The organism is Metabacillus mesotrionivorans, assembly GCF_052171315.1.
GTDB lineage: Bacteria > Bacillota > Bacilli > Bacillales > Bacillaceae > Bacillus_P.
Genome location: NZ_JBQMFF010000002.1, coordinates 229,516 through 287,186 on the forward strand (window position 1 = coordinate 229,516; position 57,671 = coordinate 287,186).

Consider the following 57,671-nt stretch of genomic DNA (forward strand, 5'->3'; position numbering starts at 1 on the left):
TTCTCGCCTAATGCTTCAAAGCGAGGATCCTTGGGAATGACTGCTGACTTTGCGCCGTAGTCATTTATCACATGCTGCACTTTTTCAAAAAGACCTTCTTTGTCTGTTTCAATATACTGCGTATGAATAAGCAGACATTGTTTTTTCAGAACGCCGGCAAGCTCTTTTTGGGAGGTGTTTCTATATACATCCCATTGAGGATTCGTCTGCCAGTCCGGTTTGGCAACTCCGGACGATCTTCTGCTCCTGCCTAGCTTTGCTGCAACATTTTCAAGAAAAGAGTCCCGGTTTCTAATGGTCCCTGCTTTCATCCCGTTTTCCCTCCCTCTTTTTCATCCAGTCTCTGAATCTTTCTTTGCTTGGTGCCGGGAAATCTCTCACATCCGTCCACGGCTTGATTGGACCCGGGCCTTTTTTGACCATGCCTGAGCTCGTAAATGGAGACATAACAGCGGAGGCTGATTTCGTCCCCGCGCTGTAGATGCCCGGAGAGCTTGCGGCAAGCTGATAGCCTTTCATCGCAAGCTTTTCGCCAAAGGCTGATCTGCCTTCTTCTTCTACCATTTTTCTTCTATGTTTGATTAAAAGCTCATGAAGCGGTATTTTCACAGGACAGGCATCCGTGCAGGCTGCACAAAGCGAGGAAGCATAAGGAAGCTCCTTAAAGTCCTCATATCCCCCGAGCAGCGGCGACAGAACAGCTCCAATCGGGCCTGCATAAATCGATCCATAGGAATGCCCTCCGATATGGCGATAAACTGGGCAGACATTGACACATGCCGCGCATCTTATGCAGTGAAGCGCACTTTGAAACTCGGTGCCGAGAATACCAGATCTCCCGTTGTCGACAATCACCAGGTGAAACTCCTCAGGTCCGTCTGCATCACCGTCATCTCTTGGCCCTGTCAAATTCGTTATATAGCTTGTCAGTTTTTGACCGACCGCACTGCGGCAAAGGAGACTCACAAGCACATCCAGCTCCTCAAAAGTCGGGACAATGCGCTCCATTCCCATGACTGTAATCTGCGTTTTCGGCAGTGCCGTGACAAGGCCTGCATTTCCTTCGTTCGTGACAAGACAGATCGAGCCTGATTCCGCCACGGCGAAGTTGCATCCTGTAATTCCAAGATCTGCGCTCAGGAAATCCTTCCGCAGCTGTTCTCTTGCAAACAGGGCAAGCTCTTCAGGCAGCTCAGTTTTGTCGTACCCCCGTTTTTCTTTAAACGTGTCACGGATTTGCTCCTTGTTTTTGTGCAGGGCAGGCACAACAATATGTGAAGGCGGATCATGATCATCGAGCTGGAGGATGTATTCTCCGAGGTCGGTTTCAATCACTTCGCACCCTGCTTTTTCAAGCGCTTCATTCAGATGGATTTCCTCTGTCACCATCGATTTTGATTTCACGATCTTTTTTGCCTTTTTTTCACGTGCTATTTTAGTGATATATTCGTTTGCTTCTTCTTTCGTAGAAGCAAAAAATACGTGTCCGCCCCTTATTGATACATTCTCGCTCAATTGCTCTAAATAATAGTCAAGGTTTTGAAGCGTGTGCGTGCGGATCTCTTCCCCAAGTTTTCGCCATTCTTCCCAGTTGCCGAGCTCTTCTGTTGCCTGCAGTCTTCGCCCCTGCATCCTCTCCTGGGCAGAAGCGACTGCTTTTCTCATAAACGGATTGCTGACTCCGCTTTCAACCCGGTTGAAAAAGGAGTCATTGCCTATTTTCATCGGCATCTCACTTCACCCCGCTGTTCAGCACTTCGGCTATGTGCATAACTTTAATTGGAATGCCTTTCCGGTTGATTCTTCCGCCGATGTTCATCAGACATCCGCAATCGGCTCCAATCAGAACATCAGCGCCGGTTTCCTGAATATGAGTGACTTTCTCATCCACCATCTGTTCTGAAATCGGAACCATTTTCACAGAAAATGTGCCTCCGAATCCGCAGCAGTCCTGACTGTTTGGAAGAGGCGTCACTTCAAGGCCGTCTACATGCTGCAGCAGCTTGTCCGGTGCGTCTATCACGCCAAGCAGGCGGGTCATGTGGCAGGATTTGTGATACGTCGCATTTGCAGGGAAACTAGCATTTACATCTTCTATTTTCAAAACCTCTACTAAAAACTGAGTCAGTTCATAGGATTTCTTTGATAATTGGCGGGCACGGTCTCTCCATAGAGGATCCTCCTTAAAAAGCTCCTCATACTCATGCAGCATGGCCACACATGAGCCTGATGGACCGACAACATAATCAGATTCTTTAAATACCGAGATTATATGCTTGGCGACTTCCCGTGTTTCTTTATGATAGCCGCTGTTATAAGCAGGCTGTCCGCAGCACGTTTGTGCAGCCGGAAAATCAACTTCGCACCCTTGCTTTTCAAGAAGTTCGACCGTGTTTTTTCCTACATTTGAAAAAAAGACATCTGCAAGGCACGTGATAAACAATGATACTTTCACTGGTTCCCCACCTCTTTTGCAAGAATTTTCTTACTTTTAGTATACATGATCGTCGAGGGCTTAACGAAGGAAAAGCGAAAGCTGCCTGATTATACGGCAGCTTTCTGATTGTTTATAATTTCATCGTTTTGCTGTCTGATAGCTCCGCAGCGCGCTTTTGCCCTGTTGCCACGATGTAAATCGCTGCCATCGCAATGGCGACGGCCACATAGGACCCTAAATTAAAGATGCCTTTTTGCGAATACCAGACGATTGAATACCCAACCGCCCCTGATAAAAGCGCGTAATACGTAAACGGGAAGATTGTTTTTCTGATGACAAGACCTTCTTTTCCAAACAAGCCGACGACGGCAGATGCTGCTACAACGTTATGTACGCAGATCATGTTTCCAGCTGCTCCTCCGACTGCCTGAAGCGCCACGATCCAAGTAGGATCCACGCCGATTTTCGAACCTACATCATATTGGAAAAGACTGAACATCATGTTGCTGACTGTGTTGCTTCCCGCGATGAACGCCCCGATTCCTCCGATAAAAGTAGCAAAGAACGGCCAGAATTCCCCTGCAATGGCAGCTGCCCCATTTGCAAGTTCAATCGGCATTTTATCAAATCCTGCAGCCCCGCCGCCTGAATTGATAAATACCTGCACCATCGGCACAGTGAATATAAGCGCAGTAGATGCGGCGAGAGTCGTTTTGGCTGATTGTGACCACGCGTTTTTGTATGCGCTTCCATTCATGCCGTGCAAAAAGTACGTGATGAGAGATACAAGGATAAAGATTGTGCCCGGAAGATAAAGCGGCTGAAAGCTCGCGCTGACTTCAGAGCCGAACATGTTGGGAAACGAAACGACCCATGACTGCAGCCACCCCATGACAGGGAGCGTTTTTAATCTTGAGATGACCAGAAAAAGACCTACTAGAACATATGGAGCCCAGGCCATCATCATGCTCATGCTTCCGCTTTTGTGTGAAATATCCTTGATCTCAAGTGATCCGCTCCACTCAGGATCCCACTTTGATTTCGCCTCAAAATCCCATGCTTCTTCTTTTGGAGGCATGAGAAACCCTTTTTTCGCTGCAAAGACCACGATGGCAAGACCAGTCAGACCTCCGATCATGGAAGGAAACTCAGGACCGAGAGTATTGGCGGTAATGACATATGGAATCGTCATGGCAAACGCAGAGAAAAGGGCAAATTTCCAGACCTTTAACCCTTCCGCAAATGATTTGTTCTTTCCAAAATATCTTGTCATAAGTGCAACGACAAACAGCGGAATCAGCGTACCTGCTATCATGTGAAGAATGGCAACCTGACCTCCAATCGCGGTAACAAGAGCGAGAAAGTCTCCTGTTATGGATGTGTCTGCTGAAAGCCCTGTTTGTACACCTACAAGCATTGGCGTGCCGACTGCACCGAATGAAACCGGTGTACTTTGGATCACCATTCCGGCAATAACCGCTGCCATTGCAGGAAAACCGAGGCCGACCATAAGCGGCACTGCAACTGCTGCAGGCGTGCCGAATCCGGATGCTCCCTCGATAAACGATCCAAACAGCCATGCTATGATGATCACCTGGATCCGTCTGTCAGTCGAAATATCTGTGAACCCCTGCCGAATCGTTTTTATTCCGCCGCTTTCCTGAAGTGTGTTTAAAAGCAGAATGGCACCGAAAATGATGTAAAGAAGTGTCCCTGCTACAACCAGTCCATTGACAGATGCCGCTGCAACTGTTGCACCGGGAACCTTCCATACGAACAATGCAAGTGCAATTGCGGTTATGTACGAAATTGGCATCGCTTTGCTGGCCGGCCATCTTAATCCTACAAGAAAAATTCCTACTACTAAAATCGGCAAAAGTGATAAAAGTCCCAACATACCGGTGCTCACTGACATTCCCCCTTTTTTGTTTCGTATTGCGCAACACAATTTCACTCCGTTTGCGAGGAAGCAACATGTTATATAACAATAATTAAAATTGTTGTATAACACACGTCGCCTCACATCTATTATACAAACTGGACGCTTAATTACAATAATATTTAGAAAATTAACATAACTATTTTCGGGCAAAAAAAGGGCCCGTTTTCGCTATAGTAAAAAAACGGGCAATCACATGCTTACTTCTCAAAACCCAATCTGGCAGAAATCAGTTTTCCTGTCTCAATTATTCTTGGCTCAAGCCCTTTCAGCCTGTCCTGAGACATTCTTATCGTTGGTCCGGAAATGCTGAAAGCAGCGATGACCTGACCTGAATGGTCAAAAATAGGAGCTGCAATACAGGTAATGCCGGATTCATTTTCTTCCAAATCAAGAGCGATTCCTTTTTTCTTCACTCTGGAAAGCTCCTGAAGAAAATCATCCCTGTTAATGATTGTATTCGGCGTATGAACAGGCAGGCCTTTCCGGTCAAGGATATCCTGGATCGTTTCTGCAGGAAGATGGGCAAGAATGGCTTTTCCGACAGACGTGCAGTGCATAGGTGCACGCTTGCCGACCTTAGAGTGCATTCTCAGCGTTTCACTGCCGTCAAGCTTTTCAATATAGACCACTTCACCCTGATCATATACGACAAGGTGGATCACCTCGTTTGTTTCCTGCTCGAGCTTCATGAGGTGAGTTTTCGCTTCTGCTCTTAAATCAATGGAATCAAGCAGCTTTGTGCTGATTTCAAGAAATTTATAGCCAAGCCTGTACTTGCCGGTCTCCTCGTTCTGTTCGGCATATCCGTATTGCACTAAGGTCGCAAGAATCCGGTAGACAGAGCTCTTGTTAATATCCATCTGCCCGGCGATTTCCGTTACGCCAAGACCGCTTTTTTTCATGCTGATAAGCGCAATAACGTCCAGTGCCCTGCCGACTGACTTCACCATGTTTTCCCTTTCCATACTGTTCACCCCGGATGCTTGTTTTCGTTGCGATGACAGGAAATTTTAGCTTTTTACACTCTCGCGGGCTTCAGAGAATGAATTTCTCAGTGTGCCGATACCCTCTATGCTGCACTCAATGACGGATCCCGCTTTTACAAATTCTGCCCCAACCGGACTGCCGGTTAAAATCACATCCCCCTCATTAAGCGTCATAACATTTGAGAGGTACGAAATCATTTTTCTGATGGGAATGATCATTAAATCCAGCGGGCTGTCCTGCTTCAATTCCCCGTTCAATCTGGCTTGTACATTTATTGCAAACGGATCCAGCTCCGTTTCAATGACAGGGCCAAGAGGTGTAAAAGTATCAAACGATTTCCCAATCGTCCAGTGTCCGTCACCGTGAAAAAAAGCAGGCGCTGTCACATCATTACCGACTGTATAGCCGAAAACATAGTCGAATACCTCATCTTCTGACAGGTTCTTTGCTTCTTTTCCAATAACAACGGCAAGTTCAGATTCAAACTTTACTTCCTCCGCACCGGCCGGAATCACAATTTTTTCATCAGGACCGATGACAGATGAAACCGGCTTGAAAAAGAAAACGGGGATGTCAGGAAGGACTTCAGGCAAATCCTGCTTACCCGCGACAAAGTTTGCACCGATGCCGATGATTTGATTTGGCCGAAGCGGTGCAAGCAGCTGTACTTCTGATACATTCAAAACACGCCCAGTATACTCCCAGTCTGAAAATATGTTCCCGCTTATTTCTTTTATCTCTGAATCAAGCAAAACTCCTTGGCAAACAGCAGAATCAGCCGTATAACGAACAAATTTCATGGTGATGCTCCTTTCTGTGAGAGAAGCGGGGCAAATACTGCCCCGCTTCAATGATTAGTTTTTAACAGCAAATTTCTCTTTTGCCTCGAGGCGGCGGCGGTGAAGAATCGGTTCTGTATAGCCGTTCGGCTGGTCATATCCTTCAAACACCAGGTCACAAGCGGCCTGGAAGGCAACAGAGTTCCGGTAATCTGGAGCCATCGGCATATAAAGCGGATCGCCTGCGTTTTGTTTGTCAACGACTTTTGCCATGCGTTCAAGCGTTTCCTGCACCTGCTCTTTTGAGCAAATTCCGTGGTGCAGCCAGTTGGCAAGATGCTGGCTTGAAATCCGCAATGTTGCCCGGTCTTCCATTAATCCAACATTGTAGTAATCAGGCACTTTTGAACATCCCACTCCCTGCTCTACCCAGCGCACAACATAGCCCAGGATTCCCTGTGCATTATTGTCGAGCTCCTGCTGGATCTGCTCTTTGCTCCAATCAGCCTGTTCTGCAACAGGAACTCTCAGAATATCATCACGCAGATCCTTTGCTTCTGCCTTCAGCTGATTTTGCACGTCGGTTACATTTACCTGATGGTAATGAAGGGCGTGCAGAGTGGCGGCAGTCGGTGAAGGAACCCATGCTGTATTCGCTCCTGCTTTCAAATGCCCGATTTTCTGGTCCAGCATATCTTTCATCAAATCAGGCATTGCCCACATGCCTTTCCCGATTTGTGCCCTGCCCTGAAAACCGCTCTCAAGGCCTGTGAAGACATTCGACTTTTCATAGCCGGTCAGCCAGACGGAAGACTTCATTTCGTTTTTAGGAATCATCGGGCCAGCTTCCATTGATGTATGAATCTCGTCGCCGGTACGGTCAAGGAATCCAGTATTAATAAAGGCAATCCGGTCTTTCACCTCGCGGATGGCAGCTTTAAGGTTAAGCGAGGTGCGTCTTTCTTCGTCCATTACGCCGATTTTAAGCGTATGGCGCTCCAGTCCAAGAAGATCTTCCGTACGGTTAAACAGCTCGTTTGCGAACGCCGCTTCTTTTGACCCGTGCATTTTCGGCTTTACGATATAAACAGACCCTTTTGAGGAGTTTTGGTAGGTTCCGGTTCCTAAAAGCGAATGCTTTGCAAGCAGACCCGTCATCACGCAGTCAAGAATGCCTTCCTGAATTTCATTCCCTCTTCCGTCAAAGATTGCATTATTCGTCATGAGGTGTCCGACGTTTCGGACAAACATGAGTGATCTCCCGGGCAAAGTGAATTCTTCCCCGCTTGCGGATGAATACGTGCGGTCAGGATTCAGGGTGCGCGTCATCGTTTTGCTGCCCTTTTTAAAGCTGGCAGAAAGATTGCCGGTCATCAGTCCGTGCCAGTTGCGGTAAACAAGGACTTTGTCTTCTGCGTCAACTGCCGTAACGGAATCCTCGCAGTCCATAATCGTTGTGAGAGCAGCCTCAAGAAGAATGTCCTTCACGCCGGCCATATCCGTTTTACCGATAGAATGGCTTCTGTCAATCTGGATTTCAAAATGAAGACCGTTATTTTTTAAGAGAACAGCAGACGGTGAGACGGCATCCCCCTGGTAGCCTGCAAGTTTTTCAGAATCAGCAAGCGATGTTTTTGATCCATCGCTTAATGTGACGAGCAGTTTGCCGTCTGAGATGGCATATTCCGCTGCGTCTTTATGGGAGCCTTCTGCAAGAGGAACAGTTTCATCAAGAAAATTCCGGCCGAACGCAATTACTTTTTCGCCGCGTACGGGATTATAGGTTCCTTCTTTATGTGCGCCTCCTTCTTCACTGATGGCATCTGTTCCATAAAGAGCATCATACAGGCTTCCCCAGCGGGCATTGGCTGCATTAATGGCATACCTTGCGTTATTCACAGGAACGACCAGCTGCGGCCCGGCCTGTGAAGCAATTTCATCATCTACATTTTCAGTAGCAATCTTAAAATCAGGTGCTTCAGGTTCCAGATAGCCGATCTCATGCAAAAACGCTTTATATGTCTCAAAGTCCGCTTCTTTGCCGTTCTCTCTGTGCCAGGCATTGATTTTGTGCTGAATCTCATCACGGACGTTAAGAAGCTCGCGGTTTTTCGGAGTCAGCTCATCGATGATCTCTTCAAAGCCTTTCCAAAACGCCTCTTCTTCCACTCCTGTCTGAGGAAGTGCTTCTTTTTGAATGAATTCATACAGCACCTCAGCGACTTTTAAATTCCCCTTTTGAACGTACCCTTCCATGATTTCTCCTCCTTTGATATCCGGTTCATTGTTTCGTATTGCGCAACGATGTTTTCTATTATGCTAAAAAAAGCATAGCATGACAGGGACAGCGCTTTCAATAGAAGTTAGAACATTCTGTTAAATAATCATTTGCCGTTCTATTAAACTCCTGCTGTTTTCATTTCTTTCATCTCTTTTTTCACTTCAGCACACCTTCCCGGGCTCGGAAAAAGCTTTCCTGCATTTAACAGATTCTCAGGATTAAAGACGGACCTGATGTCTGTCTGGGCAGAAATTTCTTCATCTGTAAAAACAAATCTCATTTCCTCCCGCTTTTCAATGCCGACGCCATGCTCTCCGGTGATGGTCCCCCCTGCATCTGCACAAACCTGAAGACAGGCGCTGCCGGCTTCAAGTGCAAGCTCTGTCTGCCCCGGAATTCTTGAATCAAACAAAACGAGCGGATGAAGGTTTCCGTCACCGGCATGAAAGATGTTGGCGATCCGCAGGCCGGATTCCAGGCTAATTTCATTAATCTTTTCAAGAACTTCAGGTAATTTGCTTCTCGGGATAACGCCATCTTGAACAAGATAATCCGGTGAGATCGCCCCCATTGCCCCAAATCCTGTCTTCCGGTTTGCCCACCAGCGTGCGCGCTCGGCTTCGCTCTGTGCGGCCTTCACCTCACGAACGTTCCATTTTGAGCAAACGGCGAGTATCTGGGCAATCTGATCTTCAATCCCGGCTGAAATTCCGTCTACTTCTATTAAAAGGACTGTTTCAATATCTTTCGGGTGGCCGACTGGAAACGCAGCCGCCTCTACCCCTTCGATTGCTGTTTTGTCCATCATTTCAAGCGCTGCCGGCACGATGCCTGCGGAAATGATGTCTGAAACGGCAGCGCTGCCGTCTTCCACCCGGTCGAAATAGGCAAGAACCGTTTGTTTGGCTTCTGGATTTTTCAGGATTCGTACAGTTATTTTTGTCACAATTCCAAGCGTTCCTTCTGAGCCTGTCAGCAAACCAAGCAGGTCATAGCCAGGCGTATCCGGTATCCCGCTGCTCCCAATCTCCGTAATGTCACCGTTCGGAAGGACCACTTGGAGGCCGAGGATGTGATTCGTTGTTACCCCGTACTTCAGACAGTGGGCACCTCCGGCATTTTCCGCTACATTGCCGCCTATTGTGCAGCAATACTGGCTGGACGGGTCCGGAGCATAATAGTAGCCCCTATCTGCAATTGAGTTTGTCAGTTTGAGATTTACAAAGCCCGGTTCAACGACTGCTCTTCTGTTTTCAAGATCAACGCTGATCAGCTTTTTCATTTTCACAAGGCTGATAATCACTTCTCCGTTAATCGGGATGGCGCCTCCGCTGAGACCCGTGCCCGCGCCTCTTGCTAAAAACGGAAGCTTGTTCATGGAGCAGTATTTGACAACAGCCGCAACTTCCTCCGTATTTTTTGGGAAGACAACCGCTTTCGGCAAATGCTTATGAATTGTAAACCCGTCGCAGTCATAGGCGATCAAATCTTCCTTCTGATAAAGAATATTGCCGGGGCCTCCGACAATAGCAGCAAGGCTGACAATGTGTTTGTCCTTTGTCCGGATTTTTTTGGCGGCCATTGCTTACTCCCCCTCAAGTTTTTCTTTTTGATACGCCCAGTCAAGAAGCTGCACGGTGTGTACGACCTTTTGGCTTCTTCCGTATTTCTGAACGCCCATTGCCATTTGCAGCATGCAGCCCGGGTTGCCCATGGAGATCATTTCAACATCTTCAGGTACATTCTCCATCTTGCTCTCAAGGACCGCACCTGCCATTTCAGGGTTTGTAATATTGTAGATTCCGGCACTTCCGCAGCATCTGTCGGCATTCGGCATGTGCACCATCTCTACTCCAGGGATGTTTAAAAGCAAGTCTCGCGGCTCTTCTCGCACCCCTTGCCCGTGTGCCAGGTGGCATGCATCGTGATACGTAATTCTCGTGTTCAATTCTGCTTTCGGCTTTTCATATCCCGAATCATGCAAGTATTTAGAAACATCCACAACTTTCTCTGCAAAAGCTTCTGCTTTTTCATGCCATTCTGTGTCTACTTCCCTGAAAAGCTCGCCGTATTCCTTCAGCATACATCCGCAGCCTGCGGCATTCACGACAACAGTGTCGGCATCTTTAAACGCTTCAATGTTCTGTTTGGCAAGCTTTCTGCCCGTGTCCCTGTCGCCCGCATGCACATGAAGAGCTCCGCAGCACGTTTGCTTCTGAGGAATCGATACATTGTTTCCGTTTCGGGTTAAAACATTGACCGTTGATTGATTGATGTCCCCAAACATCACGTCCATGACACAGCCTGTCAGAAAAGCGACATCAGCTTTTGGGGTTCCTTCAGCTTGTACAACCGGCTGCTTTTTATATTTCGACCGTACCGGCTGTTTGATCTCGGGCATGATGGCTTCCATTTCGGCAAGATGTTTTGGCATGACGTTCAGCATGCCTGTCTTGCGTACCGCTTTCTGCAAGCCGCTTTTCTGGTAAAACTTCAGAAGGCTGCCGACAGCATGAAGCCTGTTTTGGTGAGGGAACAGGCCTTTCAGAAAGAAATGGCTTACAGCTCCTTTCGCACCTGTAAGCGGCATTGCCTGGCGAATCTGCCCTCTTGCTTCTTCAATGAGACCTCCGACATCCACGTCAGCAGGACAGGCAGTCGTGCATGCCCGGCAGTCAAGACACGCAAATACCGGATCCATAAACTGTTCATTGACTTCAAGCTTGCCGTCTGCCACTGATTTTATAAGATGCACCCTGCCCCGCGGCGAATGCTGTTCCTGGCCGGTAATTTCATAAGTAGGACACGATTCAAGACACATTCCGCAGTGCACGCAGTCTGCCCATTTGCTCTCATCCGGATGATCTTTCCAAAGATAGTTGCTGAGACTGGCATCTGCACATGAAGGAACGCCCTGCTTCAGATCGCTTTCTCTTATACTCACGTCAGATTCCTCCCAAATAGCGTTTATCATTTAAAACTGAATGAGGATCAACCGCTTTTTTAATGCCTTCAATGAGGAAAAAATAATCCGGTTTTTCGCCCCATACCTCTGTTTTGTGTCGCATGGCATAAGGCAAATGGGTAACGATGGCGTAGCCGCCGAGATCCTTTGCTAAAGCTCTGACCGCTTCAATCATGGTAAGCACATCCTGGCTGCTGCCTCGCAAATGAACTTTCGACAATCCGTGACCTAAGCCTCCGTGGACTTCAGGTGAAGTGCCTGCTGATTTCGCCACCATCTCCATAAGTTTAAATACATCCAGGTTTTTTAGCCCGACCTTAAGTGATGCCTCTGTAACTGAACCTGGCTTGCGCGTATAAGCATTTGGAGCAGCTGTGTAAAAGCGTTCCCAAAATTTCACTGTCTCACCTTCAGGTAAAATGGCCATCTGCACATGTTCTGGAACCAATTTTTTCAGAACTTCTTCCTGATAGCGGACAGAAGGCTCGAAATCTTCAAAGCTCACAGCCAGTGTATTCACTTTCTGTCCAGTTAAGCGTTTGGATAAAGCGGGATTTAATAGTTCCAGTGCAACAGGTTCAAGCGCTGAATCGAGCAGCTGAACGGAAAACGTTCTCATCGCTTCCTGCATTTCTTCAGGATAGGAAAGCAGCACAAGGCATTGACAGGCAGGGAGCGGCCTTAGTTTTAATGTAACTTCTGATAGAACGCCCAACGTCCCCATTGATCCGACGAACAGCTTGTTCATATCGTAGCCTGCCACGTTTTTTACGACCCTGCCTCCGGAGCGTATGACTTTCCCGTCTGGATAAACGATGCGCAGCCCGATGACCGAATCACGTGCCGATCCGTATCCAAGCCTTTTGGGACCGCTCTCATTTGCGGCGACAATTCCGCCGATTGTTGCATATTCCGGCCAGGATGGATCAAGTGACACCATCTGCCCGAATTGTGCCAGAAAGCTTTGCAGTTCTTTAAACGGCGTACCCGCTCTAACTGTCACGGTCATATCTCCAGGTGTATGTTCTGTTATCCCTTTGTAATTGGACAAAGAGAGCAATATGTCTGCCGAATCTGATAATCCGCCAAACCCCCTCTTCGTTCCGCCGCCGATAATGGAGATCTTTTTTCCATGGTCACTTGCGTAACGGACGACTTCTGAAATTTCTTCCTCTGTGGTCGGAAAAACGGTGATGTCGCCGTTATTTCCAAGCAAGTGGTTCCATTCTGTTTTATGAAGCACTTTTTCATCTGGCAAGATCGCCGTTAAGTCTGCCGGCATGAACCTTCCTCCTTCAATAAATAAGTCATTGCAGCAAACAGGAATGGAATCAGGTTATTCTGCTGTCAGTCTATGAGGATTGGTTCTGGTGCAGACTCTTATGAAGGATGGATTCTACGAATGTTAAATGTTCCAGCATGCAGGCTTTTGCCTGACTGGAATGTCCTGAAGAAATGCTCTCGAAGATTTGCTCGTGGTGTTCGGAAATCGTTTTGACGGTTTCCGGGATGTTTTGTATAAACCGGTGAAAGTCAATCATTGAGTGTTTAATCGTTTCTGAAATGAAGGTAACAAACTGCATCAGAAGCGGATTGCCCGTCGCTTTTGCAATCGCCGAATGAAAACGGTAATCATCTTCCCATGGTGAATCTCCGGGTGAATCCAATATATGCTTCATCTCAGCAAGATCACGATCGCTCCTGCTGCCTGCAGCCATTTCAGCCATTCCTGTCTCCACGATTTTTCGTACTTGAAAAAGCTCAGTCACCTTTTTCGGGTCAGAAAAGTAGAGGTTCTGATTAAAGATCCTGGAAGAGTCAAAAGGGGTTACATAGGTGCCTTCCCCCTGCTTCACGGTAACTAAACCCTTACCTTTTAAAATAGTTATCGCATCACGGACTGCAGAGCGTCCGACCCCGAACTGATCGCAGAGCTCTCTCACAGAAGGAAGTTTCTCGCCGGGAGAAATCGACCCTGAAGCAATCAAGTGTTCCAGCTGCTCGCTCACCGTTTCAGAAACCTTCTTTGTGACAATTTTTTCAATTTGCACGTTTCGCCCCTCCTTCCTTTTCGGATATCACATATCTGACAAGTTATAACTCTATTAAAACACTCAATTCGACAGACTTCAATTATTTTTTGAATTTACTGAAAAAACAGCCCTAAGGCTGTTTTTAGAAATCTTGAAGAACGATTTTTCCAATTGTATTTCCGGATTCAATCTTTTCATGGGCTTTTTTCAGGTTATCGGCATTAATAGGGCTTAATGTTTCGTTCACTGTTGTTTTTAATGCCCCATCTTCAATCAGTTTGCTGATTCTGTTCAAGAGGACCTGCTGCTGATCCATATCTTCTGTTTCAAACATCGCTCTAGTGAACATAAACTCCCATACAAATGCAGCACTCTTGTTTTTAAGAAGATTCAAGTCAAGAGGCTCTTTATTCTCCACAATTGAGCAGACCGTTCCCTGGGGCTTGATGATTTCACTCATCCCTTCCCAGTGCTGGTCTGTGTTGTTCAGGCAGAAAATATAGTCAGGGTCAGCGAGGCTGAGATCCTCAATCTGTTTTTTCATCGGGTGATGATGGTTAATCACAGCATCTGCTCCATGTTCCTTTACCCATTTTACCGTTTCTTCGCGTGATGCGGTTGCAATGACATGAAGCCCTGCCCATTTTGCCAGCTGAACAGCTATTGAGCCGACACCGCCCGCCCCGCCAATAATCAGCACGGATTTCTGCTGATTTCTGCTGCGGTCATCGGGATCAATGCCCATTCTGTCAAAAAGACCTTCATAGGCTGTAATCGCAGTTAAAGGAAGAGCTGCCGCTTCCGGAAACGAGAGATTAGCGGGCTTTCTACCAGTTATCCGTTCATCAACCAGCTGAAATTCACTGTAAGAACCCTGTCTTGTAATACTGCCCGCATAATACACTTCATCTCCGGGTTTAAAATCCGTGCACTCTGGACCGCATTCGACGACGATTCCGCTCGCATCCCACCCAAGAATTTTAGGCGTTTCTTCTGTTTGATCCTTTGGCGCACGGACCTTCGTATCAACCGGGTTAATAGAAATGGCTTTAACCTCCACAAGCAAATCTCTGCCCTGCGGCTTTGGTTTTTCCATTTCCAGATCAATCAGGCTCTCCTCATGTTCAATCGGCAAATACTTGTACAGACCTACTGCTTTCATTTTGTTCACTCCTTCGCATCATTTATGATTAAGTATGCTTGCCCCGAAAAAAATTATCAAATGATAAGGTTTGTGATGGATTGTGTGATAAGTACTGGTATGTTCGGTGTGATGCTGTTTGAATAGCGCCAACAAGTAAAGAGAATTTGATTTTGGTGTTTTAGACTGCGGGATAAGTGCTATCAAGATCAAAGATTTCAGTTTTGGTGGTTCTAAACTGTTGGATAAGTGCCACCAAGAACACAGATTTCAGTTTTGATGGTTCCTTTCTGCTGCATAAGTGCCATCAAGAACGCAAATCTCTTTTTTAATGGTTCCTTTCTGCTGGATAAGTGCCATCAAGAACGCAAATTTCACTTTTGATGGTTCCTTTCTGCTGGATAAGTGCTATCAAGATCAAAGATTTCAGTATTGATGCTTCTAAACTGTTGGATAAGTACCACCAAGAACTCAGATTCCAGTTTTGATGGTTCCTTTCTGTTGGATAAGTGCCACCAAGAACGCGGATTTCACTTTTGGTAGTTCCTTTTTGCTGGATAAGTACCACCAAGAACTCAGATTCTAGTTTTAATGGTTCCTTTCCGCTGGATAAGTGCCACCAAGAACTCAGATTCCAGTTTTAATGGTTCTAAGCTGACAGAAGAGTGCCATCAAGAATAGACTTCCCACATTTAATGGACCTAAACCGCCTATTGCCACCATCAAGAACACATCAAAAAACACCCCTCCACATCGTGAGGGGTGCACCTAATTACGCAAACACAGGAACATTAATCTCCACTTCACGCCCCTGTTCAGAGGAGCGCAGAATGCCATCGATGATTGCCTGGTTAATCAAAATTTCCTCTGCAGGGATCGGGGCAGGACGCTGCTCAATGATTGCTGCTACGAAGTCTCTTACTTTTTCATGGAAAATATCAATCTTGTGGTCAATTACCGGGATTGTCGTCTCAGCATGCTGACCGGCTATATCATGGAACATGGAAATGCTCCCTATGCCGCCGTCCCACACACCGCTCCACGGTCCCGTTCCTGCAGGTGTAAGTTTGAGTCCCGCATCTTTGCCGAGAAACAGCGTCGGGCCGAGTGAATCCATATGCATCGCCCAGGAAATTTTAAAGTTCAGCACTTTTCCGCCTTCAAGTCTGACCATCGCCACACCAAAATCTTCTACTTCAAATCGATCTGCTTCATGATGATAGAGTGGATTTGTTCCGAAATGATTGGATGTGTAGGCTGAAACGGTCAGCGGCTTAGGATAATTCAGTGCATGCAAGGCAAGGTCGAGTGAATAGCAGCCAATATCAGCCATGGCTCCTGCACCGGCAAGATCTTTATTTATAAAAGTTCCGCCAGGCATGCCTCTTCTTCTTCCGCCGCCAGTCTGTATGTAGTACACATCCCCGAGCTGGCCGGATTGAATGATTTCTTTGATGTTTTTCATATTCGGATCATAGCGCGGCTGAAATCCAACCGACAGCATTTTCCCCGTACGGCGTGCTGTTTCAACCATGTCAATCGATTGCTGGAGAGTGACTGCGAGCGGTTTTTCAACTAAAACATGTTTGCCGGCGAGCAGCGAATCAATGCTTGTTCGGTGATGTGTGACGTTTGGTGTACAGACACTTACACCATCAAGATCAAGCTCCAGAAGATCCAGGTGATTGTCAAACGCTTGAGCACCTTCAATTCCAAGCATCTGAATAAATTCCTGCGCTTTTCCAGGAACAACATCAGCCACTGCTGCAATGGTTACATCTTTCATTTGCTGATAGGCTTTTGCATGAAGGACGGCAATTCCGCCGCTTCCGATAATTCCAATTTTAATGGTTGACATTAGCGATTCCCTCCGTTTTCTCTTTCTGAAAAGTTGTTTTTAAATAGTCTTTAGCTTTTTTGATTCCCTCTTGCTCTTTAGCAAGCGACCCCCAGTAGTTGTGATCTTCAAGCTCTATGCTGACAGGTCCCGCGTATCCAAGCTGTTCAAGTTTTGCAGCTGTTTTTTTCCAGTCAACTTCACCTTCGCCCGGAATTGTGTATCTCCACGGCCCTTCTGAAAAATCATACTTAGCGCCAAAAACGGAAGGCAAGTGTCCGGCATCATACTGTTCCTGCTGGAGAAGCAATGTATCTTTCCCATGGCAATACAGCACCTTCGAGCCGAACTCTTCCAGGAACTTCAGCGGATCAATTCCGAGCCTGACCAAATGGGACGGGTCATAATTGATTCCAAAATGGTTTGAAGAGACTTCTTTCAACATATACCTGAGAACTTCAGGAGTAGCGCCCAGTGTCGGGAAAAGCGGTGCAGGACCCGGCCATCCTTCAAGCGCGATGTATAAATCGTTTTTCTCTGCGTGCTTTACCACTTCAGGAAACGTCTGTTTCCAAATCTCAAGCGAGCGGCTGACAGGCTGAAGACTGTTTTCAGGGACGAGACACATAAAAATCACTTTTCCGCCTAATGAAGAGATTTCCTGAAATTGATTTTTTAGGGCTAAAACAGCCTGAGCGCGTTTTTCTTCATTTTCGCTGAGCAAGGCTGTACCCCCTACTGCTCCTCTTCCATCAATGGAGCCCGCTTCAAGACCATAATCGGCCAGAATGGTTTGAACATCTTGATCTAAATAAGGAAGATCAAGAACGCCGATCCCGTTTTCTTTTGCCCATTTCGCTGTGTACTCAAGTCCTTCTGATGTGAAATGCGGAGGAATTCTCATGCCGATTTTATTCTTCATCATACTTCACCATTCCTTTCTATTTGTAAATGTGTTTTATCCTTTAATGCCGCTGAAGGTGATTCCTTTAATAAACGTTTTTTGAAGGAAGAAAAACAGCAGGATAATCGGCAGCGTCATTAATGTCGACACAGCCATCATTAAACCCCACTCTGTTCCCCGCTGGCTTTGGAATTGCTGCAGACCAAGCGACAGGGTATAAGAAGCTTCATCTGTCAAATACAGGAGCGGACCGAGAAAATCTGTCCAGCTGCCCATGAACTGAAACAATCCGACTGCGAGAACCGCTGGTTTTGCAAGCGGCAGCATAATCTGCCAGTAGATTCTGAACTCGCCTGCTCCGTCAATTCTTGCTGCGTCCATAAGCGTATCAGGAAGTCCGAGAAAGAACTGCCTGAGGAGGAATATGTAAAAAGGTACCCCGAAAAAGACCGGAACAATTAAAGGCAGCGGACTTCCCACCCACCCCAGCTTTTCAAATAAGATAAACAAAGGGATCATAGTCACCTGACCTGGAATCATCATCACCGCAATCGTGATAATAAAAAGCGCATTGCTGCCTTTAAACTTAAGCTTTGCAAATCCATACGCAACAAGCGGACACGTAATCACAGCTCCAATCGTGCTGAACACTGTGATGACAACCGTATTTTTCAAATAAGTAAAAAACGGAATATAATCAATTGCATCCCCATAGTTGCTCCATTTAAGCGGCGATGGCAGCCATTCAGGAGGGAACGTGAAAATCTGCGTCTGATCTTTGAGAGAGGTCGACAGCATCCAGATAAACGGCACAAGGAAAAAGACAGACATGATAATCAGCACGGTATGCGCAAAAATGCTTTTTGACGTTTTTTTCTTCATTTCATTCCCTCCTTATTTGCCCTGATAGTGAACCCAGCGTTTTGAGGTAGAAAAAATAACAGCTGTCAGAAGCATGATGATGGCAAACAAGATCCATGCCATGGCAGACGCATAGCCCATTTTGAAAAATTTAAATCCATTGTCATAGAGATACATGACATAGAACGTCAGAGAATTTGCGGGAGTTCCCTGCCCGCCAGTAAGAGCATAAGGCAAAGCAAACTGCTGGAAAGCACCGATGACTCCCATTACAAGGTTAAAAAAGATAACAGGCGTTAAAAGCGGAAGAGTGATATGCACTGTCTTTTGAAACCAGTTCGCACCGTCCACTTCTGCAGCATCGTAGTAGTCTTCCGAAATATCTGTCAGTCCCGCAAGATAAATGACAACTGCCTGACCGATTCCCCATAATGACATGATCACGATGGAAGGTTTTGACCACGTTTCGCTTCCGAGCCATGCGGGTCCTTGAATGCCAAAAAGGTCAAGCATTCCATTGACAAGCCCAAACTGCGGATTAAGCAGCCACATCCACAGAACAGCAAGCGCTACTTGAGGCACTAGTGTCGGGAGGAAAAAAATCGTTCTGTATACGGTCATGCCTCTGATCTTCAAATTCAGTACCATGGCAAGACATACTCCGAAAATAATGCTTAATGGAACATATAAAGCGGCGAAATAAATCGTATTGGCTACAGATTTCCAAAACAAATCATCATTCATCAAATCCCTGTAATTTTGAAGGCCGACGAACTCGCCGGGCTGAAGAATGCTGTAAGTCGTGAAACTGAAATAAATGGAAGAGATTAAAGGAAAAGCGTAAAAAATAATAAGACCAAGAATCCATGGTGCAACAAATAACCAGCCGTAAAAAGATGTTTTCTTTCTCCATTTTTTCTTTTTAACAGCTGCTGCCTTATTAGCGGTAACCGATGTGCTCAGTTCGGGCTGCTGCATTCTTACTTCCCTCCTTAACAGAGGGGATTCTTTGGAGCAAGAATCCCCCAGGCCTTTTATTTCAATGCTTTCTCCACTTTTTCATTTACTTTTTTAAGAAGTTCATCAGGCTCGCCATTTCCCCGTGTTGCATTTTCCACGGCACTCGCTAATTCATTCCAGTAAAGAGTTCCCTGAGTCATAACCGGTCTGTGATTGCTTGATGGCAGGATCTCAACAAACTCATTTAGGATCGGGTCATCTTTATAGCCTAATTCTTCATTAACAGAATCTTTAATTGAGAAATCTTTGGCAATGCCGCTGAAGATTTTCTGCCCCTCTTCTCCGCTGAAGAACTTAAGGAATTCCCAGGCTGCTTCTTTCTCTTTTGCTCCTTTAGGGATGACGACAGACCAGCCTCCTGACCAAGTCGAGTAGTTATCGCCTGTCGGAGTTGGTATCGGGAATACGCCGTATTCAAGGTGAGGCTTAAATTTATTAATGGCCGAAACCGTCCATGGCCCGCTGATTTTCATGCTGATCTGCTCTGTTAAGAACGGATCCATCGCGCCTGTACCCTGTGAATTCGTAAAAGCTGTAATGTCTTCAATGTTGTATTTCTTTGCATAATCTGCAATCCATTGAAGCGCTTCAACATTTTTCGGATCGTCAGCAGTTACTTCTTTTGTTTCAGGATCGTAGAAATCCCCCCCGAAAGCCCAGCCCCATCCATAGAACCAGCCTTGATCAAGCCATGGAATGAAACCGATCTGTGAAAAGCGTTTTCCGTCTTTAATCGTCAATTTTTCTGCTGCATCTTCGAGTTCAGCAATTGTTTTTGGAGGATTTTCCGGATCAAGCCCGGCTTTTTCGAAATGTTTTTTATTGTAGTAGACGAGCCTTGAATCTGTAGTGGTCGGCAGTCCGTAAAGTTTATTTTCATATGACGCTTCTTCCCATGAAAAAGGGTAGAACTGGTCTTTTGTAATCTTATCTTTTTCAGCAAGATCACTTAAATCTTCAAGTGAACCCTGTGCGGCCCACGAAGCAATTTCAAAGCGGTCAAAATAGGCAACATCCGGGGGATTTCCACCCGCAATAGAGGACAGGAGTTTTTCGTTGGATCCTTCACCCTGGTTGGCAATGTAAACAGACTTGACGTTAATATCCGGATGTTTTTTTTCAAATGCTTTTACAACCTCATTTACAGCATCACCTGTAATATCTGTCATCGGATGCCAAAATGTGATGGTCGTTTTTCCGTCTTCGCTTTTACTAGAAGATGATTCAGAGCTGCAGCCTGCTGCGACAAGCAAAAAACAAATCATTACTATAAGTAAACTTTTTACACACTTCATCAAAACTCCCCCTGTTTTAAATGAATGGAAAACTGTGAACACAACCTCCCTCCAAAGTTATAAAAGCGCTTACAAATAACATAATGACTTGTCATGTTGATATGTTTTATAGTTAATATATTAATTGGTTGATAATTTATAAGTCAACCTATTTTTCCGAATTTTATAAAAATAAAAAATAGGCCTGCATATTCAGGCCTAGTACGTAACGCGATGCATTGGTTTTTCTGTTTCACCCTCTACGACTTTGTGAGGAACAAAGATATGCTGAACTGCAAACTTGTGATCAGACATCTTTTGCATCAGAAGATTTACCGCATTAAAGGATATTGTCCATTCATCCTGCTTAATATGAGTGAAATGAATTCGGCCATTGCCGGGAGAATCAAAGCAGACGACAGAAATATCTTCAGGGACTTTTCTGCCCGCTGCACGCAGTCTTTCAACCGCGAGTTCTGCAATCGAATGCTCGCACGCAGCCACAGCTGTAAGGTTTTTGTGCTTTGCAAAATAAGAATCGAGTTTATGGATGTCTTCCTTAAAAATGTCTGGATTGCCTGCACTATGAATAGGCATGCTGTTTTTTATCTCAGTCAGTATATATTCTCGGTTCAGTTTTACACCGAACTCAGAATGCGCAAGCTGAAATCCCATGATGCGTTCTTCAATGGCTGTCGTGCCGTCCGGCGGCGGAGACAAAAAGCCAATTTCTTTATGACCCAGGTCAAAGAGATGAGCAGTGAGCTCTCCTGCTGCTTTTTGATGGTCCGTGCAGACAAATGAAGCTGGTATCCCTTTAATAAAGCGGTCAATCAGAACAACGGGGAAATTTCTTGAAACAAGCTCAAGCAATTTGTTGTTCACATGCTCTCCATGTACAGGAAAAACAATCAGGCCCTCTGCCCCGATGTCAAGAAATTCATTAACAGCACGTTCCTCTACTTCTTTTTTCCCGTAGCTCAATTTGAACAAAACCGTAAAGCCATAGTCACTGCAATGTTTTTCAATCCCTTTTACAAGATCCATTCCGTAGCTTTCATCAAACCCGGGGAGAATAAAGCCGATCAATTTGCGGGAGTGACTTATGCGTTCAGGAGGAGGTGCAGTATCCGTCCCCGAGCCGGCATGCGTAACAAACGAACCCTTACCCTGAATTCTTTCAATATAATGTTCTTCTGATAAGAGATCGAGTGCTTTTTTTGATGTAATTCTGCTCACTTCAAATTGCTCTGCCAATTCTTTCTCAGAAGGCACTTTTTCACCATGCTTAAGCGTACCGCTTTTTATTTGATTCAACAGAGATTGATACACCTTCAGATAAAGAGGGTTAAAAGTTGTCATATCGTCACCTTTCTATGGTTGTTATATTCAATATAACAACTTTAAGCGGGTAAGAAAAGAAAATTTTATCGAAAGATTACACCCCGATCTGTTTTGTTCTCTGTGGGATGCTAACCCACTTTTTATCTATGGCTGACTGTTCAATCGCATCAAGAATGAGCTGATTTTGAAGCCCGTCAAAGAAATCAGGTTTTTGGGATTTCTTTTTTGAAATCGCTTCCATTAGTTCTGATATTAAATTGACGAACGTATGCTCATATCCAATAATATGACCGGCCGGCCAATAAGCATCAGCAAACGGATGCACTTCCTCTGTGCAATTGATGACCCTGAAGCCCTGCAGGCCTTCGTCATCTTCCGATAAATAAACATGAAGGTTGTTCATATTTTCAAGGTCCCATTTAATCGATCCATATTCGCCATTAATCTCAAAACAATTTCGGTTTCTGCTGCCGGCTGCGAAACGGGTTGCTTCAAAAACCCCCATCGCCCCGTTTTCAAATCTTGCAATAAACGAAGCAGCATCGTCTACATCCACTATGCCCGTTTTTCCAGGCTCATTTTCAATCGGCCTTTCTTTTATAAAGGTTTCCATAGCCCCAACGACTTCTATCATTTCTCCTACTAAAAACCTTGTGAGGTCAATGATGTGTGCACCAATATCACCGAGGGCTCCAGATCCTGTTATTTCTTTTTTCAGCCTCCATGCAATCGGAAAATCAGGATCCATGAGCCAGTCCTGCAAATAGGTAGCCCTGACATGATAGATTTTTCCGAGCCTTCCCTCTTCAATCAGCTTTTTGGCATATTGAACGGCAGGAGCAAAGCGGTAATTATGGGAAATCATATGAACAACACCGTTTTTTTCTGCGGCTGCAAGCATTCTCTCAGCTTCCTCCGCATTTAGAGCTAGAGGCTTCTCACAAATGACATGTTTTCCTGCTTCTGCGGCAGCTATGGCAATTTCAGCATGAGAATGATTTGGAGTCACTATATCAATTAAATCAATGTCATCTCGTTTGATTAATTCTCTCCAATCTGTTTCATAGCTCTCAAAACCAAGTTCTTTAGCAGCTTTCATAACACCTTCTTCGTTTCTTCCTGCGATTGCCTTCAGAACAGGCTTTGATCTGTCAGGAAAGAAAAAAGGCACATTTCGATAACCTAGACTGTGAGCCTTTCCCATAAACTTATACCCAACCATTCCAACTCTGATCTCATTCAAAACAATCACCAGCCTTCACTTATAGTTGATATAAAAAAACTGTCATTATATTGACTAATTAGTCTTCCGCACTTAAAATCCTTTTTTAGACGCAGAATTTTTTTATAAAAACGGATAAAGAAAGCCCTGCAAAGGTTGCAAGGCTGCCTAAATACTATTCTGACAAAATGCTTTCAATCTGTGAGAGTTCGTCTTTAGTAAATTCAAGATGACCCAGAGCCGCCACATTTTCTTCAATCTGGCTCACTTTGCTCGCTCCGATCAAGGCAGAAGTTACACGGCCTTCCCTGAGAACCCATGCCAATGCCATTTGTGCAAGATTCTGTCCGCGTTTTGCAGCCAGTTCGTTCAGCTTCTTAATTTTACCGACAAGCTCTTCTGTTACGCGCTCTTCCTGAAGTGCTCCCGTTGCTTTTGCAGCGCGTGATTCCTGAGGAACGCCTCCGACGTATTTATTAGTAAGGAGACCTTGCTCAAGAGGGCAAAATGCAATTGAACCAACTTTATTTTCCTGAAGCACGTCCTGCAATCCGTCTTCAATCCAGCGGTTCAGCATGGAATAGCTTGGCTGGTGAATTAATAGCGGTGTTCCAAGACGGTTCAGGATTTTCACCGCTTCCTCTGTCTGCTCAGCAGAATAACTTGATATTCCGACGTACAGGGCTTTTCCCTGACGGATAATTTGATCGAGTGCTCCCATTGTTTCTTCGAGCGGCGTATGAGGATCCGGCCGGTGAGAATAAAAAATATCTACATAATCCAGTCCCATTCTCTTTAAGCTTTGATCAAGACTTGAAATCAGATATTTCTTTGAACCCCATTCACCATATGGCCCGTCCCACATCCTGTACCCGGCCTTGGATGATATGATCAGCTCATCTCTATATGGCGCGAAATCCGTTTTAAGAAGCTGTCCGAACATTTCTTCAGCAGATCCAGGCGGCGGTCCGTAATTATTGGCAAGATCAAAATGAGTAATCCCAAGGTCAAAAGCACGGCGCAGCATGGCACGTCCATTTTCAAAGGTGTCCACTCCGCCGAAATTATGCCAAAGCCCAAGCGAGATTGCAGGCAGCAGCAACCCGGAATTCCCGCAGCGGTTATACGTCATCGATTCATAGCGATCGGAATTAGCTTGATACGTCATATGTATTTCCTCCTTTGTAGTCTTCTTTAGTATCGTAATAGAAGAAAGCGGTTTCGTAAATGAAAAAGACTTCAGGCAAATCCACATTAGATCGATTGCACTAAAAAAGAACTCTCAGGAATGAGAGTTCTCAGCAAATAGAATCTGTTGGTTTAGGGTTTTTCAGTCCGAAAATCGGCCGGATAAATAAGGCGAGGAATGTTCCAAGCATAGCCATGACCATCCAAACCCATCCATGAAGACTGAATGAAGCAATTCCTCCAAAATAGGCACCGATGTTACAGCCGAAAGCAAGACGGGCGCCATAGCCCATAAGCAGGCCGCCGATAATGGATGCACCTGCTACACCAGGTTTAATTTTTCCCGGCTTAAACGTTCCTTGCGCGGCTGCAGAAATAAATGCGCCAAGGATGATGCCGAAATTCATTACGCTTGTTGAATCCGCAAGAACGGTTTTTGTTAATGCTGCTCCGTTTGCACCGGTGAAATAACCCCAAGATGAAACGTCAATTCCTGCGGCCATCAATGCTTTTCCACCCCAAAGGGCAAAAGCTGATGTGATGCCCCAAGGGTTTCCCCTGATAGACAGTGTCAATGCATTAAGCAGCGCAAGAATGATCGCTGCTGCAAATAGCGGCCATGATCCGCGGAGAATCTTTTTCCAGCCCTTTACAGTAGGAAGCTGTTTCATCATAGGCGGATTTTTCTTTTTGGCAATCTGTATGGTGATCCAGTAAATAAGAGCAAATACGGCAAGCTGGACGATCAGTGCACCGCCATAGCCGAGACCCGTGGATGTTGCTAGAGAGACCGGCGGAAGGGCCGGCATATCTTCCATCCAGAAAGTAAAATGGTAGGCTCCAATAACAGATCCTGCAATAAAGGATACAAGGGTCAGGATCATGGATGATGATCCGCCGCCCACTGAATAGAGCGTTCCTGAAGCACAGCCGTTGCCAAGCTGCATGCCAATGCCGAACATAAATGCGCCTACGATAACACTTACCCCTACAGGAGATACGTATCCTGCCGGAGCTGTTCCTGTAAAACTGAAACCTGTGCTTAATATGACGGCAAATAAGACGGATGCTATGGCGAGCATCAGCATATGAGCCTGAAGACCCTGAACATTCCCTACAGAAACGAGTCGTCTAAAGGCAGAAGTAAAGCCGAATCGTGCATGAAGCAAAGTTGCACCAAGAAGCAATCCGATTATATACAGAACGCTCTGTGTGCCTCCCGCTGCCAGTAAAATGGCTGCAAATAATAGAACCGCTGCAAGCAATCCCGCCGCAACGAGCGGTTTTTGAACAGGCTTCATTTCAGATACAACGGTTGTTTTAGCCCTTAAAGGTGAATGAATTGCTGTTTCAGCCATATTTAAAACTCCTTTTCATATAAATTTAGTCGGAATAACATGTGCTATTACCTTAACGCGTCTTTAATCATTTGTAAACCGGATTGCTCATAGTCAGAACATTAAAATACCTGATTGATTGAATAAAAAAAATCCCAGGCCTGAACCTGGGATTTTAAGCAGCCTCGCCTACCTATTAAATGGATTTTTCCATTCCATCAGGGCGGCAAAGTTGCATGATTCATCATCTTCAAGATAGTCAGGGATGACAGAAAGCGGAGTTCTTCCGCATCTAAGCAGAAACGTCAGGACGGGGTCTTTCAGGTTTCCTTTCACTACTTCCTCTAAATACTCCTCAGGAGTGAGATGATCTGAGTGCTGTCTGTAACCCGGCATTCTTCCTCCGCCAACCAGCCGCTTCAGGTTAAGCTTCACAACCGTTTCATACATGGAAAACATAAGCCATTTCCCAAGACCCAGCTTTCTGAACTTTGGCCTGACGCTAATATCAACAACATAGAGCGTATCTCCGTCCGGCTTGTGGCTTCGGGTGATATAGCCGCTGTCGGTTATGTCTTCCCACGTATGATGGGGGCGGGCAGGATCAAAGTATACGCGCAGAGCTGTCATTGATCCTGCGATTTCTCCATCTGCTTCTATACAGAGAGCACCTTCCGGAAACAAATGCACATGCTGCTCAAGCTGTTCCTTTTTCCACCATAGATCAGGCGGAAACGGCGGCGGAAAACTTTCCTTTTGAATTTGAATCAGTGAATCAAAGTCATTTTTTTCATAGCTTCTTACAACTGCTTTAACAGGAACACTGTCTTCGAAAACAAAAAATTCTTTTCTGTACAAGGATTCTCCTCCTTACAGCAGCGTACGGTCCCCCTGCTTGGCTTCCCAATCGGGATATAAATCGGTGCGGCGGTCGCGCCAGGTTGTAACCGATCCGCTTGCACGCACTTTATAAAGAAGCTCTAAATCGAGGTCAGCGGTTACGATCATCGGCTGATTAATTTCGCCTTCTGCAGCCAGCCCCTTTGGAGGGAACGGCACATCATTCGGTGTGATGATGGCAGCCTGACCGAAATTCCCTCTCATGAAATCGACAGTCGGCAGCGAGCCGACAGTACCGGTCGTCACAACGTACACCTGATTTTCAATCGCGCGCGCATGGCTTGTGTAGCGGACGCGGTGAAATCCGTGGCGGTCGTCTGTACATGAAGGGCAGAAAATCACATCAGCACCTTTCGCTTTTGCGATCCGCACGATTTCAGGAAATTCAATGTCATAACACGTCAGCATGGCAATGGTCCCTTTATCCGTTTCAAACACCTGGAGGTCGTCACCCGGCGTCATATCCCATTCATGAACTTCAGTCGGCGTGATGTGGAGCTTTGCCTGCTCTGCCACCCGTCCGTCCGGATAAAACAGATGAGCAACATTATATAGGCGCCCTTCTTTTTTGATTACATGTGTCCCGGCGATGATATGCATGCCTGTACTTGCTGCGAGACCTTTAAAAAGCTCCAGATACTGTTCTGTATAATCAGGAAGTTCATCAATTGACAGTGCCTGTCCCTCAGCATTGCCGATAGACATAAGCTGAGTAGTGAAAAATTCGGGAAAAAGAACAAAATCCGTTCCAAATTCCTCTGCGGTTTTAATATAGTGCTCAACCTGATCTGCAAATTCCTTAAATGAGTGAATTGTGCGCAGATCATACTGAACGGCCGAAACTCTAAGCTGCATGGAGTTCATCTCCTTTTCCTTAGTGATGTCAAAAACAAAGATATAAATATTATTAAGCATGAGAGAAGAACTTACAAGCAGAAGGTACTGACAATCTGACTGCATCAGATGACAATGCGGGGGGAAAATAATGAACATGACGGAAAATAGAGGGATTTCATGTTTTCGAAATATGATTTTACTAAAAAAAAGCTCTTTCTTTATCTAATCCTAAACGTTCTGATGATCAGCCTGCTTGTCGTTGAGTCCATGTTTGAAATCACGGCTTCCAGTATAATCATGATCACTCTCACTACAACTGTCCTTGCTGTCTGTTTTTATTTCCTGTTTGAATTTATCGTGGCTGTACCAAAAACGGAAGAAAGGCTGCAGAACATTTTTATTGGTTCAGGTCTTCTTCTCATGCTTATCGTAACATCATACGCGAATCTTTATTTTCAAATTTATGGATTTTTCGGTGACAAAGCCTTTAAATTCTCAGGTGACCACTTGTCCGGCAATGATTTTTTATATTACAGTATAACGACCTTTACAACTACTGGCTTCGGGGACATTACCTCTATTGGTGTGATCTCAAACATTGTGGCAGCTTCCGAAATGCTCACGGGGTTTATCGTAAGTACTCTTTTTATGGCGGTCATTACATCAAAGCTCGTCACAAATTTAAAATAAGCCTGAAGAGATTCAGGCCATTTATGAAGTACTTATAGGGAGGGCGATCGTAAATGGCCTGAAGAGATTCAGGCCATTTATGAAGTACTTATAGGGAGGGCGATCGTAAATGCTGTCGTCCTTTCATCTGACCGGCAAGAAATCCTCCCGCCGTGACTTTCGATAATTTTCCTGCAAATATAAAGGCCGATCCCCGTGCCCAGTTCTTTCGTTGTAAAAAAGGGCTCAAAAATCGTTTCAATCTGTTTTTGGGGAATCATCGGTCCGTTATTTGAAATATGTACGTATGCCGTGCTGCTGTCTTCTTTAAAATCAATGGTTATCGTTCTGTTGGCGTTAACCTTCTGAAGAGCGTCAATGGAATTGAGCATCAGATTTAAAAACACCTGTCTCAGTTCATCTCTGCTTGCATAAACGGATGAATTTTTCTTAGGACCCTCCTGCACTTTGACGCTCCCGTCCAGCAGACTGGGATACATGAAGGCGAGCACCTCATCAAAAAGCTCTCCAAGCTTTAACTTTTCGCGCTTGCTCTCAATTGTTTCTTTTTTGGAAGCATGCAGAAACTGCGATACGCGGAAATTCAGCTGGTCAACTTCATGGCTGATGATGTCAAGGTATTTCAAATCCGGATGATCGCTTTGCATTAATTTAATAAACCCTTTTACAGCCGTCAGCGGATTACGGAATTCATGAACAAAGCTAGAAGACATCTGCCCGAGAATCGTCAGGCGCTCTTTATGGCTCTGATCAATAAATGAGATCTTCTCCTGCAGAATTTCTTCTTTTACCTCAGTGTACTTCTTTACGGCAAAATACGAAAACTGATCAAAAAGGATGTTAATCTCTTCGATAAAAGGCTGAAGTTCTTCCCTGGAAATGCCGGAACTCACAATGTAGCGGATAACCTCCCGGCGGCCAAGGTTAACATTATTGATAAAATCGCCGATATTAACATTAGCTTCTACTCTTTCAAGTGCGACCTTGCTGGCAAGAACATCGATTTCATCCGAACTCAGCGGCTGAACAATTGTCTTTTTCACAAGCTCGTACATTTTCATCCCGTTTTTTTCTACCTCTTCCTGATGCAGATCATCATCTGAAATGGTAATTTTCTGCCGCCATGCAAAGATAAAAGTTGAGATGTTTTCATCTAGAAACCGGATTAATTCATCTGTAGCTGTCATATAAAAGCACCCCTGATTCTTGCAAAAAATCATATGTAAGATCTCCATCCCCTTGACTATAAAAAAACAGGGCTAAAGTTTCTACTATTCTTAAATCTTTACAATTTACATTCTATCATAAGATGAAAACATTCAGTTAATCAGAATTTTACTTTTGTATGACTGGGAGCGAAAAAAAGGCCGGTAACCAGTAAACAGAAAATAGACCCTTGTTGTGCAAGGGTCTATTTTCATGCTCTCTATAAATTTATCTCTTGGATTAATCCGGATTTTATTGCTTTTTTATAAATGCTGATAGCAGCCATCGTATCTAAATAGCCAATTCCAACTGATTTATAAAATGTGATTTCATCCTCATCTGTCCGGACCGGTTTTTCACTGCAAATGATTTCACTGATTTCTCCATAAATCGACTGGGGCTGCCACTCGTTATTTGCTATAGGAATAAGAAAATCACCCGCTTCTTGTAAAACCCCTTCAATTGTATCAACAACAATTTTACTGCTCTTTTTTAATGTCTTAGAGTCTACTTCCTGCATATGAGGGAGGTAGGAGCCTATCGCATTGATGTGAGTACCAGGTTTAATGATGTCTCCGTTGAACAGCGGCACAGAGGATTTTGTACTGCAATTTACAATATCAGCTCTATGAACAGCTGCATCTGGATTTCTTTCAATATAAACCTGACAACCAGGATAAAGCTCAAGCAGGATTTCTCTTAATGCTTCAGCTTTGCCAGACGTCCGGTTATAAAGAATGATTTCATTGATCTCCCTGACAGACATAACAGCCTGAATCTGTCCAATTGACTGTGCGCCGCATCCAATAACTGCCAGAATTTTCGAGTTCTTTCTTGACAGATATTTAGTTGCTGCACCGCTTGATGCACCTGTCCGCAGTACTGTAAGGTAACTCGCTCCCATTATGGCTTTATGTTCTCCAGTCACCGCATCTGTAAGCAAAAGCACGCTTTGAAGCACATCTCTGCCTTCCTCTGCATTTTTCGGGAAAATACTGACCACTTTTACAGACATGTATTTCTCTGCTTCTATGAAAGACGGCATGTAAAGAGTTTCTGCCTTCATTTCCGGATATGAAACTGACATCCTGACAGGAGCTTTTGTCTGCTTTAATTGATAGTATCTAAATGCCTGCTCGGTATCCTTTAAACAATCCTTCATAGAATAAATTTTCTTTATCAACGCTTCATTTAGCACAAGCATGGATGATTGCCTCCCTGATTTTCCATTTATACTGCCTTTGATTGAGGTTCTCCATCCGTTTCCACAGGTCTCGTTTCCTTAGTAAACAAAACAGCTGTAAGTGAAATAATCGCAGCCGCAATCATATAGACGGCAACAGGAATAAATGAATTGTTATAAGCGCTGAGTAAGGCAGTTGCAATCAGAGGCGCTGTTCCTCCGGCAAGGGCTGCACCCAGCTGATAACCGACTGTTACACCTGTATAGCGCACGCTAGTTGAGAAGATTTCAGAAAACATCGTACCTAAAACAGCTGTAATAGGAGCCCATATAATGCCAAGGCCGATAACAGTAGCCACTGTCAACCAGAATACTGAATCAAGTGACAACAAGTAAAAATATGGGAATGCATACAGAATCATAGCAATAGTTCCCCCAATATACAGAGGTTTTCGACCAACTTTGTCAGAAAGCTTGCCCATAAAAGGAATCATGATCGTTGTGACGAACGTTGCAATTGTGACAGCATTTAAGGTATCACTTCGGTCAAAATTCAAATTCGATGTTGCATATGAAATGATGAACGTGCCGAATATATAAAACGGAGCTGTTTCGACAACCTTAGCACCTACAGCAATTAAAACTTCTTTCCAATGATATTTAAACGTGTCAACAAGAGGAACTTTCGAAATGGTGCCTGACTCTTTAGCTTCTTTAAATGCAGGTGTTTCATCTATGCCGTTTCGGATCCATAAACCAAGAAGTACTAATAAGGCACTTAGTACAAATGGTACCCGCCATCCCCAGGCTTCAAATTGATCATTGGGCAGAAGCGTCATGACTGAAATCGAGAGCGTACCAAGAAGAAGGCCGATTGTAACACCCATTTGAGGAATACTTCCGAAAAACCCTCTCTTTTTTGGCGGTGCATATTCGGTTGCAAGCAGCAATGCACCACCCCACTCGCCTCCAATACCAAGCCCCTGAACAAGTCGAAGAAGAATTAATAGGATTGGAGCCCAAATACCGATTGATTCATATGTAGGCAGAAGTCCAATAAGAACTGTGGCACCGCCCATAAGTGACAGTGTCATAACGAGTGTCTTTTTCCGTCCAATTTTATCCCCTATATGACTGAAAATTATTCCTCCAAGCGGACGGATAAAGAATGGCAATGCAAATGACGTATACGCAAGCATCAAACCGACAACCGGATCTCCAGACGGAAAATACAGCTTGCTAAAAATCAGAGCTGCGATTGTTCCATAAAGAAAATAATCGTACCATTCAATTGAACTTCCTATTAAACTTGCAATCAGTGCTTTCTTGGCAACTCTTTTGCTGTTTGAATTTTCTCCCATCAATTCTGCCCCTTTTCCTTATCGTAATTCCGTAATCTTTCCTTCTAGCACATCCAGCAGTAAATAAAAGGCCACTTTTGCATTGGTCCCGTCTTTTTCTTTTATCCAGCGAAAAATATCCTCATGCAGCTGATAGGTTTCTTCAAATAAAGAGGATAACGCTTCCTGCTTCTCCCAGAATGAATAGAAATCATCGTACACAGTCATAATCATGTTAAAGAGTACAGGATTATGCGAGGCTTCATAAAGCGTCTGATGAAACAAATAATCCGCCTGTACAGATTCAGCAGTCAATATACGCACTTTTTTGAAAATCATCAGATGGTGTTCCATCTTCTCGAGCTGTGAAGTCGTCACGTTGCATGCTGCAAGTTCGATGGCCCTTCCCTCAAGGCCCCTCCTGACATCGCAAAGATGCATCAAGTACTCCAGATCGCTGTCAATCTGGATTCTCGTCTGAAGCTGATGAAAATCAGCATCTTTCACCAGAATCCCCTTTCCATTGATGACTTCCACAAAATGAATGGCTTCAAGCTGACGCATCGCTTCCCTGATGCTCGTCCTGCTAACTTTAAATATGGCCGAAAGCTCGCCCATAGATGGAAGCAGGTCCCCTTTTTGGATATTGTGCGACCGGATATACTGTTTTACTTCTTCAACCACAAGTTCATGCACCAGCTGTTTTTTAATAAAGGCCTTCATCCTCCCCTCCATGCTGTATACCTATCATACAGGTAATGATAAAATAAATTCTGAATATTACAACTGTTTTTTGCCTGAAAAACTCATTTTTATTCACAAATCAGGTTATCTTTCGTGCATTAACGTATATTAATAATGATTTCTGCATAAATAATGGAAGATTTTCTTTGGTTTACATGAGAAAACGGCAAAAAAAAAAAACGGGACCTCTTTAGGATCCCATATCTTCATCAGAAGATTTATGTTCATTGCGTTTGACAACCTCTACAAGAGCGCGAATCGCTAGCAGGGTAAAGGAGATGCATCCAAATGTGTGAAAAATCGTCCATTTTTTCCAGTGGAAAAGATTTGTCTTTTTCTCTAAATACCACTGGCCAATGGACATCGGCACACTCCATGTCAGACTTTTCAGCAAAACCATCGGCAATCTGTCTTTATAGCACTGCCTGATCCAAAAAACACTTAAAAGCGGGAAAAATAGAAAATCGTACAGAATATTGGTCTTATAAATGTGCGGAAAAGGTCTTACAGGATAAGCAATTCTATTTGTCCTGACATAGAACACGTCCATTAGTGTCGATATGACGCCTTTCCCGAGAAAGATAATCAGCACTTCTTTTAGAGCTGATCGTTTCATTGCAAAAGGAAATAATACCACGCACAAACCAAAAAGGCCTTTCAGCAACTTTTTTTCCATTAAATGACCCTGCCCTTGCTCTTTTTGGTTAGTATTAGCACAGCTTTAAAAAAGATGCATTTATTTCCTGCTTACTAAAAATCCTCATTAAATCCGGAACTCTGCAATCGGTGTAATCATGACAGACCTCTTAGGTACATCATTTGCAGAGGTTCCTCATGGATTCTGCCTGCGTTTTCCTCCAAAAAATAGACCTTGGCATTAGGCCTTGAACTGATGCATTTATAAACTTGTCCGTCTTTAAAATGCACGGCTGCCCCATCTTCCATGCCAAACCCAGCCATCATACTGCCAGAACGTACAAGTTTATGAAATGACGGTCTTCTCTTTTCCTCACCATTATAATGAGGACAACTACTTCCCTTAATAAAGCCAAGTCCACTTATTTTGTACAGCGGACCATTTAAAGGATCCGTCAATCCCTCTTCAAACCAGCAATTTGCTCCAGCACTTAGCCCTGCTAGGACTGTGCCGTTTTCATATGCTCTTTTGAATAGAAGATCGAGTCCCCATTCTTTCCATAAAACAAGCAGATTCCGGGTACTTCCTCCGCCCACATACAAGATATCCTGGGACATAACGAAATCTTCAAGATCCTTAAAGTGCGGATCAAATAGTGCCAGATGATCGGGTTTGCATGCCATAGAATGAAAAGCATGATAAAACCGTTGAATATACCCATCCTGATCTCCGCTTGCTGTAGAAACAAAACATATTCTCGGATTCGGTTTCAGTGATTGATCAAGTATATATTGATCCAACAACAAGTTATCAGGTTCCATAGAAAAGCCACCACCGCCCATTGCAATAATCTGTTTCATCCTCTTCCCCCTTAATTTAAAGCAGCACTTCCCTCAAAAGAAGGCCTAAAGCTATGCCAAGAAACATCGAAGTCAAAGTCCCAAGCAGGAAATACTCCGCCCAGTTCCGGTCATCCATCTGTTTAAAACGGGCAATAGATTTCGCCGTCACAATGAAACCAATGGCGGGATATGCACTGTAAAATGTCAAAATCAGCACAAGCAGCCGTTCAATATACCCGATCAGCTTTCCCCTGGACAAATCATGTTTATTGAATGTGAAATACGTATACTCCTCGGTCAGTCCGCCTGCAGCATTCATCTTATCTTCTTTTCTCTCATTCTTAAAGGCGTAGCGCCCTTCAAACGACAGGAGCTGTGCCGGCAGCGTCCCGAGCACCATTCGGATGACATGACCGCTAACACTTGTAGTAACAATTAGGATAATGGCAATAAATAAAAGGGCATTCGTCACACTGAGTGAAGATTTCTCCGTTATAAGCATGATTCCTTTTTGGGCAACTGCGCTGTACAATACATTTAAAAAGAAGTGGCATGCTAACACAATCATAACAAGATGCAAAAACTGATCACCAAGAAAATAGAGAAGGTTTTTCATATTTTGCTTGTCAGTCGTCCTATCCAGAAGTTTCAGCTTAAGAAAATCTATCACGCCATGAGTTCCGATCATAAAAACAAATGGCAGAACAACACTTTTCAGCGGATTTACCATCTCAAATTCGGTCAGCCAGAAATAAAGCAGAACAGGCAGGAGGATAAACGCATGATGAAGCAAATGCTTTTTTAAATACTTCCGCTTTTCCCTGACCATTTCATCAGTCTGAAGCAGAAAGTCAGCCGTTAAATGGGCCAGAATAAGACTAAGTACAATCATACGCTCCCATCTCCCTCCCTTTTCGAAAACCATTCGGCTGACGAATTCTGTAAGCTTGAGCGAATCGATGCAATCAGCTTGTTACTGGACGGCTCATCGAATCCCTTTTGCTGAAGAGAATCAAGAACGGCGGTAATAGTATTGAATATCATTACCAGCTCCTCCCCTTTCCCCTTCTTAAAATGGCTTGAAATTGTCGATGGCGACTTGCTCAGCATCGAAGCAGCCTTCCGCTGCTGACGGTAAATTTCCACAAGTGCATACACTTGTTTCTGGAGGTCCGTCTGGTCTTTTACGAGCGTATGTCTGACTTCCATCAGAGAATTAAGGAGCAGCTGTGTTTCATAAAGGTCGCCGTTTAACCGGAAAGCAAACTGGGCTTTATCAGCACCTTCTCGCTTAAGCAGATCATTCGCCTCTCTGGCCTGTTTCAACAGGGGATGAATCCACGTTTCTGCATCAAGATCAGCAGGCCTGCTGTCGACCTCGCCGAACGACAGGCCAAAATACGGCGGGTGCTCCTCCTGCTTCCAGCTGATGCTAAGAAAATGCGCAGCCACAAACGCCGCAGCATACCCTTCCGATATGAAAAGCACCTCATCCCCCCTGCGATGCTTTACAATCGCCTGGTTACCAGTCCACTCCGTCAGCCAGGAAGTCATTTTACTCAAATAGGCAGATAGCTCTTTTCCTTTTCCTTCCAAAGAAGAATTTCTTAAATCCATGATAAACACAGAGCACGGGTAACGATTCAAGGAACATGCCTCCAAAGATTCGATTATATGATCTAATGTAGCAGATGTTCGATTGAATGGTCAAACTTTTGTGGAGTTTTATTATTTTGTAGAATTTCATACGTGGAGTTCAATGGAGATTTCTGATTGAATAGAAAAAGAGATTGATTATCTTCTAATACAATCCCTTTATCTTAAATATGCAGCTACCTTTTTTTGAGTAATTCTAAGTAATTGCAAAAAACTTGTTTGCGGTTGATAAACAGGCACCTTGTCTTTTTCTAAAAGGCTGTCAACCGCCTTTTTATTATTCATAATTCTCTCTATATCAAATGTTACTGGAACAAGCGAAGTTCCCGGACCAATGAGTTCCTCCCCGACTTTTTCTACGTGAAGTCCAAAGGAAATTTTCAGCATCCTAAAAAACTTCTTTTCAATCAGAGCAATATAATATCTTGGGCTGTACTGCCTGACATGATAGTAAAAAACATATAAAATCAAATAAAAGTAACCCTTTCTTTGATACTCTTGTTTTATACAGAGTTTATCAATCTCCCAAATTCTCTTGTAGTTGTTTTTAAATTCAGGTAGAAGTGAAAAGGATATCTCGGTCTTTCCTTCTACCGTACTGTGGGGATTATTGGGGTGATAAGGGATAAACTCAATGGTTCCAATAATTTCACGGTTATTGTTTTCCCCAAGAACAATTAAATACCTCACACCATGTTTAGAATAAGGATCGTTAAACCATCCCATCTTTGAACAAAGGGTTTCCCATGTGTTCTCAAACTCTTTCTGCTGTTTTTCATTACAGACTTTTTCTATGAATGGATGTCTCAAACCATCACCTCTAAATAATAAATGTACGATCAAAAAAAGCCCTTGTCTTCTCAGAATCAGGGCTTTTACTATCTTATTTCAGCTGTCTAATTCAGGGGGGCAATCTGGATCACCCTTATCAGGCGGTTCCCACCCTTTGAATGTATTTGAAACATCGAGTATCTCTAAAGCTGGGATTTTCCATAACTCTTTCATACATATCACCTCCTTTCAAATTACAAATCATTTGACTGAAATACTTGCCTCATGCTGACGATGAACAAGATTGCCAAAAACCTTATTTTTATCATTCGCCAGCTGCTGATATGGACCCTGCTGAACAACCTCCCCATTTTCTAATACAATCACTTGATCTGCATTTCTGATTGTTGAGAGCCTGTGAGCAATCACCACAATGGTCATTCGTCCTTTAAGACGATCAATGGCTTCCTGAATGCTTGCTTCATTTTCTGTATCAAGCGCACTTGTTGCTTCATCTAAAACTAAAATAGCCGGTTTTCTTAAAATCGCTCTTGCCAGTACGATTCTCTGTCTCTCTCCCCCAGAAAGCCTGACTCCTCTGTCACCTAATTTCGTATCAAGCCCATGGGGAAGATTTTTGACAAAGTCGGCAGCAGAAGAAAAACGAAGTGCGTCCCAAAGCTCGCTGTCCCCTGCATGTTCTGCCACCATTTGCAGATTCTCCCGGATGGAGCCATTAAATAAAAACGGCTCCTGCGGAACATAACTTACAGACTTGCGCAAAGCTTGAGCATTTGAAGGCGTCAGCTTCGTTCCGTCCACCAAAACTTCCCCGTGTTCAGGAGTATTCAAGCCCATTAGAATATCAATTAACGTACTTTTGCCTGCACCTGATTTTCCGGCAACAGCGGTCATTTTATTGATGGGAATCGTTATTGAGATGTTTTTTAATGCGTACTCTCTGCTGCCTGAATAGCGAAAGGATACATCCTTCAGTTCCATTATGTTTTTTAGAATCAGAGGATTGTTCTGCTCAATTGCTAAATCAGATTGTTCTTCCGCTTTCACACACTCATCCTGAAGATTTTTGACAGCCTGAAAGGCAGGAAGCATTGCTGCAATTTGTTCCAGTGAACTTTGGATTCCCGCAACTCTTGGCCACAGCCTTGAAAAAATCACAATAATGAGCATGAGCTGTCCTGCCTGTGCATGAAACAGATTAACTGAAACAAAAATGAAAACTGCAATTAAAATGGAAGATGCTGCTTTGTAATAAAGCTGTGAAGTTGCTTTGAGTGTGGAATACTCAATTTGTTCATTTTTCATACCAAGTGTTATTGAGCTGAACCAATTCATTTTTGCATGTTCAAGCGTATTGCTTTTTATGTCCTTTATCCCGTTGATCTGGTCTGTAATCCCTGCCAAATATTCTTTTCCAAGCGTGTAATTTTTTCTGCCAAGAGCCAGGGAAGATTTTAAAAATCTCCGGTTTAAAAAAACTACTGCTGCACCGCATATTAATAAAAAAACAGTAATGCTTGGGGAAAGGATGAGAGCAAAACCAATTTGAATCACAGTAAAAAAAAGAGATGCCAAAAATTGCAGCAGCGAGTGGGTGCCTGCGTTAGAGCGGGCGATCTCGGCAGTAAGAATGTTTATCAAGTCTGATTTTCTGTTTCTCAGAAAAAAGCTCCAGTTTGCCCGAAGCAAAGACTGGTAAGTTTTGAGTCTTAAATGCCGAAAGAATCCATGCTGAATTTTCACATTCTCAATGGAAATCTTTCTGTGCAGGAGATTCTGCAGCACAGAAATCGTCACAAACAGAAAGAGAACGAGTGGTAATCCTGTGTTTTCCGGCAAGTTGCTGAAATACGAAAAAAATGAAGTGAATGGCGTGTTTTTGAGATTTAGCTCAATAAGACCCGTAAAGCTGATCATGGGAATCAAAAGCAACACTCCAATTCCGTCCAGTAAACTGATCAGCACGGTTGCAAGCAAATTGATATAAAGACGCCTGCCTGAGAAAGAGTGAATTTGTTTTAAAAAGTACAAGATAAGATTCATGATTTCTGCCCCTTGAGATAACCGGTTTCTTTGACCGCTTTCCTCCATGTCCAAAGGAAAGGATGCAGAATGTAGTAAAGGGAATGATATTTTAAAGGCAGGGGCAATGTTTCTGCATCTTCTGGAAATGGGAATAAAAAACTTGCGAGATGCAAGAATTTCTGCTCAAAACACATCAGTGAAAACAAATAGGCGGCGTGATAAGAACTGATTTCCTCAGGTAATGGAGAGGTATGAAGATTAATTTTATTTTCCAGATAAAAAATGGCTGATTGTGCGCTCTTAAGTTCTCTTCCTGCATCCACCTTGACATCAATGCCAGCAGGTATGGATGCATCCAGTAAATGTGCAGCTAACGATACTGCCTGCTTCCCTTCTTTTAAAGAATGAAAGGAATGGAGTAAGCCTTCCGCCGTTTTCCAGTTTACATCCTGTTTAAGAATCCGCTGAATATCCGTCAGCCACCGGAGCCTTGACCACCCATGTCTTCCGCCATGTTTGACAAGGAATGAAAATAAGTCTTCTTTTCCTAAAGAGAACAGCGGAGATTCAGATAATGAACTTCTTCTTTTATTCATCCAAAGGTGTTCAAATCCTGGTTCCCGCCCTGGTCCCGGGTGCAGCCGCCAGTGAATTTCAGCTTTAATTTTCTTATCGGGATGAAAATAAGTGAAATGATGATGTCTCCATTTCCAATCACCCAGAATCGTTTTAATGTATTCGTCCTTTACAAAGCCCATCCGCTGCAGTACGGTTTCTGCCTGGACCAGTTTGTCTAACGGTACAAGAAAATCAAGGTCACTCGATGTTCTCATAGAGAGATCACCATACAGATCATGTGCGATAACAGGTCCCTTCAGGAAAAGAACACGTATTTTCTCATCCAGCAGATTTCGGCTCAATTCTTCCATTACCGAAGATAGATAAAGCATATGAAAAGTGTTGTTCTTGAATTTCCTTTCAAAGAATGAAAGAATATCTACCGGTACTATCGTGCTTGGAAGCTCTTTGAGACGGGGATAGATTAGCGGGTATACTCGATGATGGACACATAAATTTACAAAAACAGACCAGTCCAGCTTATGAAACAAGTTGATGCTTTTTTCAGCTAATTGCTCCTCCTCCTGATCTTTTAAGAGTTCAAGAATGACTTTTAACTCTCTCGGTACTTTCGATAATTCCAGTTTCATCATTCAATCCCTCCATGTGCTTTGCGAATTTAGCCACTACAGTAAACGTTTCCATTCCTTCTGCACCAGTTACGATGCATGAACCGCTTCTCAGCCATGCGTGTGCTGAAAGCTTGCCGCTTTCATCTCTGCCCGTTCCAAGATACATCGTGCTGCCAATCCCTCGCTTCTCCAGCATTTTCATTGCAGCAATGGCTTTAACAAGACACTGGCTTTCCCAAAATGTATAGTTGCTCATCAAGTAAATAGCATGAGAAATGCGCTTGACTGTCTTTTGTTGAGAATCAATTGATTCATAGCCGGTTTCTTCCATGTGATTTCCAAGTGATGGAGCCACCTTTGCAAACGGAAGGCACTTCAACAGGCGTCCGATTCCCAAATAATAGAAAGACTCGACAAGCAGGAATTTTGTTTTTCTGTCCATACTATGAAAAAGCAGTAACTTTCTCAACTATCTTCTGATCCTCTCTTAATCCAGATTTATCTTCACCAGATTTTCTTTGTTTAATTCCTCTAAAAATGATAAAACCTGAGCCTCGCAAACTTCCTTTTCTACCTGGTATTGCGCTGTCAGCAGTTCGATTAAATTCGAAAAATGGATTGGTTTATTAATCAGATCCCATATGATTCCACCCATCTCCCCTAAATTATAATATTTTCCATTTTTAACACTAAGCATGACTTTCTCGCCGTTCATGTTGCTTACTAGGTTTCCCTCTGTTTGACTAACTGTAAATTGGGTGTTGTTAATTGCAGCTGTACTCAAAACGAAACGCCTCCTTTAATTTCAACTAAAATTTGATCAGCAAGCTCTAGTGCTGTAAATGGAGCCTCAGGTCTTTCAAGCTGATACATCATTATCTTTTCTGCTAAAGATGCGGATGTGGCAAAATGCCATTCTATTAAATTCATGTTGGCAAGATAAAAGTTCCGGTACGTATGCTTAAATAAAGTTTGCAGACAGTGCAATTTACTCAGTGGCCTGAACCGGATCTCAGCGGATTCTGTTTTCGTTAACTCAAATATCCCGGCCAAAGGCAGCGAAGCCGATTCATAATGATCCACCACAGGCACAGAATATTTTGTTTCTCTGTTGAATATCTTACTGTATTTTTCTGCATTCATGCCAAAAGCATCCAAGCTGCTTAGCCATAGCTTTTGATGGGGATAAGCCGGTGTCACGTATGGAATTCCGTTTGAATGAAACGTTACAGGAATAACATCATCTGTCAGCAATGAACAGCCTCTATTTATTAAAGCGGAAGCAAGCGTGGATTTTCCCGCACCGGAATCCCCGACTATGGCATATGCTTTTCCTCCAAAAGCAAACGCACTGCCATGCAGCGGGAGAATCTTTCTTTGCATGAGAATGGCCCCCATGCACGAACCGAGCAAATACAGTCTGATCAGATCATCATCTGCATTTTTTTCAGGCGAATAGAAAATCTCGTTCCCCTTAGAAACTAAAAAGATTCCAACTGTTTTGATATGAAACAGGACAAAATTCTCATTGATCACAAAAGAACGTCCGTTGACAGAATGCTCTTGCCATAAAGAGCTCAAGTCTCTTTTTTCAATCAGAATGTGGAAGGATGGTTCAGCATCCGGGAATACTGTGAGCTCCCTCAGCTGTATATCAGACTGGATAATAAAGCCGAAACCGCTGTACCTGCTGGCTTTTATTTGAATTGTAGTCAAACAAACAACTCCCAAAATTGAAATAAATGGTATCTTTTTTAAAAAGATACCCCTATTTTGATTGGATAAGGGTATCTTTTCTATTAAGTATTAGAATTAACTGTAATGAACTGTTTCATCTTGATCTGGCTGAACAGCATCAGGAGTTTTCAAACCCGGTCCTGCCATCGTCAGACTTACATCTAGCACTTCAAGTGCCGGAGCCTGCCACGTTTTCATACAAATCACCTCCCTTCAAATCGTGTAAGAAACCGGTAGAGAATCAGGCATCTCATAAGGACCCTGAATTCAAATTCGAAAATTAAGCCCGGCTTAAATTCACCGGAAATTTTTTTGAGGTAGTCCTTCAGTAAAGGCTGGTTTAGCATCGACACGATTCTTGGTGCATCAAGGGCATGATTTACTTCTTGAATGAAGCTCTCCCATTCAGCTTTCATACGGTGCACACCATCGGCGCCCTGCACACCTCTTGATTTTTGATTCAGTCTGATCTCATCGGGAAGCCAGCCGTTTGTTGCACGGCGCACCAATGATCTGTCCCGTCCATTTTGGACATATTGATCATCAGGAACAGAAAGACAGAACTGAACAACCCGAAGATCATTCGTGGGGTCCCTCTCCCATAGAGCATGTCTGAGTGACAATTTCGTGCCGATGGTGCCATTTAAAGCCCATATATGTGACTGCTCAAATTGAAGCCGTTTCATTTGATAGGCATCTGTAATGCCGATACCCGTAACATCGATTCCCCTTTCATTTAAATGGCTGAAAACATCATTTTTTTCTGCAAACTGAGGATTAATCCAAACGGGAAAACCTTCAGAAGCATCACGATCAATCCATTTTGAAACAGAAGGAAACGCCTTTTTTCTAACGAACTTCATTATTCTCTTTTGATCGACGCCGATATGCTGACTGTACAGCTTTATTTCTTTATAAAGAACGAAAAAGCTGCATTTTTTCAACAGTCTTGCATAATGATCCAAGGCAGGTCCAAACGATATTGTCCAATTCCCTCTCTGCCCGTTCAGCAGGATCCCAATATTTTGAGCAGCTGCCTGTTCATAGATTCCTTTTATCCAAAACGAATTCTCAAAAAATTTGTACGGCATCTCCATAATATCCAGCCATTCATCTATTTCTGAGTAAGGATTGCTTTTCGGAAAACTTAAATATTGATCATTTATATTGCCGACATATTCGACGGTTGATCTTATATGAGGCCGTTCATCGGCAACTCTGTACCTGTGCGTCCAGTCAGAGAATCCATCAACAGGCACATAGCTGAATGTCTGCAGGGTCTGCTTTTTTTCAAGCAGAGCACGTGCTGCAAAACTGGCGACCGTTCCTGAGTCCAGTCCCCCGCTCAGCTGTGCCCCTACACCCTTTCTTGATCTGGTCCTGTCTGCTACCGCCCGCTTGAACACGTCTCTGAACGCTTCTTCATATTCACCATTTGAAGCAAAGTGTAATTTGTGAGAGTAGTCAAACCAATGATACCTCTTCACCTTCATCACACCGTTTTTTATAGATAAAGAATGGCCCGGAGGAACTTGAAACACATTCTTGTAAACCGTCTCTTCTGCAGTGCTTGAGTCGCTGGTCACAGGTATCGCGACAAATTCTGCCATCCACTTCTCGTTCACTTCTTTCTTCTGCCCAGCTGAGAACAAAGGTTCAATAATCGTGCTGAATACAAATTTCCTCGAATTATTGAAGTAATACAATGTTCTGGAGCCGGAGAAATCACGTGCAGCGAATAACTTGTTTTTATGAGCATCCCATATGACGAACGCGAAGTCTCCAATTATGTATTTAGGGGCGTCTTCTCCCCATTTTCTATACGCCATCAGGATCAGCTGGCTGTCTGCTACGCCTGTAAAAGTCCGATCTTCAGATAGCATCTCAATCAATTCTGTTCTGTTATCAATGATGGCATCGGCCGTTATGGCTAAACTGGAAATGGAATCGTAATACGGAAGAACCTCTCCAATTGATTCCGGTGTGATCCACTGTGCATGACAGCCCAAGAATACATGATTCTTATGCCAGAGTTTTATATCATCAGAAGGAAATTTGCTGAGTACTCTCATCATCTTTTTTGCTTCTTCATAACGAACATCCTTGTTATGAAGGTCCACTATTCCAACTATGGCGCTCATGGCGTCACTCCTACGAATATGTCTCTTCTAAGCGAACAGTCACATAAAATCATTCTATATTAAGAACGATACATTACTATTGATCTAATTGCAACAAGATTTTACAGGATTAATCAAATTATTTGTAATTCTTTATCCAGATACGTTTCTGTCTGGTTCATTTGCCAGTTCCATGAATCTCTACACATATCTTCTAAGCTTTTTTCGGCATTCCATTGAAGTAAGATCCTTGCTTTAGAACAATCGGCATAGCTGACAGCAGCGTCTCCCTTTCTTCGTTCCGATAATTGGAAAGGTATCTTTTTTCCTGAAACCTTTTCAAACATCCGAACAATTTCAAGGACACTGTAGCCCTGTCCAGTACCAAGATTAAACGCCTCTATTCCATTAGAACAAGCAACAGCTTCCAATGCTTTTAAATGTCCTCCAGCAAGGTCAGCAACATGAATATAATCTCTGATTCCCGTACCATCTTTAGTGTCATAATCACTTCCAAAAATGGACAGACACGTTCTTTTACCTGCTGCAACCTGAGTTACATAAGGAAAGAGATTGTTGGGAATACCCTTTGGATTTTCTCCTAACAAACCGCTTGGATGTGCTCCTACGGGATTAAAATAGCGAAGTATTGCAATGCTCCATTCAGGATCCGCTGAATAAATATCTCTTAGCATTTCTTCAATAAACAGCTTTGTTCTTCCATAAGGATTTGAAGCACTAAGCGGCATATCCTCCTTCAACGGAACCTTATTATGCGAGCCGTATACCGTGGCTGAAGAACTGAATACGAGTTTTTTGATTTCGTATTTCTTCATTAATTTAAATAAAGTTAAGGACCCTGAGATATTATTATGATAGTAATTTAATGGCACAGAGACAGATTCACCGACTGCCTTATGGCCTGCAAAGTGAATGACGGCATCAAAATGATGCTCGAGAAAAATTTTTTCCATCTTCATCTCATCTGTTATATCTTCTTTAATAAAAATCAAATCTTTTCCGGTAATTTCCTTTACTCTTTCTAATGAGCTCTCATTGGAGTTGCTTAAATTATCTACTACTACAATTTCGTGACCTGAAAGCAGCAGTTCTGCACAGGTATGTGATCCTATATAGCCTGCTCCGCCTGAAACAAGAATTTTCATCGTATCACTCCTTAAGATTATGCTCCTAAAAAAACAGGAAGATAGATAATCAAGAAAGTTCTTTATAAAGAACACTTTCATACAGCTTACCTGAATATCAATATTAATTCAATTAACAGGAAACGTTTTTATAAAAAACAGACAGAAAAAAACTCACCTTTTTAATGTGAGTTTGCTGTTACTGATTAGATTTTTTTTACAGTTACAAACAAAGGTGTTTGCATGTGATAATTTATTTGCAGCACATTTGGTGAAACGATTGTTATAACCGGATTAACAAGTTGGTTATCCTGAGCTAAACATTGAATGAATACCTCTGATGAACCTAAATTATGGCTTATTGCAGCAGAGTAGCGATTTCCTTCTGGTGTGAGATTTACTGTTGTTTTAAAGGTATTCTCTATATCATAGCTAACGAAGATGCCAGGGTCTGCAGCAGGAAAAAGAATATTAGAGACTTTGTTCTCTGAAAAGATAATGTTTTTCATGGGTTTCACATTATTGTAGTAGGCTATCGTCTTTGTTCCTCCGCCTGTGTAGGTTATACTCGAATTTTTGACAAAAAGCGTGAACACTGAAGCAACAACCGGTTTGTCATGATGAATTATATAGGAGAAAGAAGGGTTTTTAATTAAAATTTTGCTATTTGTCACTTTTATTGATCCGCTTGGCTGGTTGAGGTCCGTCGCAAAAAAATAAGTCAGTGATGTTGAACTGATCTCGCAACTTTCCAATTCGATATCGGCTTTATACCCTGGAGTGTTAATATTTCCAGCCTTCATGACAGTATCTGCTAACGTGCAATTGTACAGATTCAGCTGTCTATTTTTTGTGCCGAAAATCAGATTAATCAATATACAGTTGTAAAAGGATGATTCTTGAATATATACTGCCTCATCTGCAGATGTTCCATTTATTGTCTGAATCGTTATTTTCAAGTTATTAAATGTACAGTTTATGAACTCATATACTTTAGACGTACAATCTCTCAATATGGCTGAATCAAAAATGCAATCTTCAAGTTTGTATGCAGTAATTGAAAAAGCTCCTGCCATATTTACATACTTTATGCGATTGTTTTTAAAAGTATTGTTAACCCTGCTCGTTCCCATGTGGATAGAAGGAACGTCTACCAAATTATTATCTGTAAAATTCAGCTGATAGGATGAGTTGTTGCCAAAAGAAAAGTTGCCTCCCTTAAAGCTGTTCTCCTGAATATTAACAAAGGCATGATCGAAATTGGATGACATCAACCCTATATTTGTGGCGCAATTATAAATAAAGTTTCCCTTAATATTTGCAAATGATAAGCTGTACAGATTGATACCGATTCCATCCATATTGTAAATGTGGTTGTTTTCAATAAAAATGGTATAACAGCCTGCCAAAATACCATTATTACTGCCATAGATCAAATTATTTCTAATGTAATTGCTGTCTCCGTATGAATCTTCCTGGTTGATTCCATATCTGGTAGAGTCATTAAAGGTCGGTTTGCCGTCCAGGAAGCTGCTGCTCGCCTTTCCATTATCCCGAATCGTATTGTATTGAATTGCATTATAGCTTCCACCCAGTGTAATTCCGCCTCTATGGCCGTTGAAAATTTCATTTTGTTCAACTATATTGTGATGGGGGATCAAGCCGAATTTCAGCGTGATTTGCATGTTTTTTGCAGTGTTTGTCTCATTGAAAAAGACAAATCTCATCTTTGATGCAGCTGACGGAATCGAGATGTCCTGGTAAATCTTTCTCCTTTTCAACACCCCAATAAAGGAATTGTCTGCCCTGTAGAAAAAGATGTCTGCCTCCTTATTGGCTAGAGCTGTCAATCTCGTATAACCAGCCCCTGCAATAAGAAATGAACTGAAAGATACATCCGATGGGATGGAAATAAAAGCTGACGTTAAAGAATCAGCTGATGCAACAGGCTTTCCTGTCGTATAATCCAGACTGTTTAACGTGAATCCAAAATTAATACCTGCTAACTCTCTGAATGATGAACTCGTAAAAGTAACGTTGTCCCCCATATAATCTCTTACTGTGCAGTTCTTTAACGAAGAATAATTTGTACTTTTAGTGAATACAACACCGTACGAATGCTCCATTCTTCTTTCCTCAGGGTTAACAAAACTGCGGTCTTCCCTGCAGCCAATGATTGTTCCGCCCTTAAGATGAGCGTCTGTTACATTCTCAAACTCAATGCTGTTTCCCTTGAAATTATAAAAATCAGCACTTTTTCTGGAATCGAAAGGTGATTTTCTGTCTGAATCAAAAATCACTTTAAGAGTTGATCCATTTAAATCAAAGATGAAATTGCTTATCATTTTAATGGCTCTCGGATAACAGATAGCGTAGTTTCCCTTAGGTAAAACCGCACCGCTGTATCCGTTGTTTTTAGCAAACGCCAATGCATTGTTTATTCCCTGTATATTTGCATCTGCTTTCAAATAATCGGCATTTGTATATGGCTTAACAGGCAATCCCTGGCTGATATTCCACCTGGCAAGTTCAATAGTATACATACAAACTATCCTTTCAAAATAGTGTAGTTTGTATAAGCTATGTTTTAATATTTCAAGCTGATTGGACGAAACAAGGTGAAAGAGGGATTTTTATAATAAAAAGGTCCTAATTCCAGGAGAGACCAAAGCATCACTAGAAACCCTTTTCAAGCAAGAATTGGGTGCAGCAATAGAGATGTAAATCTAGTTATTGGTCAGCCTGCTATTGAATCAGCTGTTCGAACGGCTGATTTGATGCACTTGATAATCATTTCCTGTTCATCAGGTGTCATACTCGAACCCGATGGAAGACATACTCCTCTTTTGAACAAATCTTCAGATACAGCTTTGTCTTCATGGTGGGAATAGAATGGAGCATCTTTAAACAACGGCTGCAAATGAAGGGGTTTCCATACGTGCCGAGCCTCTATGTTTTCCTCCTCAAGAAGCTGAATCAGTTCAGACGAATTCAGGCCGAATTCATGTTTGTCGAGTGTCAGCGCTGTCAGCCATCTATTTGAGACAGTGTCTGCTAATTCTGGCATAAACTGAATACCCGGAAGACCTTGAAGCTGGTCTCTGTATGCTGAAAAAATTGCTCTTCGCGACCTGACTCGATCATCCAATACTTCAAGCTGACCACGCCCCACTCCGGCTAAAAGATTGCTCATGCGATAATTGTAACCAATGTGGCTGTGTTCATAATAGGGGGCTTCATCTCTGGCCTGAGAGGCAAAAAACCTGGCTTTTTCAAGTTGCTCAACGTGATTGGAGACAAGCATGCCGCCTCCGGAAGTGCTGATGATTTTATTTCCATTAAATGAAAAAATGCCAAAGTGTCCGAACGTACCGCTTTTTTTCCCTTTATAACTTGAACCGAGGGATTCTGCTGCGTCCTCGATTATTGGAACATCATAATACTTGCATATCGTACTGATTTCGTCCATTTTTGCACTTTGGCCATATAAATTGACTACAATTACAGCTTTTGGGATCTTCATGGTCCTTTCTGCTTCTTGGAAAGCCCGTGCTAATGCCTCAGGGGACATATTCCAGCTTTCAGGTTCTGAATCTATAAACACTGGTTCAGCACCTTCGTACAAAATAGGATTTGCACTGGCTACAAAAGTAAGTGAGGAGCAGAAGACAGTATCGTTTTTTTCAACTCCGAGTAGTTTGAGAGCAAGGTGAATAGCCGCAGTCCCTGAGCTTAAAGCTACCGCTCCTTTAGAGCCAGAATAATCTGCGATTTCCTTTTCAAAAAAATCCACATTGGGACCGAGGGGTGCAAGCCAATTGCTTTCAAATGCGTCGTTAATGTATTTTAGTTCATTCCCGCTCATGTGAGGAGGTGACAAAAATATTCTTTTTTTCATGACAGTTCTCCTTCTTATCTTTCAATAGATATCTAGCCGGATTGCCTGCTGCTTTTGTATGTTTTTCAATATCATGAATCACAACAGCCCCCGCCCCAATTATGGCCCATTCTCCTACTGTCTTATTAGGAATAATTGTAGCTGAGGCCCCTATGTGAGCACCTGCTTTAATTGTTACACCGCCAGTCAGAGTCGCATTAGGAGAGACATGAACGAAGTTCTGAATATGGTTGTCATGCTCAATAATAGACCCTGAATTTACAATGCAGTGACTTCCGATTTTCGTATTGGCATTGATAATGCTGCCGGGCATCACAACAGTACCGGGTCCAATCTCTGCAGTAGGGCTAATTAATGCAGACGGATGGATCAGTGCTGCATATTGATTATGATCAATGGCTAAACGATTTACGATGTTTGCCCGCACGAGGTTGTCACCAACAGCAACAAAAAAATAGACTTCAGGAAATTTTTTTGTTAGATATGTGTAATCGGATATTCTCCCGTAATAAATCCCATCAATTTCCTTTCTATCTTTCGTTTTATCATCTAAAACACCGCCAAGCTGATAGGTATTCTGTTTTTGAATGATGTCACGTATTACCCTGCTGTGTCCCCCGGCACCAATTACTGCAAGCATTGGTTTATTCATTGCCGGCACCCTTGAATTTCTGTGCCGTTGCAAAGCCAGGCTGATTGATTCCGTCTGATTTCAGTACTTTTTTTAGCGTCATCAGCATAATTTTCACATCCAAAAGATATGTCTGATTTTCAACATACCAAACATCTAGTTCAAATTTCTGCTCCCATGAGAGTGCATTTCGTCCATTCACCTGAGCCCATCCAGTGATACCTGGTTTGACTAAATGCCTTTTAGCCTGCTCATCAGTATACAGAGGCAAATATTCCATCAGCAATGGTCTTGGACCGACCAAACTCAGTTCTCCTTTAAGAACATTGAAAAGCTGCGGCAATTCATCAAGGCTGTATTTCCTCAATAACCTTCCGTAAGAAGTTAATCTTTCCTCATCTGATAATAAAAAACCATTTTCGTCTTTCTGTTCCGTCATGGTACGGAACTTTAAAAGAGAAAATGGCTTGTTTCTATAACCAGGTCTTTTTTGCTTTAAAATGACAGGTGAACCCACATCAAATTTGACGCCGATGGAAATAATCAAAAGTGGAAATAATAATAAAAGGAGCAATAAACTTGCAGCTATGATATCTGTCATTCGTTTCATTTAATCACACTCTTTTCTTTAGTCATACATTTATTTCTATCTAGCTCATATAGACTGTCTGTTACAGGAAGCTAAAAGACGGTCCTTTTGGAAAATGTGAAAGAAAGGCTGCCAAACTACGCGGTTTCTCCGGCTGAAATCTTCCGTTTTCCTGTGAAAAGACTCCCTGCCCTCATTTTCCATTTTTTTCTTTCTCTTCTGCTTAGACCGAACATCCAAAAAGACAGAACGTATAAAGATAAAAGAATAGTCACATTCATCAGAAAAGTAAACCATGAGGCGGCCGGAAGAAAATCTTTCAATACGATGCCAATCGTAATCATAAAAAAATGAATAACCGTAATGGGTGAAACCTTCGCAACATATGTCCTGAGTTTGAATTTGAACACGTGAATGTAAATCATGTTAACGATCATCCAGTTTAGAATGATTATGGCAATAGCTAATCCATAAGCCATTCCGACTACACCATAGTCTTGAATCAGGAAAAAGCCTCCCAGAGCTCCCAATCCGAAAATCCCAAGTTGAAGAAATGCCCTGACTCCGTCTGCTTTTTTTGCTCTTAGTATTAATACACAGCTGTACTGAACAGTTTGAACAATCATTGCAAACATCAGTATAAAGCTAATATTCCATGACAACACGTAATCAGGCCCAACCCAAAGCAAAATAAAGTCTTTTCCGTAAACGTAATATAACGACAGGATGGCTCCCATTAAATAAAATTGTAATCTTCCAATCTTAATTGCAAAGTGTGTTAGTTCATGATTATCAGCACCATTTGTCACCATCTTCGTAACCATAGGAAACAATTTGCTGTTTATCACCCCGGATATATACTGAAAGTAACTGATGATTGTAATGCCAACTGCAAAGACAGCCACCTCTTTTGAGCCAAGAGTTGCCCCGATTATCAATAACCCAACTCTCCAAATCATCATATCAGCCAGATTCCCTACGAAAATGAACACAGAATAACTAAAAACCTCTTTTACCAGATCTTTATTAAAAGATGATAATTTAATCTTAAGGTTCAAGTGTTTTCTTGAGAAATAGAAAAAGATCAAGCCGGTACATATATTTAATACCGTATCAACAATGACTATTGCAACCGATTTATACCCCGAGTTCAGTAATACAAAAATGACTATCAATCTGGTTATAATTCTGATAAAACTGATCAAGTTAATAAAGGGGAACCTTTCAAATGCCTGTATGTAGGCATTGATGGCTCCAATATAGAAGGAAATAAAGATGTTAAACAGCAGAACTGCCAACAGTAATTTCGCCGTATTTAATTCTTCGGCAGAAAGTGAGTTTCCAAAAATTCCATCAAACCAGAAATACATCACAGTTCCTGCTAAACAGACAATGAAGGCCAGTGCCGTATATATATAAAACGAAAGACTGATGAAACGATCAATCTTTTCCTTTTTTTTCTCAGCCAAGTACTGCGAGACATATCTTGTAACAGCATTCCCAAAACCAAAATCCAAAACGGCTATACTGGCAATAAGTGCTCCTATTAATGAATATATTCCATATTCCGACTGCCCTAATGATGTAATAACATAAGGAGTGAATAATATACCAGCAGCTAATTCTAAGAGTAAAATTCCATATGAAGAGATGATTCCAATCTTCACGTTTTTTATATTCGCAGACATTCAACTACCCTTCCATCTATCTTTTTATAGGTGCGTTATGGAGAATAAGTGACTTGTGTTGCTTTCCTCTTATTTGTTCCTAAAAATGGATGTGGTGAAATAATTTTGTTTTCCACAGCAATAGATTGAGTTTGCTTCTAACATCCATTCTATTGCTATAAATAATACTTACTAATGTGGCATGGATAAAAGAATATCTGCTCGCTGCAAATTCTCTGTAAATATGCTTTTCTTTTGTTAAATGTGCATTGAAATACATTTTTATGATTTTTTCCAATGTAATGACTTTGAACGTATTCAGGCTCCTATTGCTTAGAGGCAGCTGTTTGCGATCAATATAGTTTAAAATTGCAAGGACTGCAAAGGAGTAATCTTCGAGACGTTTCCAACCTTTCTTCGACGTGATGGAGCCATTTCTAATTAAATAGTTATACAGAGGTTTATTGACAAAAGAGATTGCGGCGCATTTTGTAATCAGTCTGAAGATCGGGAACCAATCCTGAGTATACCTATTCGGTTCAAAGTACAGTTTATGCTGATCAATGACGGACTTTTTAATTAGTTTATTCCAAACTACACCCATCAATTGGCAATTTATGATCAAATCCGCTACTTCCATTCCCGAATATATCTTTTCAGGTTTTACCTTTAAAGATACGTTATTTATCTTTTGGGGATGTGCAGTGTTTACTTCACTGTGACCGCAAATCACCATATCGCTCTCGTCTTCGGTTATTTTCTTTAACATTAATTCAAGCATATCTTTTTCAAGAAAATCATCTGAATCTATAAACAAAATGTAGTCGCCCTTTGCAACTTCAAGAGCTGCATTTCTCGCTACAGATATCCCCTGATTGTTCTGATTGATTAGGATCAAGTTAGTATGGGCAGATTTGTATTCATTGAGTATTTTCAGGGATTGATCGGTTGATCCGTCGTTCACAACGATCACTTCAATATTTCTGTAAGACTGGCTGAATATGCTTTGCAGACATGTGTCAAGATACGATTCAACATTGTATACGGGCATGATTATTGAGATCATTTCATACTCCTCAACTAATTATTGGGACATAATTTCGTAAAGCTTTTCTAATTCTTCCTTTTTACTGTAGTCCCTAGCGATGCAGTTGGCTGACAGGCGTTCTCTTAAAGGCTGATCATCTATTAGTCTCTCAATGCCTTTAACCAATCCTTTAATGGAGGCTTCCGTAATATATCCATCTTCTCCATCTGACAACTGAGCCGCTGCAGTAGGATAATTAGAAATCATCACAGGCTTTGATAAGATTTGAGCCTCAAGCACTGTCACCGCCTTTCCTTCATAGCGAGAGGGCTGAACATATAAATCAGCTGCCTGAATGTAGGGATATGGATTATATTTCTTTCCGAGCAAAATAAATGAGTCCTCTAAATCGTACGACTGAATCAGCTTCTTCAGTTTTTTTTCCTCGCCTCCATAACCGACAATATACCAGGAAATATTCCGATTTCCCTTCTCCCTTAGAACTTTTAACGTTTCAACAGCCAAGTCGATGCCTTTGGCATATGAGAGTCTGGCAACCGTAATAATTTTAAAGCGTGGATCGGTCAGCAGCGGATTTATTACTTCTTCTTTGGACATTTGTTTGATAAAATCAGGAGAATTTGTATTTTCGACAACCATGACTCTTAGAGATAACTGAGGATATTTAGATAAGAAGGCATTTTTACATTCATCAGAAACAGCCACAAGGTGATCAAATTCTTTCCACACATTTAAATCTTCTTCAATATCTGTGTCAATCTTAGAATAATCTGTATGGATCCAAGCTACTTTTTTACGGGCATTTACTTTAAATGCCACGAAATTATGCGGCCATAAATAACTGATGGCTGTATCATAGTATTTTTCTAGTTTTGGAAGGTGTTTTAATGAATATTTCCACATAAGCTGCATTTGAATATAGCCTGATTCACTCATTTTTTTAGACCTGCGTTTGTAATCGGCAATTAATTTTGCCCTCACCCTGCCGGCAGCCAGAAGATATTTTCTTTCATTCACTAACTTCTTGATTGGTTTTCGAAAAGAAGTATAATCAGGCATTTCACTTAGTAAGTTTACTTTATCAGGCAGTGAGTCCAGTAAATCGCCTGTGTGGCTGTATAGCATTAGGTCAACATTAAACTTTGTATAATCAAAATGATTCAGTAAATTAATTAAACTTCTTTCTACGCCACCAATTTCCATATCGTAATTCGCTATCAGGACACTTTCCATGCAAATCCCCCTTTCATTTCATGACGTCTCTTATTCTGGCGATAGTATTTCCACCGATCAGTTTAGATGCACATTCCTTTATATAACTTTTCATTCGCGCTCTGAAAGGAAGCCAGCTCTTATAAAAATAATGGATGGTATACGTGTTCCCTGTGATGAATTTTCTGCTGTTAATATAATCATATGGTGAAAAATAAGTCTGCGGATAAAAAGCACCAATATCCTCAATCATCTGAAATTCACCGTTCAGCAGGAGGCTTTTGCTTTCCAATAACTTAGTGACTGCTGCTACGTTCGTTAAACTGTCATAAGACCCGTCTTTCTTTAGAAACAATTTATTTTCATATGAATCTAGAAATTCTTTAATAAATTTGTTTCCTCTCACAGCTCCAATTGTACTAGTAGCTATAAAATTTTCCTGTTCAAAACCCCAAAATGATGTATGCAAAAGCATCTTTTCATCAAACGGCTTGATGACTTCAACATCTGTATCCAAATAAATTCCGCCATGATGATACAGAGCATATACTCTCACATAATCACTGACAAAAGCATATTTCCCAGCTTCATAAGCTTCTTTCACATACGAGTTTGCCTGTATGTCAAAGGTCTCTTCATTCCATTCTCTTATTTCATATCCAATCAATTTATTTTTCCAGCTCTGAATGCATTTTTTTACAATTCCAGGTTTTTCTTTTTTTCCAAACCAGCAATAGTGGATCAGCTTAGGAATAAGCACCGTTTGTCCTGCTGCACCGTTAATCATCTCCATACTCCTCTCTGCCATTGCGGCCAATCCAAAGTTTAGAAGTTTAAATAATCGCTGCCGTAATTTAAACCAAGCCCTATGACATGCTCGTAATAGAAGTACAGAAAATAGCATATGAGGATTCCATAATAGATAACTCTTTCGTAATTTCTTTTAAACAATTTCACGAGCCAAGACAGCAAAATTAAATTATAAAGACCAAAGTATATATTAAACCTTGCGAATATCCAGTTTTGCGTAGCGATAATCATAAAAAGAACGCTGATAATTGATAAATTGACGATAATGTCGCTGTGCGGCCAAATTTTCCGCAATTTTTCTCTGCCTAAAAAAGCAATCATTACAGGTACAGCATTAACAAATACACGTATGATGCTAGCACCGCCTTCTTGAAATTCGCTGTATTGTGCATATTGTGTATTGCTGATGGCAGAAAATAGAAGAGTTGAAAATTCGTTAAACCCCACAACAATCATTACTGCAGCACCTAGCAGGATGAACGTCACCTGTGTCCAGGCTTCTCTTCTGACGATGAAGTAAATAGGAACCATGATCAGTGCACTTTTATGGATCGTTGAGGCGAAAAGAATGATACAAAGAAATTTTTTAAAATGTCCGTTTAAAATGTATGTCGTTGAAGTAAAGACAATTGCAGCTGCAAGGAATTGTCTTATGCCGTTCATAGAGGTTGTAAACATTCCTGAAGCTATATACACGTATATGCTTAACTCTATCATTCTCGAGTAATTTAGTAGAACAACCACAATCAACATATTCGTAATGAGTGCAGTTGTAAAAATAAGAATTTGAGGATCCGATGAAAGTTGCTGTAAAAACATCTGATAAATATTAAACCCAAAATCTCCGCTGTAATCAATCGTGCTCCAGGACAATTCATTTTCTTCAAATGAATTCATATAAAAAAAGGTGTCTCCAATATTATTTTGAAGACCTGATACAGCAATTAATGAAATGGCTGCCAGAGCAACGAAGATTTTGTTCGGTCTAATGTACGTATAGTCCACCATTGCCGGCTTACCGAAATAACGTCCAAAAAAAGAAAGTAGGTAGGCAATCCCCAAATTCAACCACATTACAGTCATACTTATATTCCTTTCACTCAGCTTGTTCGCTTTGACAGCTTTTTAACGGTCAGAAGATTTCAGGAACAAGAACAAACCTATACCAGCCGGTATGGCTGCTAATGTTGTCAGTTTTCTTGGTGATTCCTGCAGGAATCTCTTGTTTTTAATCAGCAGGCTGCTTGATACATAATGCACTGATTCTCTAAACCTATCTTTAAAATTCCTGGAATACTTCATGCCGGCTTTCCGGAAAAAAGCAAATCCACGTGGATTTTTTTTGTATTGCTTTATCATGTTCAGACTAGATCCATCGGGTAAATACTCTACGTGGCACAGTACTTCGTTCATCACCAGCAGGGGATGCATCTGGTCTATCAGCAAATATTTATAGCTGAGCGGGCAATATGTTTCTCCCGCAAAAATAGGATATGGGGGTGTTTTTTTCATCAAATCCGTTCTGTATACGAGTTTTTTATCTCCTTTCACCTTATATTTGGAGTAAAGATCAATCAATGTCGAATGGTGCAGCCCCATCGGCATGACTGTTCCGATAATGTCCCCAGACGGTGCGGCATCCAGACCGACAATTCCCGCAAAGCCGCTGTTCCCATGTTCCTTCCAAAAAGAAATAATTCTTTCCACAGCGTCATCTGACATATAGTCATCAGAGTCTATACAAACATTTAATTCTGTTTCAATTCTTTCGTATGCTGCATTATGTGCACCATGCATGCCGAGATTTTTTTGATAGTGATACGAAATAGGAACTAAGCCGTCTTCCATCCACCCTTTCACCAAATCTCTTGTTCCGTCTGTTGATCCGTCATCAATGATCATCCAGATAAAATCTTTACATGTTTGCCTTTTTAAACTTTCGTAACATTTATGAAGAATATAAGCACGATTAAAAGAAGGCGTAAAAACTGTTAATATTGGCTTCAAAGTAACACCTCCTCGGTTCTTTTGGATTTGTCCGTATAGAAGTCTGCCAGCCAAATTGACATGCTTGAGGTGTCATAACCTTTTTCTCGAAGTATAGAAGTACAATTACCACGCTCCAGATTCGATGATAGTATCTTATCTGCCCACTTTACAGCTGATTCTTTTAAGTCGGCGAAAGAAAGTTTGCCCGTTACATTTGTCTCTTTCGTAATAGCAGAAGATGCAATAACAGGCAGTCCGGAGGCCTGGGCTTCGATCAGTACAACTGGAAGACCTTCAAAAAGAGACGGAAATAGAAAAATGTCCATTGCCTGCAATAAAGAAGAAATGTCCTCTCTCACACCAAGAAATAGAACGTTTTTAGACAGGCCAAGTTTAAAAACTTTCTCTTCCATTTCTTTTCTTAAACCGCCTTCACCTGCAAGCAGCAAAACGGCATCCGGCTTTTTCCTGGAAATCTCTTTGAATATATCAATAAGAAAGGTATGATTCTTCTGTCTGTTGAACCTTCCTATGTGCCCAACGACCAATTCATTCTTCAAGTTCAGCTCTTCTCTTATCTTATTTCTTTTTTCGAAATCAAATATAAATTCCTCTGCATTCACTGCATTATTCATGACCGTAATATCATTTCTTTCACCGAAAAGCCAACTTCCCGCTTTCTTAGAACAAGCAAAATAATGTGTAGGTGCCTCTTTCATGCAGTGCCTTGCATATAGTCTGAAAGGAAGTTTATAGTCAAGTCCAAGATCACTTAAATGGCTATGAGCGATTCTGCAAGGGATATTCGCCTCTTTGGCAGCCCTGAGGACAAAACTGCTGTTTTCATTATTGTGGGCGTGAACGACCCTGTATTCTCTCTGTTTTGCAAAAAAATCTTTTAATAGAAGGAAATAGGTGCTGTAATTGCCTGGTTTTATTGGCGGCATCCTGAAAATCTGCCCCCCAAGCTCTTCTATTTCATCATCGTAGTGTCCTCTTTCTGTGCGGTGGACCATAAAATCAAATTGGATTTTACTTCGGTCCATCTTTCGATAGTAATTCATCAGCATGGTTTCAAGCCCGCCGCGGTTCATGATGGTTACCACTTGAAGCACTCTCATCGGATTCATTCTTCTCCCCCTGTCGCACCGTTTTTCTCAAAAATTCTATTAATGTCAGCATCAAGAATAAACCTGGAACAAATCCGGTTTTGGCAAAGAAAAAAAACGTC

54 protein-coding genes (2 of these 54 only partly in view) are annotated in these 57,671 nt (G+C 42.5%); 1 reads left to right on the forward strand and 53 read right to left on the reverse strand.

The window, feature by feature from the left end:
• The 23 genes from ACTSEZ_RS06055 to ACTSEZ_RS06165 form a co-directional block, all read right to left on the reverse strand.
• A protein-coding gene (locus ACTSEZ_RS06055) for a LutC/YkgG family protein (protein ID WP_369733281.1) crosses the window boundary here: on the reverse strand, positions 1 to 311 show its 5' end (the start). 406 nt of this gene lie to the left of the window's left edge; the window shows 311 of its 717 coding nt (coding positions 1–311); its start codon is at positions 309 to 311; its stop codon lies beyond the left edge, outside the window.
• Positions 292 to 1,731, reverse strand: coding sequence for a LutB/LldF family L-lactate oxidation iron-sulfur protein (locus ACTSEZ_RS06060; protein ID WP_369733282.1), 1,440 nt, complete (start codon positions 1,729 to 1,731; stop codon positions 292 to 294). Before ACTSEZ_RS06060 ends, ACTSEZ_RS06055 begins: the two co-directional genes overlap by 20 nt.
• A gap of 1 nt (position 1,732) precedes the next feature.
• Positions 1,733 to 2,455: a (Fe-S)-binding protein gene (locus tag ACTSEZ_RS06065; protein WP_369733283.1), complete on the reverse strand. Its 723-nt coding sequence runs from the start codon at positions 2,453 to 2,455 to the stop codon at positions 1,733 to 1,735.
• A gap of 112 nt (positions 2,456 to 2,567) precedes the next feature.
• Positions 2,568 to 4,346 carry an L-lactate permease gene (locus tag ACTSEZ_RS06070; RefSeq protein WP_369733284.1) on the reverse strand — a complete coding sequence of 593 codons (1,779 nt, stop codon included), beginning with the start codon at positions 4,344 to 4,346 and terminating at the stop codon, positions 2,568 to 2,570.
• A 230-nt stretch (positions 4,347 to 4,576) separates the two neighbouring features.
• Positions 4,577 to 5,344, reverse strand: coding sequence for an IclR family transcriptional regulator (locus ACTSEZ_RS06075; protein WP_369733285.1), 768 nt, complete (start codon positions 5,342 to 5,344; stop codon positions 4,577 to 4,579).
• Between the two features lie 45 nt (positions 5,345 to 5,389).
• Entirely contained in the window at positions 5,390 to 6,166 is a 777-nt protein-coding gene (locus ACTSEZ_RS06080; RefSeq protein ID WP_369733286.1) for a fumarylacetoacetate hydrolase family protein, read from the reverse strand.
• A 54-nt stretch (positions 6,167 to 6,220) separates the two neighbouring features.
• Positions 6,221 to 8,401, reverse strand: coding sequence for a malate synthase G (locus tag ACTSEZ_RS06085; RefSeq protein ID WP_369733287.1), 2,181 nt, complete (start codon positions 8,399 to 8,401; stop codon positions 6,221 to 6,223).
• 143 nt (positions 8,402 to 8,544) lie between these two features.
• Positions 8,545 to 10,008: an FAD-binding oxidoreductase gene (locus ACTSEZ_RS06090; RefSeq protein ID WP_369733288.1), complete on the reverse strand. Its 1,464-nt coding sequence runs from the start codon at positions 10,006 to 10,008 to the stop codon at positions 8,545 to 8,547.
• A 3-nt stretch (positions 10,009 to 10,011) separates the two neighbouring features.
• Entirely contained in the window at positions 10,012 to 11,370 is a 1,359-nt protein-coding gene (locus ACTSEZ_RS06095; RefSeq protein WP_369733289.1) for a (Fe-S)-binding protein, read from the reverse strand.
• A 1-nt stretch (position 11,371) separates the two neighbouring features.
• The gene (locus ACTSEZ_RS06100; protein WP_369733290.1) at positions 11,372 to 12,673 is read right to left on the reverse strand and encodes an FAD-binding oxidoreductase; all 1,302 of its coding nucleotides are present in this window, start codon (positions 12,671 to 12,673) and stop codon (positions 11,372 to 11,374) included.
• A gap of 70 nt (positions 12,674 to 12,743) precedes the next feature.
• A complete protein-coding gene (locus tag ACTSEZ_RS06105) occupies positions 12,744 to 13,442 on the reverse strand; it encodes a FadR/GntR family transcriptional regulator (RefSeq protein ID WP_369733291.1) in 699 nt (232 codons plus the stop codon).
• Between the two features lie 124 nt (positions 13,443 to 13,566).
• Complete coding sequence (locus ACTSEZ_RS06110) at positions 13,567 to 14,586, reverse strand: zinc-binding alcohol dehydrogenase family protein (protein WP_369733292.1); 1,020 nt, start codon at positions 14,584 to 14,586, stop codon at positions 13,567 to 13,569.
• A gap of 751 nt (positions 14,587 to 15,337) precedes the next feature.
• Positions 15,338 to 16,423: a Gfo/Idh/MocA family protein gene (locus tag ACTSEZ_RS06115; RefSeq protein WP_369733293.1), complete on the reverse strand. Its 1,086-nt coding sequence runs from the start codon at positions 16,421 to 16,423 to the stop codon at positions 15,338 to 15,340.
• Entirely contained in the window at positions 16,410 to 17,327 is a 918-nt protein-coding gene (locus tag ACTSEZ_RS06120) for a sugar phosphate isomerase/epimerase family protein (protein WP_369733294.1), read from the reverse strand. Before ACTSEZ_RS06120 ends, ACTSEZ_RS06115 begins: the two co-directional genes overlap by 14 nt.
• A gap of 33 nt (positions 17,328 to 17,360) precedes the next feature.
• The gene (locus ACTSEZ_RS06125; protein ID WP_369733295.1) at positions 17,361 to 18,188 is read right to left on the reverse strand and encodes a carbohydrate ABC transporter permease; all 828 of its coding nucleotides are present in this window, start codon (positions 18,186 to 18,188) and stop codon (positions 17,361 to 17,363) included.
• A 12-nt stretch (positions 18,189 to 18,200) separates the two neighbouring features.
• Entirely contained in the window at positions 18,201 to 19,145 is a 945-nt protein-coding gene (locus ACTSEZ_RS06130) for a carbohydrate ABC transporter permease (RefSeq protein WP_369733296.1), read from the reverse strand.
• A 56-nt stretch (positions 19,146 to 19,201) separates the two neighbouring features.
• The gene (locus tag ACTSEZ_RS06135) at positions 19,202 to 20,482 is read right to left on the reverse strand and encodes an ABC transporter substrate-binding protein (RefSeq protein ID WP_369733297.1); all 1,281 of its coding nucleotides are present in this window, start codon (positions 20,480 to 20,482) and stop codon (positions 19,202 to 19,204) included.
• 198 nt (positions 20,483 to 20,680) lie between these two features.
• A complete protein-coding gene (locus tag ACTSEZ_RS06140; RefSeq protein WP_369733298.1) occupies positions 20,681 to 21,823 on the reverse strand; it encodes a GntR family transcriptional regulator in 1,143 nt (380 codons plus the stop codon).
• Positions 21,824 to 21,899: 76 nt separating this feature from the next.
• Positions 21,900 to 23,054, reverse strand: a complete 1,155-nt coding sequence (locus tag ACTSEZ_RS06145) for a Gfo/Idh/MocA family protein (RefSeq protein ID WP_369734061.1) — start codon at positions 23,052 to 23,054, stop codon at positions 21,900 to 21,902.
• A gap of 148 nt (positions 23,055 to 23,202) precedes the next feature.
• Positions 23,203 to 24,195, reverse strand: coding sequence for an L-glyceraldehyde 3-phosphate reductase (mgrA, locus tag ACTSEZ_RS06150; protein WP_369733299.1), 993 nt, complete (start codon positions 24,193 to 24,195; stop codon positions 23,203 to 23,205).
• 130 nt (positions 24,196 to 24,325) lie between these two features.
• Positions 24,326 to 25,573 (reverse strand): YeeE/YedE family protein, encoded by a 1,248-nt coding sequence (locus ACTSEZ_RS06155; RefSeq protein ID WP_369733300.1) that lies wholly within the window; start codon positions 25,571 to 25,573, stop codon positions 24,326 to 24,328.
• Between the two features lie 168 nt (positions 25,574 to 25,741).
• Positions 25,742 to 26,410: a GNAT family N-acetyltransferase gene (locus tag ACTSEZ_RS06160; protein WP_369733301.1), complete on the reverse strand. Its 669-nt coding sequence runs from the start codon at positions 26,408 to 26,410 to the stop codon at positions 25,742 to 25,744.
• Between the two features lie 12 nt (positions 26,411 to 26,422).
• Positions 26,423 to 27,307, reverse strand: a complete 885-nt coding sequence (locus tag ACTSEZ_RS06165) for a carbon-nitrogen hydrolase family protein (RefSeq protein ID WP_369733302.1) — start codon at positions 27,305 to 27,307, stop codon at positions 26,423 to 26,425.
• Between the two features lie 159 nt (positions 27,308 to 27,466).
• Here ACTSEZ_RS06165 and ACTSEZ_RS06170 point away from each other — a divergent pair, with 159 nt between their 5' ends.
• Complete coding sequence (locus tag ACTSEZ_RS06170) at positions 27,467 to 27,979, forward strand: ion channel (RefSeq protein ID WP_369733303.1); 513 nt, start codon at positions 27,467 to 27,469, stop codon at positions 27,977 to 27,979.
• 77 nt (positions 27,980 to 28,056) lie between these two features.
• On the opposite strand, the gene ACTSEZ_RS06175 is transcribed toward ACTSEZ_RS06170, so the two are convergent.
• The 30 genes from ACTSEZ_RS06175 to ACTSEZ_RS06320 form a co-directional block, all read right to left on the reverse strand.
• Positions 28,057 to 29,166, reverse strand: coding sequence for a histidine kinase N-terminal domain-containing protein (locus ACTSEZ_RS06175; protein WP_369733304.1), 1,110 nt, complete (start codon positions 29,164 to 29,166; stop codon positions 28,057 to 28,059).
• Between the two features lie 239 nt (positions 29,167 to 29,405).
• Positions 29,406 to 30,389: an ornithine cyclodeaminase family protein gene (locus ACTSEZ_RS06180; protein WP_369733305.1), complete on the reverse strand. Its 984-nt coding sequence runs from the start codon at positions 30,387 to 30,389 to the stop codon at positions 29,406 to 29,408.
• Positions 30,390 to 30,415: 26 nt separating this feature from the next.
• A complete protein-coding gene (locus tag ACTSEZ_RS06185; RefSeq protein ID WP_369733306.1) occupies positions 30,416 to 31,729 on the reverse strand; it encodes an MFS transporter in 1,314 nt (437 codons plus the stop codon).
• A gap of 18 nt (positions 31,730 to 31,747) precedes the next feature.
• Complete coding sequence (locus tag ACTSEZ_RS06190) at positions 31,748 to 32,431, reverse strand: FadR/GntR family transcriptional regulator (RefSeq protein WP_369733307.1); 684 nt, start codon at positions 32,429 to 32,431, stop codon at positions 31,748 to 31,750.
• Between the two features lie 211 nt (positions 32,432 to 32,642).
• Positions 32,643 to 33,128, reverse strand: a complete 486-nt coding sequence (locus ACTSEZ_RS06195) for a CBO0543 family protein (protein WP_369733308.1) — start codon at positions 33,126 to 33,128, stop codon at positions 32,643 to 32,645.
• Between the two features lie 116 nt (positions 33,129 to 33,244).
• Positions 33,245 to 33,949 carry a Type 1 glutamine amidotransferase-like domain-containing protein gene (locus ACTSEZ_RS06200; RefSeq protein WP_369733309.1) on the reverse strand — a complete coding sequence of 235 codons (705 nt, stop codon included), beginning with the start codon at positions 33,947 to 33,949 and terminating at the stop codon, positions 33,245 to 33,247.
• 16 nt (positions 33,950 to 33,965) lie between these two features.
• Positions 33,966 to 34,823, reverse strand: coding sequence for a DUF3307 domain-containing protein (locus ACTSEZ_RS06205; protein WP_369733310.1), 858 nt, complete (start codon positions 34,821 to 34,823; stop codon positions 33,966 to 33,968).
• Positions 34,820 to 35,578 (reverse strand): hypothetical protein, encoded by a 759-nt coding sequence (locus tag ACTSEZ_RS06210; RefSeq protein WP_369733311.1) that lies wholly within the window; start codon positions 35,576 to 35,578, stop codon positions 34,820 to 34,822. Before ACTSEZ_RS06210 ends, ACTSEZ_RS06205 begins: the two co-directional genes overlap by 4 nt.
• Positions 35,579 to 35,746: 168 nt before the next feature.
• Positions 35,747 to 36,397, reverse strand: a complete 651-nt coding sequence (locus ACTSEZ_RS06215; RefSeq protein WP_369733312.1) for a hypothetical protein — start codon at positions 36,395 to 36,397, stop codon at positions 35,747 to 35,749.
• A gap of 78 nt (positions 36,398 to 36,475) precedes the next feature.
• Positions 36,476 to 36,592 (reverse strand): paeninodin family lasso peptide, encoded by a 117-nt coding sequence (locus ACTSEZ_RS06220; protein ID WP_369733313.1) that lies wholly within the window; start codon positions 36,590 to 36,592, stop codon positions 36,476 to 36,478.
• Between the two features lie 27 nt (positions 36,593 to 36,619).
• The gene (locus tag ACTSEZ_RS06225; protein ID WP_369733314.1) at positions 36,620 to 38,422 is read right to left on the reverse strand and encodes an ABC transporter ATP-binding protein; all 1,803 of its coding nucleotides are present in this window, start codon (positions 38,420 to 38,422) and stop codon (positions 36,620 to 36,622) included.
• On the reverse strand, positions 38,419 to 39,615 hold the full coding sequence (locus tag ACTSEZ_RS06230) for a nucleotidyltransferase domain-containing protein (RefSeq protein ID WP_369733315.1): 1,197 nt from the start codon (positions 39,613 to 39,615) through the stop codon (positions 38,419 to 38,421). Before ACTSEZ_RS06230 ends, ACTSEZ_RS06225 begins: the two co-directional genes overlap by 4 nt.
• Positions 39,563 to 40,036, reverse strand: a complete 474-nt coding sequence (locus tag ACTSEZ_RS06235) for a lasso peptide biosynthesis B2 protein (protein WP_369734062.1) — start codon at positions 40,034 to 40,036, stop codon at positions 39,563 to 39,565. Before ACTSEZ_RS06235 ends, ACTSEZ_RS06230 begins: the two co-directional genes overlap by 53 nt.
• 45 nt (positions 40,037 to 40,081) lie before the next feature.
• Positions 40,082 to 40,378, reverse strand: coding sequence for a lasso peptide biosynthesis PqqD family chaperone (locus tag ACTSEZ_RS06240; protein ID WP_369733316.1), 297 nt, complete (start codon positions 40,376 to 40,378; stop codon positions 40,082 to 40,084).
• A complete protein-coding gene (locus ACTSEZ_RS06245) occupies positions 40,375 to 41,310 on the reverse strand; it encodes an aldolase (RefSeq protein ID WP_369733317.1) in 936 nt (311 codons plus the stop codon). Before ACTSEZ_RS06245 ends, ACTSEZ_RS06240 begins: the two co-directional genes overlap by 4 nt.
• 96 nt (positions 41,311 to 41,406) lie before the next feature.
• Positions 41,407 to 41,529 (reverse strand): paeninodin family lasso peptide, encoded by a 123-nt coding sequence (locus ACTSEZ_RS06250; protein ID WP_369733318.1) that lies wholly within the window; start codon positions 41,527 to 41,529, stop codon positions 41,407 to 41,409.
• 5 nt (positions 41,530 to 41,534) lie between these two features.
• The gene (locus ACTSEZ_RS06255; RefSeq protein ID WP_369733319.1) at positions 41,535 to 43,472 is read right to left on the reverse strand and encodes an asparagine synthase-related protein; all 1,938 of its coding nucleotides are present in this window, start codon (positions 43,470 to 43,472) and stop codon (positions 41,535 to 41,537) included.
• A gap of 113 nt (positions 43,473 to 43,585) precedes the next feature.
• The gene (galE, locus tag ACTSEZ_RS06260; protein WP_369733320.1) at positions 43,586 to 44,617 is read right to left on the reverse strand and encodes a UDP-glucose 4-epimerase GalE; all 1,032 of its coding nucleotides are present in this window, start codon (positions 44,615 to 44,617) and stop codon (positions 43,586 to 43,588) included.
• Between the two features lie 185 nt (positions 44,618 to 44,802).
• A complete protein-coding gene (locus ACTSEZ_RS06265) occupies positions 44,803 to 47,139 on the reverse strand; it encodes a right-handed parallel beta-helix repeat-containing protein (protein WP_369733321.1) in 2,337 nt (778 codons plus the stop codon).
• A 194-nt stretch (positions 47,140 to 47,333) separates the two neighbouring features.
• A complete protein-coding gene (locus ACTSEZ_RS06270) occupies positions 47,334 to 48,494 on the reverse strand; it encodes an aminotransferase class I/II-fold pyridoxal phosphate-dependent enzyme (RefSeq protein ID WP_369733322.1) in 1,161 nt (386 codons plus the stop codon).
• A complete protein-coding gene (locus ACTSEZ_RS06275; RefSeq protein ID WP_369733323.1) occupies positions 48,448 to 49,146 on the reverse strand; it encodes an acetyltransferase in 699 nt (232 codons plus the stop codon). Before ACTSEZ_RS06275 ends, ACTSEZ_RS06270 begins: the two co-directional genes overlap by 47 nt.
• Positions 49,139 to 49,735, reverse strand: coding sequence for a sugar transferase (locus ACTSEZ_RS06280; RefSeq protein WP_369733324.1), 597 nt, complete (start codon positions 49,733 to 49,735; stop codon positions 49,139 to 49,141). Before ACTSEZ_RS06280 ends, ACTSEZ_RS06275 begins: the two co-directional genes overlap by 8 nt.
• A gap of 116 nt (positions 49,736 to 49,851) precedes the next feature.
• Complete coding sequence (locus ACTSEZ_RS06285) at positions 49,852 to 51,402, reverse strand: lipopolysaccharide biosynthesis protein (RefSeq protein WP_369733325.1); 1,551 nt, start codon at positions 51,400 to 51,402, stop codon at positions 49,852 to 49,854.
• A 79-nt stretch (positions 51,403 to 51,481) separates the two neighbouring features.
• Entirely contained in the window at positions 51,482 to 52,447 is a 966-nt protein-coding gene (locus ACTSEZ_RS06290; protein ID WP_369733326.1) for a glycosyltransferase family 2 protein, read from the reverse strand.
• Between the two features lie 18 nt (positions 52,448 to 52,465).
• Positions 52,466 to 53,662 carry a glycosyltransferase gene (locus ACTSEZ_RS06295; protein ID WP_369733327.1) on the reverse strand — a complete coding sequence of 399 codons (1,197 nt, stop codon included), beginning with the start codon at positions 53,660 to 53,662 and terminating at the stop codon, positions 52,466 to 52,468.
• A gap of 13 nt (positions 53,663 to 53,675) precedes the next feature.
• Positions 53,676 to 54,428, reverse strand: coding sequence for a glycosyltransferase family 32 protein (locus tag ACTSEZ_RS06300; RefSeq protein WP_369733328.1), 753 nt, complete (start codon positions 54,426 to 54,428; stop codon positions 53,676 to 53,678).
• Between the two features lie 38 nt (positions 54,429 to 54,466).
• Positions 54,467 to 55,534 (reverse strand): EpsG family protein, encoded by a 1,068-nt coding sequence (locus ACTSEZ_RS06305; protein WP_369733329.1) that lies wholly within the window; start codon positions 55,532 to 55,534, stop codon positions 54,467 to 54,469.
• Between the two features lie 42 nt (positions 55,535 to 55,576).
• Positions 55,577 to 56,458, reverse strand: coding sequence for a glycosyltransferase family A protein (locus ACTSEZ_RS06310; RefSeq protein WP_369734063.1), 882 nt, complete (start codon positions 56,456 to 56,458; stop codon positions 55,577 to 55,579).
• Entirely contained in the window at positions 56,455 to 57,570 is a 1,116-nt protein-coding gene (locus ACTSEZ_RS06315) for a glycosyltransferase family 1 protein (RefSeq protein ID WP_369733330.1), read from the reverse strand. Before ACTSEZ_RS06315 ends, ACTSEZ_RS06310 begins: the two co-directional genes overlap by 4 nt.
• Positions 57,515 to 57,671, reverse strand: the end of a protein-coding gene (locus tag ACTSEZ_RS06320; RefSeq protein ID WP_369733331.1) for a glycosyltransferase. 977 nt of this gene lie beyond the right edge of the window; the window shows 157 of its 1,134 coding nt (coding positions 978–1,134); its start codon lies beyond the right edge, outside the window; it ends in the stop codon at positions 57,515 to 57,517. The genes ACTSEZ_RS06315 and ACTSEZ_RS06320 overlap by 56 nt, the downstream gene beginning before the upstream one ends.

Excerpts from the sequence above, each read along its gene's own strand:
- ACTSEZ_RS06060 (WP_369733282.1), bottom strand. The coding sequence starts at position 1,731 with ATGCCGATGAAAATAGGCAATGACTCCTTTTTCAACCGGGTTGAAAGC.
- ACTSEZ_RS06075 (WP_369733285.1), bottom strand. The coding sequence starts at position 5,344 with ATGGAAAGGGAAAACATGGTGAAGTCAGTCGGCAGGGCACTGGACGTT.
- ACTSEZ_RS06080 (WP_369733286.1), bottom strand. The coding sequence starts at position 6,166 with ATGAAATTTGTTCGTTATACGGCTGATTCTGCTGTTTGCCAAGGAGTT.
- ACTSEZ_RS06085 (WP_369733287.1), bottom strand. The coding sequence starts at position 8,401 with ATGGAAGGGTACGTTCAAAAGGGGAATTTAAAAGTCGCTGAGGTGCTG.
- ACTSEZ_RS06090 (WP_369733288.1), bottom strand. The coding sequence starts at position 10,008 with ATGGCCGCCAAAAAAATCCGGACAAAGGACAAACACATTGTCAGCCTT.
- ACTSEZ_RS06100 (WP_369733290.1), bottom strand. The coding sequence starts at position 12,673 with ATGCCGGCAGACTTAACGGCGATCTTGCCAGATGAAAAAGTGCTTCAT.
- ACTSEZ_RS06110 (WP_369733292.1), bottom strand. The coding sequence starts at position 14,586 with ATGAAAGCAGTAGGTCTGTACAAGTATTTGCCGATTGAACATGAGGAG.
- ACTSEZ_RS06115 (WP_369733293.1), bottom strand. The coding sequence starts at position 16,423 with ATGTCAACCATTAAAATTGGAATTATCGGAAGCGGCGGAATTGCCGTC.
- ACTSEZ_RS06120 (WP_369733294.1), bottom strand. The coding sequence starts at position 17,327 with ATGATGAAGAATAAAATCGGCATGAGAATTCCTCCGCATTTCACATCA.
- ACTSEZ_RS06125 (WP_369733295.1), bottom strand. The coding sequence starts at position 18,188 with ATGAAGAAAAAAACGTCAAAAAGCATTTTTGCGCATACCGTGCTGATT.
- ACTSEZ_RS06130 (WP_369733296.1), bottom strand. The coding sequence starts at position 19,145 with ATGCAGCAGCCCGAACTGAGCACATCGGTTACCGCTAATAAGGCAGCA.
- ACTSEZ_RS06135 (WP_369733297.1), bottom strand. The coding sequence starts at position 20,482 with ATGAAGTGTGTAAAAAGTTTACTTATAGTAATGATTTGTTTTTTGCTT.
- ACTSEZ_RS06140 (WP_369733298.1), bottom strand. The coding sequence starts at position 21,823 with ATGACAACTTTTAACCCTCTTTATCTGAAGGTGTATCAATCTCTGTTG.
- mgrA (WP_369733299.1), bottom strand. The coding sequence starts at position 24,195 with ATGACGTATCAAGCTAATTCCGATCGCTATGAATCGATGACGTATAAC.
- ACTSEZ_RS06155 (WP_369733300.1), bottom strand. The coding sequence starts at position 25,573 with ATGGCTGAAACAGCAATTCATTCACCTTTAAGGGCTAAAACAACCGTT.
- ACTSEZ_RS06165 (WP_369733302.1), bottom strand. The coding sequence starts at position 27,307 with ATGCAGCTTAGAGTTTCGGCCGTTCAGTATGATCTGCGCACAATTCAC.
- ACTSEZ_RS06170 (WP_369733303.1), top strand. The coding sequence starts at position 27,467 with ATGTTTTCGAAATATGATTTTACTAAAAAAAAGCTCTTTCTTTATCTA.
- ACTSEZ_RS06175 (WP_369733304.1), bottom strand. The coding sequence starts at position 29,166 with ATGACAGCTACAGATGAATTAATCCGGTTTCTAGATGAAAACATCTCA.
- ACTSEZ_RS06180 (WP_369733305.1), bottom strand. The coding sequence starts at position 30,389 with ATGCTTGTGCTAAATGAAGCGTTGATAAAGAAAATTTATTCTATGAAG.
- ACTSEZ_RS06185 (WP_369733306.1), bottom strand. The coding sequence starts at position 31,729 with ATGGGAGAAAATTCAAACAGCAAAAGAGTTGCCAAGAAAGCACTGATT.
- ACTSEZ_RS06190 (WP_369733307.1), bottom strand. The coding sequence starts at position 32,431 with ATGAAGGCCTTTATTAAAAAACAGCTGGTGCATGAACTTGTGGTTGAA.
- ACTSEZ_RS06195 (WP_369733308.1), bottom strand. The coding sequence starts at position 33,128 with ATGGAAAAAAAGTTGCTGAAAGGCCTTTTTGGTTTGTGCGTGGTATTA.
- ACTSEZ_RS06200 (WP_369733309.1), bottom strand. The coding sequence starts at position 33,949 with ATGAAACAGATTATTGCAATGGGCGGTGGTGGCTTTTCTATGGAACCT.
- ACTSEZ_RS06205 (WP_369733310.1), bottom strand. The coding sequence starts at position 34,823 with ATGATTGTACTTAGTCTTATTCTGGCCCATTTAACGGCTGACTTTCTG.
- ACTSEZ_RS06220 (WP_369733313.1), bottom strand. The coding sequence starts at position 36,592 with ATGAAAGAGTTATGGAAAATCCCAGCTTTAGAGATACTCGATGTTTCA.
- ACTSEZ_RS06225 (WP_369733314.1), bottom strand. The coding sequence starts at position 38,422 with ATGAATCTTATCTTGTACTTTTTAAAACAAATTCACTCTTTCTCAGGC.
- ACTSEZ_RS06230 (WP_369733315.1), bottom strand. The coding sequence starts at position 39,615 with ATGATGAAACTGGAATTATCGAAAGTACCGAGAGAGTTAAAAGTCATT.
- ACTSEZ_RS06235 (WP_369734062.1), bottom strand. The coding sequence starts at position 40,036 with ATGGACAGAAAAACAAAATTCCTGCTTGTCGAGTCTTTCTATTATTTG.
- ACTSEZ_RS06250 (WP_369733318.1), bottom strand. The coding sequence starts at position 41,529 with ATGAAAACGTGGCAGGCTCCGGCACTTGAAGTGCTAGATGTAAGTCTG.
- ACTSEZ_RS06255 (WP_369733319.1), bottom strand. The coding sequence starts at position 43,472 with ATGAGCGCCATAGTTGGAATAGTGGACCTTCATAACAAGGATGTTCGT.
- galE (WP_369733320.1), bottom strand. The coding sequence starts at position 44,617 with ATGAAAATTCTTGTTTCAGGCGGAGCAGGCTATATAGGATCACATACC.
- ACTSEZ_RS06265 (WP_369733321.1), bottom strand. The coding sequence starts at position 47,139 with ATGTATACTATTGAACTTGCCAGGTGGAATATCAGCCAGGGATTGCCT.
- ACTSEZ_RS06270 (WP_369733322.1), bottom strand. The coding sequence starts at position 48,494 with ATGAAAAAAAGAATATTTTTGTCACCTCCTCACATGAGCGGGAATGAA.
- ACTSEZ_RS06275 (WP_369733323.1), bottom strand. The coding sequence starts at position 49,146 with ATGAATAAACCAATGCTTGCAGTAATTGGTGCCGGGGGACACAGCAGG.
- ACTSEZ_RS06280 (WP_369733324.1), bottom strand. The coding sequence starts at position 49,735 with ATGAAACGAATGACAGATATCATAGCTGCAAGTTTATTGCTCCTTTTA.
- ACTSEZ_RS06285 (WP_369733325.1), bottom strand. The coding sequence starts at position 51,402 with ATGTCTGCGAATATAAAAAACGTGAAGATTGGAATCATCTCTTCATAT.
- ACTSEZ_RS06290 (WP_369733326.1), bottom strand. The coding sequence starts at position 52,447 with ATGATCTCAATAATCATGCCCGTATACAATGTTGAATCGTATCTTGAC.
- ACTSEZ_RS06295 (WP_369733327.1), bottom strand. The coding sequence starts at position 53,662 with ATGGAAAGTGTCCTGATAGCGAATTACGATATGGAAATTGGTGGCGTA.
- ACTSEZ_RS06300 (WP_369733328.1), bottom strand. The coding sequence starts at position 54,428 with ATGATTAACGGTGCAGCAGGACAAACGGTGCTTATTCCTAAGCTGATC.
- ACTSEZ_RS06305 (WP_369733329.1), bottom strand. The coding sequence starts at position 55,534 with ATGACTGTAATGTGGTTGAATTTGGGGATTGCCTACCTACTTTCTTTT.
- ACTSEZ_RS06315 (WP_369733330.1), bottom strand. The coding sequence starts at position 57,570 with ATGAATCCGATGAGAGTGCTTCAAGTGGTAACCATCATGAACCGCGGC.